The sequence below is a fragment of the Paraburkholderia bengalensis genome, from assembly GCF_037126505.1.
Taxonomy (GTDB): Bacteria; Pseudomonadota; Gammaproteobacteria; order Burkholderiales; family Burkholderiaceae; genus Paraburkholderia; species Paraburkholderia bengalensis.
Window position 1 is genome coordinate 1 of sequence record NZ_JACFYJ010000002.1, and the last position, 55,640, is coordinate 55,640.

The window sequence follows — 55,640 nt, forward strand, 5'->3', positions numbered from 1 at the left end:
GCTCGCGTAGATGCCGCCGTCCTTCATCTGATACGTGTGGCCCAGATTCGGCGCATGCGGCTGAAACGTCGCAGCGGATGTGCTCTGGTACAGAAAGCCGGTATCGAGTACGCCATAAAGCGTCACCGACGTTTGCGCCTGGGCAGCCGTGGCGCATAACGCCAGCGCCGCCGCGCAGCCTAACTTCATTTTCATTTAGTCTCCTCCAGTTACTCGGTGCCGGGCGATTCCGGCTGATTATTTGAACGTTGATTTAACGAACTGCGTCTCTCAGATCCTGCTTCACGTTTTATGCCGTCAGATAAAAATCCGCGAACTGCTCTCTTAACTGGTTCTTGAGTACTTTGCCCGTCGCGCCCATGGGCACGGTATCCACGAAAACCACGGCATCGGGTTTCCACCAGCGCGCCACGCGGCCGTCGAAGAAGGCAAGCAGACCCTCCGCATCCAGCCCGCTGCCCGGCTTCCTGACGATCAGCAGCAGCGGCCGTTCGTCCCATTTCGGATGGCGCGCGGCAATGCACACAGCCGTCGCGACGTCGGGGTGCAGACACGCGACGTTCTCGATGTCGGTCGAGCTGATCCATTCGCCGCCTGACTTGATGACGTCCTTGCTGCGGTCGGTGATCTGCATGAAGCCGTCGGCGTCGATCTTCGCGATGTCGCCCGTCGGAAACCAGCCATCGCGCAGCGTGCGCGTCGTCGTTGCCGAAGTACTGCTGCGCCACCCAATGCCCGCGCACCATCAGATCGCCGGCGGACTTGCCGTCCCACGGCAGCGCTTCGCCATCCGGGCCGACGATCTTCATGTCGATGCCGAACACCGAGCGTCCCTGTTTCGCCTGAACGGCATAGCGCTCGCTGATGGGCAGCGTCAGCTGATGAGCCTTCAGACTGCACACGGTGCCGACGGGGCTCAGCTCCGTCATGCCCCACGCGTGCAACACCTCGACGCGATGATGTTCCCTGAACTCCGCCGTCATCGCCGTCGTGCAGGGTGCGCCGCCTACGATCGTGCGCCGCATGCAGGAAAACGCGCCCTTGATCGTGTCGACGTGCGTGAGCAGCCCTTGCCAGACGGTCGGCACGCCCGCCGACAGCGTGACGCGCTCCCCTTCGATCAGTTCGTAAAGCGACTTGCCGTCGAGCGCAGGCCCCGGAAACACCAGCTTCGCGCCGACCATGCAGGCGATATACGGCAGCCCCCACGCGTTCACATGGAACATCGGCACGACGGGCAGAATCACGTCGCGCGCCGAGCAGTTCAGCGAATCGGGCAACGCCGCCGCGTACGTGTGCAGGACCGTCGACCGATGGCTGTACAGCACGCCCTTCGGATGGCCCGTCGTGCCCGACGTGTAGCACAGCGACGACGCGCTGTTCTCATCTAGCAGCGGCCACTCGAACGCGTCGTCGTACAGGTCGATCAGGTCTTCGTAGCACAGCAGCGTCGTCGACAGGCTGTGCGCCTGCGGCATGTGGGCCCGATCCGTCATGGCGACGAAAATCTTCGGGCTCTTGACGCGCGGCGCGACGCTCTCGATCAGCGCAAGGAACGTCAAGTCGAAGAAAATGACGCGATCCTCGGCGTGTTCGATGATGTAGGCGAGCTGATCGACATGCAGACGCGGATTGAGCGTGTGCAGCACAGAGCCCGAACCCGACGCCGCGAAGTAAAGCTCCATGTGCCGGTAGCCATTCCACGCGAGCGTCGCGACGCGGTCTTCGCGCGCTATATCGAGGGCCGCGAGCGCGTTGGCCATGCGGCGCGCGCGGCGCGCGAGATCGCGATACGTGTAGCGGTGAATGTCGCCTTCGACTCGCCGCGACACGATTTCCTGCCCGCCATGATGGCGTTCCGCATGCATCAGCAACGATGCCACCAGCAGCGGCTGCTGCATCATCAAACCTTGCATTTCTGCTTCTCCTGATTGCTCGCGCAGTGTTGCACCGCGCTGTCCTCTGTTGCTTCCGCGCGCATCGCGCCCTGTTCGTCGAGCGTCACGACGAGTTTCGAACCAACCGTCGCGACGGCGTACCGCACCAGATTCAGGCCGGCTGCGCCCGCCATGCAGCCCGTTCGAACGTCGAAGCGCAGTCCGTGCGCGGGGCAGCTCAGCACGCAGCCGTCGAGCCGGCCACTGGCGAGCGATGCGCCGTTGTGGGGACACGCGGCGTCGATCGCGTGGATCGTGCCTTCGACGTTGAAGAGCACGACGCTGCGGCCCTCGACGAACACCAGCTTGCGCTGGCCACCCGCGATTTCGCCGGCAATACCTACCTCTACCTGACGTGTCATCGCAGGTTCCTTTCGTTGCCAATAAACGGTGCGTCAGATCAGCTGCTGAATCAGCGTCTTCGCCATCGGCCATTCGCCGAAGCCCGCAGCGGGGTTCAGATGACCGACTTCGCCCAGGTCGACGAGCCGGCTGCCCCAGTCATACGCCATGTCGGTCACGCGCTCGAAGCGCGCAAGCGGATCGTTGCGGCTCGCGCCGACGATGCTCGGAAACGGCAGGCGTCTGCGCGGCACGGGATGCCAGCCGTTTTCGGCGAGCGTTTCGATGTCCGGGTAACCCGCGGGCAGCGGCTGTTCCAGATCGGCGGGCGCGGCGAGCAGCGCGCCGTGAATCTTGCGGCGGTGTTGCTGCGCCCAATGCACGGTGATCATCACGCTGCGCTGTGCGCCACCAGGATCACCGGGCCGTCGATGCGGGCCACGGCGGCATCGAGCGCCGCCACGCGCGCGGCGCGGCTCAGCTTGTCGTGCTCCAGCGGCGCGACGGACACGGCCTTCGGCAGCGTGCGCTCCAGCCGCGTTTGCCAGTGCTCCGCGACGTGATCGCGCAAACCCGGCACGATCAGAACAGTCGGTGTGCTATCGAGTGTCATGACGACGACCTTGCCCTCGCGATCAATACGGCTTGTCGCCGATAATTCCCGCGCGCTCCATCTTGCGATGGCACGGCGCGTAGTCCATCACCGCATAGTGCTGCGTGCTGCGGTTGTCCCAGATCGCGATGCTGTTCTTCCGCCAGCGCCAGCGCACCTGGTACTCGGGGATGTACGCCTGGCTCACGAGATAGCGCAGCAGATCGCCGGCGCCGGGATTCGCGTCCTGCCCGAAACGCACGCGCTCCGGCGTGTGATAGTTGGTGAAGTGCGTGGTGAACGCATTCACGAACAGCACCTTCTCGTCCGTTTCAGGATGCGTGCGCACGACGGGATGTTCGGCGTCCGGAAATTGCGCTTTCAGCGCGAGGCGCTTGTCGGCGGGCATCGCCGCGCCGAAGCTCGCCTCGATGCTGTGGCGGGCGCGCAGATCGGCGATCTGGCTCTTCACGTGCTGCGGCAGGTTCTCGTAGGCGAGCACCATGTTCGCCCACATCGTGTCGCCGCCGACGGGCGGACACTCCAGGCACCGCAGCACGGCGCCGAATTGCGGCGCTTCGCGCCAGGTGGCGTCCGCATGCCAGGCGTTTTCGTACCGGTCGTTGGGCTGATCCGGATTCTTGTAGATGCGCACGAGACCGGGATGCTCGGGATCACTGCCCGCGACGGGATGGTCTTCCAGTTCGCCGAAGCGGCGCGCAAACGCAACGTGCTGCGCGCGCGTGATGTCCTGGTCGCGCAGGAACAGCACGCGATGCTGAAGCAGCGCCGCGCGGATTTCGGCAAAAAGACCGTCGTCGTGGATCGCGTCGGCGAGATTGACGCCCGTCAATTCGGCGCCGATCGCGCAGGTCAGTTGTTCGACTCGCATGATTCGCTCCTTACACCACAAAGACGGACGAGCCCGTCGTCTTGCGCGATTCGAGATCGCGGTGCGCTTGCGCCGCATCCTCGAGCGCATAGCGCTGGTTGAGTTCGATCCTGATACGGCCCGCGGCGATGTGCCCGAAGATCTCGCCAGCAAGGTCGTTCTTCTCGGCAGGGTCGGCGATGTAGTCGGCAAGCGCCGGACGCGTCATGTACAACGAGCCCTTGATCGCCAGCAGCTGCGGATTGAACGGCGGGATCGGGCCCGACGCGGTGCCGACGCAGACCATCAGGCCGCGGCGCTTCAACGAATCGAGCGAGGCCTCGAAAGTATCCTTGCCGACGCTGTCGAACACGACGTTCACGCCGACGCCATCCGTCAGGTCGCGCACGCGCTTGGCCACGTTTTCGCGGCCGTAGTAGACGATATGGTCGCAGCCGTGTGCACGCGCCACTTCGCCCTTGGCTTCCGTCGAGACCGTGCCGATCACGGTCAGGCCCAGCAGCTTCGCCCATTGCGAGACGATCAGCCCCACGCCGCCCGCTGCCGCGTGCAGCAGGATCGTGTCGCCTTGCTTGAAGTCGTGGATGCGGCGCATCAGATACGCCGCCGTCAGACCGCGCATCGTCATGCCCGCTGCCGTCTCGCAAGAAATTGCGTCCGGCAGCTTGATCAGCGGCGCCGCCGGAATCACGCGCTCAGTGCTGTATGCGCCAAGCGTGTTGATGAAGCCCGTGTAGGTCACGCGATCGCCGACGGCCAGGTTCGTCACATCCGGGCCGATCGCCTCGATCACGCCCGCCGCTTCGACGCCCATTCCGGCGGGCAGCGGCACCGGGTACAGGCCGCTGCGGAAATAGGTGTCGGCGAAGTTCAGGCCCACCGCCTCGTGGCGCAGACGGACCTGTCCGGGCCCGGGCTCGCCGACTTCGACGTCCTCGTAGCGAAGGACTTCGGGGCCGCCCGTTTCATGAAAACGCACTGCTTTTGCCATGATTGAATCTCCTATCCTTTACTCGTACTGCACATTCGTTGTCAGTTGCGCGCCTCGCCGCGCAGCGCGTTCAGACGATCCAGGTCGCCCGCATAGCTGCGCTTGCCGATATAGAACGCGACGGCCGCGACAAGGGGCGCAACGGGAACGAACTGCAGCGCGCCAAGCAAGCCGATGCGATCGGCGATCACACCCGTGAGCACAGCGGCAGGCGCGAGACCCAGCAGGTTGTTTGCCAGCGTCAACGTCGCGAACGCCGAGGCGTGAATCGACGGCGGCGTGAGGTTCGCCACCATTGCGCCCGACGGACCCGTCGCGCCGGCGCTGAAGAACATGCCCGCGCCGATCAGCATGAGTTGCAGCGGGCCGGCGGGCAGACAAAAGCCGATCGCGAGCAACGCGAAACACGTCAGGCAGAAGGCGATCGCGGCTGTCCACTTTCTCTCCCGCCCATGCTTGCTGAGCCGGTCTGCCAGGTTGCCGCACACCACCATGCCGAAGCCCGTCACCAGCACGAACAACGCCGCCGTTGTGGCCGCCTTGCCGGCGGGCATCGCGTAGTAGCGGTTCAGGAAGCTCGGCATCCATGCCCAGAGCGCGGCGGGCACGAGCAGATGAATGCCGCTGCCCACGTACGCGCACACCACGGACTTCGTCGAGAACAATCCCTTCATCAGCGCGCGAAAGCTCATGCGCACGCCAAGTCCTTCTTCGTGCCGGCTCACGCTTGCGGGCTGCAGCGGCGCCAGACGCTTTTCAGTGACGACGAACCGGTAGACGATCACCAGCGCGATCCCCATCACCGCCATCGCGCCGAATGCCCAGCGCCAGCCCATGTGAGCCGCCACCGCGCCGCCCACAGCCATGCCCAGCACCGAGCCGAACGCGCCGCCCGCCATGAAGGCGCCCGTGAGCGTGGCACGCAACCGCGCCGGAAAAATGCTCAGGACGACGGCGATTCCAACGCTGCCGTATGCCGCCTCGCCGATGCCGACAAAGGCGCGCGCCAGCAGCATCTCGCCGTAGTTGGTCGAGATCGCGCAGCCGAGCGTCGCGAGACTCCACATCGTCGCCATCAGCACGATGCTCTTCACGCGGCCCCAGCGATCCGCCAGCACCGACAGCGGAAACGTGAGCACGCCCACCATCAGCGCGACCACGCTGCTGAGCGAGCCCAGCTGCGTGTCGGACAGATGCCATGCGCTCTTGAGCAGCGGAAATACGGCATTCAACACCTGCCGCGACATGTAGTCGGAAAGCAGCAATCCGACGGTCAGCGCAAAGACGATCCACGCATAGGCGCGCACGTCCGTTCGTGTGGCGGAAATATCGCCCGTTGTGGGCTCGGCATGCTGCATCAGCATGATTTGTCTCCTGCATGTCTCGTTCGATGCGGCTGTGTCTGCCCGCAGACGGCACAGCCGCTTATGGGTACTGCCCTGTCATCACGCCGCGCGCAGCGGCAGATTCCTCACACCTGTCTCGCGGTTCGGCGCCATGCCGTTGGCGGCGAGCGTCTCGTCGATCGAGTCGTATTGAACGCCGATGCGGTAGATCTCGCGGGCTTCCTTGCCCGTCGCGATCTCGCGTCCGAGTTCGCGTGCAACGCGCACGCACTGCTCGATCTGCTGCACCGACGTAAAGCGGTTGCCATGCTGGTCGATGATCGTGTCTTCGATGCCGCAGCGCGGATGCAGGCCCATCGACATCGCCATCATGTTGAACGGCAGCACGTTCTTCAGCAGCGATTCGGCCGTGAGCACGCAGCCGTCCGGCGCGCGATGCACGAAGTTGAAGAAGTTGAACGGATTCGGGCCGTCGAAGCCGCCGCCGATGCCGATCCACGTGAGGTTCAGCGGTCCCTTGTAGACGCCCTTGCGCACGAGGCGCTCGAGCGTTTCGAGCGCATGGATGCCCGTGAGCTGGAAGTGCGGCTGGATGCCCGCGGCCTGCAGGCGGCGCAGATGCTCCTCGACCCACGCCGGGCCCGCGGGCACGGTCATCTCGCTGTAGGCCGCCATGAACGCCGGATTCGACAGCGACGTGCCTTCCAGATACTCCGGATAAAGCAGCTCCATGATGTTCATCTGCGTGGTGTTGATCGCGACGGTCACCTGGTCCGGCTTCGGGTCGAGATCGGCGAGCATGTGACGCGTATCGTCGGACAGCCACTTTGCTGCCTGACCTTCGTCTTCCGGCGCGAACGAGATCGAGCCGCCCACCTGGATGATCATGTCGGGCACCGCAGCGCGCACGCCTGCGATCAGCTCGTTGAACTTCGACAGGCGCTTCGAACCCTTGCCGTCCAGTTCGCGCACGTGCAGGTGCAGCACGGTGGCGCCGGCGTTGTAGCAATCGACGGCCTTCTGGATCTGCGCATCCATCGTCACAGGGATATCTTCGGGAAAGTCCGACGGCATCCATTCGGGGCCATACGGGGCTGTCGTAATGACAACCTTGTCCTGATTCTCGGGGTGCAACGAATCGTCGAGGAACTGCATCTCTGTCTCCAATGTGTGGGGAAGGCTGGCCGATGCTGCGAACCTCGCGCGCACCGAACCCATAACCGCAACAGTACGGGAATTGCGCGCTACACTTTTGTCATTGGGCGCCAATCATTTCGCCTTTGATGCCACTCGGTGAAAACACCAAGTACGCCGGAAGCGAAGCACGGGCGCCGCGAAAAACGTCATACGGAGAGCGGGAATGACGACCATGTTGCGCTCTGTCGCGATGAGCGGCTACTTCGACGTGACACGCGCGCTCGGACTGAATGCGTCCGAGCTCGCCCAGCAGTTCGGGATCGATGCGGCAGCGCTCGCGAACCCGGACGATCGCGTGCCCGCCGCCGCCTGTTGCCGCTTGCTGGAGTTCACGGCCGACAAGGCATCCTGCCCCACGCTAGCGCTGCGGATGGCGGAAACGCGGCACAAGTTCGGCACAGGCGTGGTGAATGTTCTGCTCGCGCACAAACGCACGCTGCGCGAAGTCTTGATGGCAGCCGCCGAATATCGGCATCTGCTTAACGAAGCACTCGCCGTCTACGTCGAGGACACGGGTGAGACGGTCACCATCCGCGAGGAACTCGTCGTCGAGCCGGGCACGCCGACGCGGCAGGCCATCGAGCTTGCCGTCGCCGTCCTCGCGCGCCACTCCAGCGCGCTGCTCGGCGACCACTGGAAGCCGCGCGCGGTCCACTTCGTTCACGGCGCGCCCGCCGACATGACGTTCCATCGACGGTTCTTCGGCTGCCCGCTGCAGTTCGGCAGCGACTTCAACGGGTTCGTGTGCGCGGCCGCCGATCTCGACTATCCGAATCCCGCCGCCGACCCCGAACTGGTGCGCTATGCCGAAAGCCTCGCGGATTCGCTGAATGCCGCGACGACGGATTCGACCTCGCTGGAAGTGCGCAAGGCGATTTATCTGCTGCTGCCACTCGAACAGGCCACCGTCGATCTCGTTGCGCGCCATTTGCATCTGAGCGTGCGGACCATGCAGCGCCAGCTCGAACTGGCGGATACCAGCTTTTCGAAGCTCGTCGAGGAAGTGCGGCGCGAGCTTGCCGTGCGCTACATGAGCAACCCGCGCTATCCGATCGGACGCGTCTCGGTATTGCTCGGCTACTCGCAGCAGAGTTCGTTCACCAAGTGGTTCACTGCGCAATTCCATATGACGCCGCGCAACTGGCGCAACAGCCAGGCGACATGAGCGGCCCGGCGATCGTCGCGACTTGCGACGATCGCCGGTGGCATGGTTTGACACTGCAAAGGCAGGATCGGACACGCGAATCAGCAGCGCTCGACTCTACGATGTCGTGACTGACCGATCGACCGAGGCCACGCGCCTGCATTTTTCGCACTGGACAAAGCATGAACGAACTGAATGGATACGACTTCGAAGATTTGCAACCCGGCATGAGCGCACGCTTTGCCAAGACCATCACGGAAGCGGACATCCTGCTGTTCGCCGGCGCTTCGGGCGACATCAACGCGGTTCACATCAACGAGGAGTTTGCGCAAACCACGCCGTTCAAGGGACGCATTGCGCACGGCATGCTGACCGCGAGCATCATCTCCGCCACGATCGCGGGCCGCCTGCCTGGCCCGGGCACGGTCTATCTCGGCCAGAACCTGCGCTTCAAGGCGCCCGTGCGTCCGGGCGATACCGTGCAGGCGGAAGTGACGATCAAGGAACTGATCCACGAAAAGCGTCGTGTCGTGCTGTCAACCGTGTGCACGGTGGGCGGCCAGGTCGTGATCGAAGGCGACGCGATCGTGATGCCGACGGCACGAAGCAGCCGGACCTCGCAACGCGCTGCATCCGCAGTCGATAACGGCTGAAGGCGAGGTCGAGATGAAGATGCTCTTTAGCATGCCAAACGAGTTCGCCACGGGATGGCTCACCGCGGGCTTCAATTTCTGGCGGTCGTTGCCCGTCGCAGGCGGGTCCGCGATGACCGTGGTCGACGCCGACGGCAAGGAGGTATGCCCCGCGACGCCCGCTCCGCTGGACGCCGCCATGCGCGCGGGCGTCACCTGCTGGCAGCAGCAAACCACGCTTTGGAGCGGCGCGATCGGCGGCATCGCGGGAACACTTCCGGCGCCCGAACCTGTCGTCGAGCCCGCGCGCGGCGACCGGCGCTTTCACGCGAAAGATTGGTCGAGCAATGCGTGGTATAGCCTGCTGAAGCAGAGCTATCTGATCAATTCGCGCATGCTTGCAGACATCGTCGAGGCAAGCACGCTCGACGAAAAAGAGAAGCACAAGCTGCGTTTCTTCACGCGGCAGTTCATCGACCTCGCAAGCCCCGCGAATTTCGCCGCGACCAACCCGGAAGTGATCCAGCAGGCGCTCGAATCGAGCGGCAGCAGTTTGTTCGCGGGCCTGACGCATCTGCTCGAAGACGTGAAACAAGGCGCCGTTTCGATCACCGACCGAGGCGCATTCGAAGTGGGCCGCAGCGTCGCGGCATCGCAAGGTTCCGTGGTGTTCGAAAACGACCTGTTCCAGTTGATCCAGTATGCGCCGCTCACGGCGAGCGTCGCGCGGCGCCCGCTGCTGATCGTTCCGCCCTGCATCAACAAGTTCTACATACTCGATCTTCAGCCCGACAACTCCTTCGTGCGCTTTGCCGTCGAACAGGGGCTCACGGTGTTCATCGTGTCATGGCGCAATCCCGACGCCGACATGGCGGACACGCGCTGGGACGCGTATCTCGATGAGGGCGTCATGAAGGCGATCGAAGTCGCGCGCGCCATCACGCGTGCCGACAAGGTCAATACGTTGGGCTGGTGTGTCGGCGGGACGATGCTGTCGTCGGCGCTGGCCGTGATGCGTGCAAACGGCGACGAGTCGGTCGCCAGCGTGACCTTGCTGACGGCACTGCTCGACTTCAGCGACCCGGGTGACCTCGGCGTGTTCATCGACGAACTCGGCGTGTCGATGCGCGAACGGACGATCGGGCGCGGCGGCCTGTATCCGGGGAAAGAACTCGGCTTCGTATTCCAGGCACTGCGCGCCAATGAACTGATCTGGCCGTACGTCGTGAACAATTACCTGAAAGGCAACAAGCCGGCCGCTTTCGATCTGCTGTACTGGAACGCGGACACGACGAACCTGCCCGGCCCGATGTATAGCTGGTATTTGCGCAACATGTATCTGGAGAACAATCTGCGCGTGCCGGGCAAGCTCACCATGTGCGGAACGCCCGTCGATCTGGGACGCGTCGACATGCCGAGCTATCTGCTCGCGACGCAGGAAGACCACATCGTTCCATGGCAATCGGCCTGGCGCTCGATGCAACTGCTGGGCGGTGAGCGCGAATTCGTACTGGGCGAAAGCGGCCATATTGCCGGCGTGGTGAACCCGGCTTCGAAAAACAAGCGCGGCTATCGGACGAATCGTGGAGCGGGCGGTAGCGCCGAGGCGTGGTTTAAATCGTCCGAGAAGCAGTCTGGCAGCTGGTGGAACCACTGGATCACATGGGTGAAGCAGCATGCGGGCGATTCCGTCAAGGCCCGCACGACGCCCGGAAACGCGAAATACCCGCCTATCGAGCCGGCGCCTGGGCGCTATGTGAAGGCGCTTGCGGATTGAGGGGCAAAAGGCGCGCGTTTGAAGTGGTGATCGCTGGCGTGGGCGAGTCCGAATCGCGCCGGGGGCGCCGTTCACGGTGAGCGGCGCGACCTTCGCGCGCGGCTGAGATCAGCAGGCAAACCTTGCCAAGATGCTCGCCAGACTTGGGAGCGAACGCGTCGGCGATCTCATCGAGCACGAACCCGCTGTCGATCAGGCATCACGCCCATTGCGTCGATTGCGCGGACCATGTCGATCTGATGCGTGCGGCTGCCGACGATCCGCCCCAGCTTCTCTTCACGATCCTGTTCCGCCCAAGCCCGCGTCCCTCAGCTGGCGGCGTATCGCCGCGCCAGCGCTTCGTATAACGGCGGAGCGAACAGCTTCGACACCTGGCTCGCAATCAGCGCCGTCCCCATCAGCGAGAGCACGAGCGCGTGCCCGTTGATCATCTCGATGACGATGACGAACGCGGTGATGGGGCTTTGCGTCACCGCGGCGAGGTAGCCCACCATGCCGAGCGCGATCAGCATCGGCAATTGCATGTGTCCGAACACGAGATGCAATGCATTGCCGATGCCCGCACCGATTGCAAGCGATGGCGCGAAGAGACCACCCGGCGCGCCCGGCAAATACGAGCCGATCATCGACGCCATCTTGAGCAGCGGATAAGCGACGCCGAGCTGACTGTTGCCGTCGAGCATGCCGCGCGCTTCCGCATAGCCGCTGCCGAAGGTGTGCCCCCCCCGCTGCAACGCCAAGCGCGGCAATCGCGAGTCCGCACACGGCGCCGAACCCGACAGGATGCGCTTTGCGCCATGCGACGAGCCACGCGGGCATCCAGCGCTCCGTGTTCAGCAGCAGCCAGCAGAACACGCCGCCCGCGACGCCCGTCACCGTGCCGAGCATCACTACAGCCACCACGAGCAGATCGGGAAAATGCCCGTCGATATCAATCGTGCCGAAATACGTGTAGTTGCCCTGCAAGCCGAGCGAGACAACGCCCGCAAAAATGATGGCCGTAATCAGCACGCCGCTGGTTCTCGCTTCGAAACTGCGCGTGAGTTCTTCGATGGCGAAGACGACACCCGCGAGCGGCGCATTGAATGCCGCCGATAGACCCGCCGCAGCGCCCGCCAGCGCGAGCTTGTGTTCGAGTCCCGCGCCGCGAATGTTGCGCAGGCGCGCGGGATAGAAGCGCCTCAGGCTGAACATCAGCGAAGCGCCGACGTGAATCGTCGGTCCTTCCCGGCCGATTGTGAAGCCGCCGAGTATCGATAGAAACGAGACGGCGATCTTGCCAACCAGAATGCGGATGTTGAGCAGACGCGGGCCGAGCGCGCGGCCTTCATGCAAGGTCGCGATGACCTGCGGAATGCCGCTGCCTTCAGCGCCCGCAAAAAAGCGTCGCGTGATCCACACACCCGCCGCGCCGACGGCGGGTGTGAGCAGCAACGGCAGCCACCAGAACGATTTTGTGTAGCGCAAAAACGTGTCGTAGCCGAAATCGATCAGACGCGCGTAGAGGACGGCGACGAGCCCCGTCGCGATCGCGCCGAGCCAGAACACGCCGTAGTGCAGCCAGATGCGCCTCGCGCGTAAAAGCGTGCGCCGTTCGATCAATTCAGAAATGCGCATGGCGCGTTCGTCGGGTCAAAGCAGAGATAAGGCACATTGTGACATAAATCCGCTTACCCCGGCGCGGCGCCAGCGTATGGCGCGAAAGCTCTCTGCGAGGCCCACTGCAGGGCTCATTGCGCGCCGTCGCCGAACACCCAGCCGAACGATCCGTAGTGCGCCTTGTGCTCGGCGGCCAGTTTCAGCAGCAAGCGCTCGCCCGTCGGCGTCAGATGCACCTGCACCTGGCGGCGGTCGTCGGCGTCGGGCTTGCGCGTCACGAGACCCGCGGACTCGCAGCGCGACACGAGCGCCGCCGTGCCGTTCGGCGCGGCCTGCAGGCGTTCCGCCAATTCGCCGACGGTCGCCCAGGGGCGTCCCGTGAATCCGCGCACGTGCAACAGCAATTGATACTGAAGCGTCGTGATGCCCGCCGCGTTGGCGATTTCCTCCGATACGCGCAGGAACTTGCGCAACTCGTATCGGAACACCGACATGGCTTCCAGATCCTGTTTGCCTGGCAATTTGCTTTTGGCTTGCTTGCTCGAACTCATGAATGCCCCGGGAAATTGACAATCGATCCGTCTCGCGAGATGGCTGCAAGACCGACGGTGATGTTCGCGGATCATACATGTCGCGAGCGAAGGCGCTTGCGCACGCTTGCCGTTCTATCGCTCGCCAGGAACGATGAACAGAAACGACAGAGACTTGTGGATTTCGGAGCCGTGCAGATCGGCGCGGTGACATTCGCGGTGACATTCGCGGTGACATTCGCGGTGACATTCGCGGTGACATTCGCGGTGACATTCGCGGTGACATTCGCGGTGACATTCGCGCCGCTCATCGCGTTGCGCGACGACGCGGTCTCAATTGAAAGAGCCGGGCGTGCAGGCACGCCCGGTTTGCGCTGCGATTCCGATTACTGCGACATCGCGCCGGATGCCGGATGGTCCATGCCCATGGCGTCGTGCTTCTTCATTTTGCTGGTCTTTTTCATCGAATCGTGCGACGTGCCGCTTTTGCCCATCGTGTCGTGCGACATGCCGTTCTTGCTCATCGCGTCGTGCGACATCGCGTCGTTCGACATGGCGCCGCTTGCCTGTGCGAATGCAGCCGATGCACCCATGCTCATCAGCGCTGCCGCGATCACTGCCGTCATCAGTTGTTTCATTGCTCATCTCCTTCAGGTTGAAAGTGGCATCCGGGCAAGCCGGAACCGGAAAAGCGGGACGGCGCTCAGGAGCCGCCGAACCAGTTGTAGCCCTGGTCGACCCAATAGCCGCCGGGATACGAATTCGTCACGAAAATCTCGACGATGTGCTTCGGATTCTTGTAGCCGAGCTTGGTCGGCATGCGCAGCTTCATCGGATAGCCGTATTTCGCGGGCAGACGGCTGCCGTCGTAGTCGAACGCGAGCAACGTCTGCGGATGCAGCGCCGTCGGCATGTCGATGCTCTCGTAGTAGTCGTCCGCGCAACGGAAGCCGACGTATTTCGCAGTCGTATCGGCACCGACGCGGCGCAGGAATTCGCGAAACGGCGTGCCGCCCCACCGGCCGACGGCACTCCAGCCTTCGACGCAGATATGCCGCGTGATCTGCTCTGCGTGCGGCAGCGCGTAAAGCTCGGGCAACGTCCAGACGCGCTGTCCCGTCACGAGTCCGCTCACTTTCAGGCGATAGTCGCTGCCGTTCACGTCGGGGACATCGTCGATGCTGTAAAACGCGTTGAACGGAAACGGCCGCGTGATTTGCGCCTCCGTGTAAGTGGGTGCGAGCTGGTTCGGATCGAACAGCAGCGCCTGCGCCTTGTCGTTCAGCCGCGAAACGGCCGTCAGAAACCGGTTGACCGAGTCGTTGTCGGTAATCGAGCAGCCGGTCAGCAGCGACAACCCGCCCAAGGTCATCAGGCGCTTGCCGAACAGGCGCCGCGACGGCATATCGAGTTCGCGGCGCGCGTCGGCGAGAATCGCTGCGCGGTCGAGTTCGACGGGTTTCTTTCCATGGATCGTCATGACGTGTCCTCGAAGGGAAATCAGCGGCCGCGCAGCATCGTCAGCAGCGAACGCGGCACGAGCGCGACCATCGCGACATGCACGACGACGAACACCGCCATCACGGCCATCGCGCAGAAGTGAACGACGCGCGCGTTGTCGTAGCCGCCCATCAGTTCGCGCAACAGCGGGAACTGAACGGACTTCCAGATGGCCAGTCCCGACAGCACGAGCACGACGAGATCGATCACGACAGCGAGGTAGGCGAGCTTTTGCACCGCGTTGTACTGGCGCAAGTCCGCGTGAGAGAGCTTGCCGCTCAATGCGGCGATGAAATCGCGCAGCACGGCGCGCGGCGACAGCGGCAAGAACTTCGACGCGAATCGGCCGCTCAGCAGATTGAGCACGAGATAAACGATGCCGTTGCACACGAGCAGCCACATCGCCGCGAAGTGCCATTGCAACGCGCCGCCCAGCCAGCCGCCGAGCGTGATCGAAGTCGGAATGACGATGGCGGGGAACACGGGTGACGCATCGTAGATGCGCCAGCCTGAAAACATCATGATCAGCGCAGCGAGCGCATTGAGCCAATGCGTGATGCGCAGCCAGCGCGGATGGATCAGCGGTTCGCGCTGTGCGTCGGATACGGCGTTCATCGTTTCCATGTCGATCACCGTGACGGTTGGATACAGGTCAATTCGTCGCGGACGTGCGATCGGTTACAGCCGCCGCGCTTTTTTCGCCGAAAGCAGATGGCGCTTTCCATCCATGAAGAAATTTAGGGCGTGCTGTAACCGGCGCGTAACAGAAAACGAACTAGGCAGACAAGGAGGCAGACGAAGACGATGAACGACGACCGCGCTATAGTTGCGCATCACGGCTTCTGCTGTTCTGAAACTATCGGTGCGGAGCCGGCTGGTTCGCGTGCGGGGGCAGCCGCGAGCCACTTGCACGTATCATTGCCGTCGTCTCGTCCTGTCGACAATCGGGGAATCAGGTTGCAAGAAGCAGAAAACCGGCTGAAAGCTTTGCTCGCCGCCGGTCTCGACGGCGACGCCGATGCCTATCGCAGCTTCCTGCAAGCGCTGACGCGCCATCTTCGCGGCTATCTGCGCAGACGCATTCCGCACTATCGCGACGACGTCGAAGACCTCGTCCAGGAGATTCTGCTCGCGGTGCATAACGCGCGTCACACGTATCGACCTGACGAACCGCTGACGGCCTGGCTGCACGCCATCGCCCGCTACAAGCTGATGGACTTCTTCCGCTCGCGCGCGCGCCGCGACTCCCTGAACGATCCTCTCGACGACCACGCCGACCTGCTCGCCGACGCAGACGACGAATCCGCGCAGGCTCGCCATGACATCGGCAAGCTGCTCGAACATCTGCCCGACAAACAACGGTTGCCGATCGTGCATATGAAACTGGAAGGACTGTCCGTCACGGAGACGGCGCGCCTGACGGGTCTTTCGGAATCGGCCGTCAAGGTGGGGGTGCATCGCGGTCTCAAGGCGCTCGCGGCGCTGATAGGAGGCCGGCGATGAGAACCGACGATCTGATCAGCATGCTGTCGAACCAGGTGACGCGTGTCGACCGGGGCGCCGTCGCGCGCCGCTTCGTCAAGGCGCTGCTGCTCGGCGCGCTGGGCTCGCTGCTGCTGATGAGCGTGGTATTCGGCGTGCGGCACGATCTGGCGAGCGTCGCGGGCACGACGGTCTTCTGGGCAAAGATCGCCTACCCGCTCGCCATCGCGGTGGGCGCGCTGCTCGCCGTGACGCGGCTTGGCCGGCCGGGTGCGCGGACGGGCTATAGCTGGGCGTTGATCGTATTGCCGTTCGTCGCCGTATGGATTGCGAGCATGCTCACGCTCGACCACGCACCGTCGGAGGAACGTTGGGCGCTCGTGCTGGGCAGAACCTGGCGCACGTGCCCTTTCAACATCCTGTTGCTTTCCATACCGACGTTTCCCGCCGTGTTCTGGGCCGTCAAATCGCTGGCGCCCACGCAATTGCGGCTTGCGGGCGCTGTCGCCGGGCTGCTCGCCAGTTCCCTTGCGACCATCGTGTACTGCCTGCATTGCCCCGAGATGAGCCCTGCATTCTGGAGCGTGTGGTACGCAATCGGGATGCTGATGCCGGCAGGCATCGGCGCGTGGCTCGGGCCGAAGCTGTTGCGCTGGTGAGGGGCCGGACTTCGGCGCGCGTCGGGGCGGCACGCCTATGCTCATGCGTCGGTAATGCTTTGCCCGTGCGCTTTGCCCGTGCGCTTTGCCCGTGCGCTTCGATCAAGCGCTTTGATCAAACATCCATTACGCGCCGCCGGACGGCCTCGGAGCAACCTCCGCGCGCTGGCATCAGAAATCAGTGCTCGGCGCCCGCGCGCTCGGCGGCAAGCATCTCGTCGAGCAGCATATCGACCGTCTTCGCGGCGAGCGTCGTTCGCACACTCTCGTGGATGGAATCGTAGACGTGGCTCAGCGCCGGGCCGATGCTGCGCCCGACCGGGCACTTCTGACTGGGCATGGTGGCGTGCAGCGCGAACTGCGGCCCTTCTTCGAGCGCGTCGAACACGTCGAGCAGGGATATCAGGTTGGCGGGCCGGGCAAGCAGCCATCCCGCGTTGATGCCACGAAAGCTTTGCACGAGGCCCGCTTTCGACAGCGAACCGAGCGTGCGGCGAATCACGACCGGGTTTGTCTTGACGCTCGCGGCGATGCGGTCGGACGTCACGGGCTGTTCAGGGTGATCGCGCGCGACGAGCGCCATCCAGGCCAGGATGTGGGTCGCCACTGTGAGACGGCTATTCGCACTCATAAAACATCACCATATCGGTCATTTTAGATATAACTATATTAGTTACATCTAAAACTGTCAAATCGCGTCCAGCGCTGTCACGGTGACCGGAAAATTGCACGAAATCCCCATCCTACAAGCCTGAGCGCGCAAACCGTATCACCCCCGCGCCACGGCATTTCTCCTTTGCGAAAACTGAAGCTTGTTTCTTTCCTCTCGATCAACTACGATGTAACCACTTTAGTTACATCAAATCGCGAATGTGACCGATGACAGCCGCAAGGCGCCGCGCAACCAACGAATCCGGCAGTCTTGTTTGATCCGTTCGATCGCCGGATTCATCACCGAAACGAGAACCTACGCAATGGATACCCTGTTCGAACCCGTCCAGATTGGCGCGCTGAAACTGCGCAACCGCATCGTCATGGCGCCGCTCACGCGCATGCGCGCGTTCGACGAGCGCGCACCCGGCCCGCTCAACGCGCACCACTACGCACTGCGCGCGAGCGCGGGGCTCATCATCACGGAAGCCACTTCCGTGACGCCGCAGGGCGTCGGCTATCCGAACACGCCGGGCATCTGGAGCGAGAAGCAGGTCGAAGGCTGGAAGCAGGTCACGGCGGCGGTTCATGAAGCGGGCGGCCTGATCGTGTCGCAGTTGTGGCATGTCGGCCGTGTGTCCGATCCCGTCTATCACGACGGCCAGTTGCCCGTCGCGCCTAGCGCCATCGCGCCGGAAGGGCACGTGACGCGCATCCGTCCCATGCGCGGCTACACCGTGCCCCGCGCGCTGGAAACGGACGAAGTGCCCGGCATCGTCGAGGATTTCCGGCGTGGCGCGCAAAGCGCGAAACGCGCCGGCTTCGACGGCGTCGAGCTACATGCCGCGAACGGCTATCTGTTCGATCAGTTCCTTCACGACGGCTCGAACAAGCGGACCGATCGCTACGGCGGCTCGATCGAAAATCGCGCGCGCTTCCTGCTCGAAGCCGTCGACGCGCTGCTGACGGTCTGGCCCGCCGATCGCATCGGCGTGCATCTGAACCTGATGTCGAGTTCGTACTCGATGACGGATTCGAACCCGCGCGCGCTGTTCCGCTATGTCGCCGAGCAGCTGAACACGCGCAACATCGCGTTCATTTTTGCGCGCGAGTCGCTCGATCGCGGCGATCGGCGGATCGGGCGCGACGTGCGGCAAATCTTCAAAGGCGCGTACATCCTCAACGAAGGGCTGACGAAGGAAAGCGCACAGCAGGCGATCGCACGGGGAGAAGGCGACGCCGCTGCATTCGGGCGTCATTTCATGGCCAATCCGGATCTGGTCGAGCGTTTTCGCCTCGATGCCCCGCTCAACGCGCTCAAGGCCGAAACGATTTATACGGATGATGAAACGGGCTACAACGACTATCCGTTGCTCGGCGAACTCGCCGAAGCCGTAGGCGAATAAGCGTCGGCCTTCGGCGGCTGCAAAAAATGGCCGGCAAGCGCGTGCTTGCCGGCCATTTTCGCAGCGTCACACCACAGCCGACACGCCCAGCGTCAACAGCAGGGCCGTAATCGAGATGATCGTCTCGCACACCGTCCAGGTCTTGAACGTCTGCGGCACGCTCATGCCGAAGTACTCCTTCACGAGCCAGAAGCCGCCGTCGTTGACGTGCGACAGGATCAGCGAGCCCGCGCCCGTCGCGAGCACCAGCAGCTCGGGGCGCACGCCCGTCGCCGTCGCTGCGGCCGCTGTCGCGATCGGCGCGATGATGCCTGCCGCCGTCGCCATTGCGACCGTCGCCGAACCCGTCGCGACGCGGATCAGCGCCGCCACCAGCCACGCGAGAATCAGGAGCGGCACATGCGCGCCCGTCGCGCTGACGATCGCCTCGACGCGCCGCTGTCGATCAGAATGCGCCCGAAGCCGGCACCCGCGCCCACCACCAGCGTGATGCTCGCCGTCGGCGCAAGGCACTCGTTGGTGAACTTGAGAATCTGCTCGCGCCCGAAGCCGCGCGTCGTGCCGAACGTATAGAAGCTGAGCAGCACGGCGAGCAGTAGCGCCATGTCGGGATGGCCGATCAGACGCAGCACGTCGTTGGCCGTGGTCTTCGCGGGCACGATCAGATCCGCCCAGCTGCCCACCAGCATCAGCAGAACGGGCAACAGCACCGTCAACAGCGTGATGCCGAAGCCCGGCAGCGCCTGGTCGGCGCGTTTTGCGTCCTGTTCGATGAACTGCTTCGCCATCGGGTTCACGCCGTCCAGCACGACGTAGCGCGCGATCAGCTTCGAGAACAGCGGACCGGCAATCGCCGCCGTCGGAATGCCGACGATCAGCGCGTAGAAAATCGTATGTCCGATATCCGCACCGTACGCGGTGACGGCCAGCAACGCCGCCGGGTGCGGCGGAATCAGGCCGTGCACGACGGACAGGCCCGCGACCATCGGAATGCCCACGCGGATCATCGACGTGCCCGTGCGCTGCGCGACGTTGAACGCAATGGGAATCAGCAGCACGAAGCCGACTTCGAAAAACACGGGCAAGCCGACGAGAAACGCGATGCACATCATCGCCCAGTGCACGTTCTTCGGCCCGAACAGCGCGATCAGCGTGCGCGCGATGCGCTCCGCGCCGCCCGACTCGGCCATCATCTTGCCAAGCATCGTGCCCAGACCGACGACGATTGCGATATGCCCCAGCGTGCCGCCGACGCCCGTTTCGAACGATTTGAGAATCGACGTCATCGGCATGCCGACGGCCAGCGCGAGCGCGACCGACACGACCATCAGCGTGATGAAAGGATTCAGCTTGAAGCGCGCGATCAGCACGACGAGTGCGACGATCGCGATCAATGCATAAACGAGTAGCAGACTGCCAGTGACGGTCGCCATGATTGCTCCTGATATGAGAGATCGGCAGCGGCGCAGCGCGCGGCGTCGGCGCGCTGCGTTTTCAGTTCCGCGCCAACGAATGCGGCGCGAGTGCCTAGAACTTGTGGCGGATGCCCGCCACCGTCACGAACTGGCCTTGATTGCTCGACGGATTCGAAATGCCTTCGACCCACGCGTTCGCACCCGACGCGCGCTGATAGACGCCGTTCAGGTAGAGATCGGTCGTCTTCGACAGGAAGTACTCGCCGCCCAACGCAAGCTGGTGATAATGCGCATTCGTGGCCTTGGCTTCCGTGCTGTTCTGCAGCGTGTAGATGTAGCCGAGCGTCACGAGCGTCGCGGGCGTGACCTGATACTTCACCATCGCTTCGTAGTTCTGGAAGTGCAGGCTGCCGCCCGCGATGATGTCGAAGTGCGAATTCGTGTACAGCAGTGCGAGCGTCGCCGGTCCGAGCGTGTACGCGCCGCCCGCGCCCCACACCTGGTTGCGCTTGACGTTGCTGATAATCGACGTGCTCAGGCTGTAGTAGTTGTCCGAAGGCACCGCGCCCGTCGTGTTCGTCGCGGGCAGGTTGGCGAGCGAGTAAGCGGCGTCGAGTCGCAGCGCACCGTTCACGTAATCGGCGCCGATGCTCCATGCGCGGTTGTTCGCGAAGTCGCCAGCCGTGTTCGAGAACGCGTACATCGCGTTGGCCGTGAAGCCGGCGATGGTCGGCGTCGTGTACTTGACGGCGTTGCTCGTGCGGTAGGTGTTGTTGAGGTCGTCGTTGTCGTAGATTGCGTTCGCGTACTGCGTCATGGCCCCGACGCCGTTGGCCTGAAGGTTCGACAGATAGTCCTGCACGCTGTTGTACTGACGGCCCAGCGTGATCGTGCCCGCCTTGCTGTTCTGCAGCGCGACCCACGCGCTGCGGCCGAAGATGCGGCCGCCCTGGCCTGCCGCGCCCGTCTCGAGGTTGAAGCCGTTTTCGAGGCGGAACAGCACCTTGTTGCCGCCGCCGATGTCCTCCGCACCGAGCAGGCCCCAGCGCGAGCCTTGCACGTTGCCCTGCGTCGCCTGGAAGTTGCTATTGCCCTTCTGGTTGTTCGTGTACGTGAAGCCGGCATCGACGATGCCGTACAGCGTGACGCTGCTTTGCGCGTGGGCGGCCTGCATGCCGAGTCCGGCGACAGCCACGGCGATGGCTGAGCGGGCAATATTCTTATACATCGTGGTTTCCTCAGGTTGAAAAATGAAGCCGCCAACAGTTGGCTGATCGCACGACTTCAGGTGTACTAAACAGACGTGACAAGGCAGCACCGGCGAGCCGGCGCATCAAGAGCGCATGATCAGTGCGCCCGTCGAAACGAGGGGTGAATCAGTCGAGCCGGTATCGTCGCGTTGTTTTCAATCCGGCCAGGTGCGGCGCGCGGCCAGCCGGCGCGCGCCACGTCGATGAAACGGCGTGACTACGGGTTCGGGCGCGGCTTGCGCCCGTTCCAGTTCCGATACTATCCGCGCCAGCACCACCGGCGCTTCGCCCGCATGCAGATTGCACGGATCGAGGTAGAAAAAATGCAGCTCGGCTTCGTGATCGCGCACGATGACGGGCGCCTCGTCGCGCGGCGGATTGGCCAGCGCGTCGGCGAGATCCCATGCGCTCGTGCGCGCGAGCTTCGGGTCGACGTGCACTTTCAGGCGGTCGAGCGGATTGTGCGTGGGATCGGCTTCGATCTCCGCCCACACGCCCGCCTGCCGGTTCAAGGTCTCGCGCCACAGTGTCAGGTAACCGCGCTCTTTCGCGCGCACGGCTTCGTGATCGCGCGTGCGCCACTGCTCGAGGGCCGCGATGACGCCGGCGATGCCTTCCTTGCCCACCTTCATGCCGCGCCCGATGCCGCCGTTCTGGAAATAGGCGGCCCGCACCAGCGCCTTGCTGCCCGCGACGATGCCCGCCGTCAATCCGCCGAGAAACTTGTGCGCCGAGTACAGCGCGAGATCCGCGCCCGCCGCGATGAAGCGCGTGAGATCGTACTCGGACGCGGCATCGACGATCACGGGCACGCCTTTCGCGTGCGCGACTTCGATGAATGCTTCGAGGGGGATCATGCCGTACTGCACCGTGTGATGCGAAACGACATACAATGCCGCCGCCGTGCGCTCGTTGATGGCCGACGCCAGCTGATATTCGTGCGCTTCCGTCGCCGCGCCGACCTGCACGACGCGCGCGCCCGACAGCCGGACGGCCTGATCGACGGGCGCGCCGTAATTGACGAGATGGCCCGTCTGCACGACGACTTCGTCGCGCATGCCCGTGGTGTCGGGCAAACGCTCGATCAGCCCGAGGTCGTCGCCCGTCATGGCGGCGGCGATGCCGAGCGTGATCGCGGCGGAGCACGACGCCGTCACATAGCCGCTTTCGCTGCCGCAAGCCTGCGCGATGACGGCGGACGCCTTGCGCTGCAGGTCGTCGATCTCGACGAACTGCGGCAGGATTTCCGCGACGGTGTCGATCACGGCAGCGCCGACGCTGGACGCGCCCAGCCCCGTCATCGTGCCCGAGACATTGATGACTGGGCGCAAGCCTAATCGAGAGCGGATGTCCATAACAGCGCCTCCGGAACCGGAATTCCTTAATTACGGAATATATGTTGTAATTGTGGATCAGTCTAACATACAATGTATTCACGTCAACTGGACAAAAACACGCTGACGCCCCACCTCCGAGGACTTCATGGCACGACCACCCCGTTCCGTCGCGGCCGCTCAGGCGCCGGACACCGCCGACGCAACGCCGCCCGCCGCGCCTGCGTCCCGCACCCGCACCAGCGCGCTCGATCGCGCGGTGCAGATTCTCGACGCGTTGCAGGAAGCCAACAAACCCGCCACGGCGTATGAGATCGCGCATCGCGTGAACGCGCCGCTGTCGACGGTCTACTCGATCATCAACGACATGGTCGAAAAGAACCTGTTGTCGCGCGCGCCCGACGGCACGATCTGGCTGGGCTCGCGGCTCTACGGCTATGGGCTCACGTACGCGAGTTCGCTCGACTACCTCGCCGTGGCGAACGAAGAAATGCAGCGGCTGTCGGCGCAAGTCGAGGAGACGGTGCAGATCTGCGGGCTGGAAGAAGGCATGATGGTCGTCCTGCAGATGGCGGAAGGCCCCGGACATTTCCGCGTGACCTCGCGCGTGGGCAGCCGCGTGCCCGTGAACTGGACCGCGTCGGGGCGCCTGCTGGCGGGACATCTGCCCGATGCCGAGCGTGCGGCCTTCTTCACGCATTACGCGCAGCCGTCGCCGACGGGCCGCGCCGAAACGCGCCCCGACGTGCTCGCGCAGAACGCGCGCCAGGCGCTGGAAGAGCGGCTGTCGATCCAGGTCGGGGAATCGGATGCGTCGGTCGCGTGCCTCGCCGCGCCCGTGATGGACCGTTCGGGCGCCTGCGTGTTCACCATTTCGATCGTGATGCCGGAAGCCAAGGCGGCGCAGGGCACCGAGCGTTACGCCCAGGCCGTGCGCAGCGTCGCGGCGCGCATCGAGGCGCGCCTCGGCTGGCGTCAGCGCGAACAGGACGGCGCCGCCTGAAGCGCGCGCATCCCACAGTGCACACCCCGCTGCGTATACGCACTCAAGAACTTCGCTTTCGAGTTGCCGATGAACTGTTATGAGCGGCTGCGCGCGCGCGGCCTGACGCTTCCCAAGGTGCCGACCCCGATCGGCAATTTCATGCACTGCACGCGCGAGGGCGATCTGCTGTTTCTGTCCGGCCAAGGCCCGCTCGACGAACGCGGCAAGCTGATGACGGGCAAAGTCGGCGCGACCGTGACCGCCGACGAAGCCTACCGGCACGCGCGGCTCGTCGGGCTGAACCTGCTTGCGGTGCTGCAGGCGGAACTCGGCGATCTGCAGCGCGTGCGCCGCGTGGTGAAGCTGCTCGGCATGGTCAACGCGACGGCGGAGTTCGCCGAGCATCCGCGCGTCATCAACGGCTGCTCGGACCTTTTCGTCGAGGTATTCGGCGACGCCGGCCGGCACTCGCGTTCGGCCGTCGGCGTGGGATCGCTGCCGAACAACATCACCGTCGAGATCGAAGCCATCATCGCCGTCAGGGACTGAACGACGTTCGCGGCGCGTCGTGCACTGGCAGGCAATACGCGTTGCGCTGAGGTGCAAACTGTCTTTCCCGCCCCGGGATATCGTTGTCTCACCCACAAACCCGCTGAACACGCACCATCGTTCAGCGTATTCAGGAGACGACGATGGAAATCAAGCCGAAAGTCCGCGAAGAGGCGGTGCAGATCGACGCAATTCCGTGGAAGGCGTTTCCCGACGCGCTGTCGCAAGGCGGCATCCGCTGGAAGATGCTGCATGCGTCGCCGGAAATGGGCGCATGGACGGCCATCTTCGAATGCCCCGCCGGTTCCTCCTTCAATGCGCATTTTCACGTCGGGCCGGGCGAATATCTGCTGACGAAAGGACGCATGGACGTGCGCGGCGGCGCCGAGCATGGCGGCGATACGGTGGTCGCGCCCGCGTACGGCTACGAGTCGGCCAACGCGCGCCATGACAAGACCTATTTTCCCGTCGACAGCGAGTTCTACATGACGTTTCTGGGGCCGCTGGAATTCATCAAGGAAGACGGCACGCCCATCGTGGTCGTGACCTGGGACGACGCGCAACGCGCGTACGCAGCCTGAGCTGTCGCGCGCGCTTTCGTCTCGTGCCGGCGACCGCCAGGCCGCCGGCGTCCGTCAGTCTGCTTTCGACAGGAAACCGCCATGTCACCCTCTTCCGAACACAGCGCGTCGGCAACCAAGCAGGTTCTCGATCATCACCTCGGCGCCTTCGCCGCCGGTCTCGACGAGATTCTCAAGGATTACGACGAGCAGTCCACCGTCATCACGCCGGACCAGACCTTTCGCGGCCGCGCTGAAATTGCCGGTTTTTTCAGGACTTTTCTCGACGGCGCGGCACCCGAATTCTGGTCCGCGTTCAAGATCAACAGCATGTCGACTGCGGGCGAGATCGCCTATCTCGCCTGGGAAGCCAAGCCCTTCGTCACGCTTGCGACGGACACGCTGTACGTCAAGGACGGCAAGATTGCCGTCCAGACTTTCACGTCGTTTGCGGCCTGAGCCGTTACGTCTGCAACGCAGTACTTTCTATGAGGAGAAGTACATGAGCAGGCTCAAGGGAAAGATCGCCGTCGTCACGGGCGCGAGCTCCGGCTTCGGCCGCGGCATCGCGCTCGCGTATGCGGCAGAAGGCGCGAGTGTGATCGTCAGCGACATTCACGAAGCGCCCAATCAGGGCGGCTTCGAGGCTAACGCCCGCCTGACCACCGTCGATGCCATCAGGGAAGCAGGCGGAAAAGCGTCGTACGTCGCCTGCGATGTCACGAAGCAGGAGCAGGTCGCGCAGCTGGTGAAGGTAGCCGTCCGGCAGTATGGCGGCCTCGACGTGATGGTCAACAACGCGGGCATCTATCGCGCCGGCAAGCTCGCGCACGAGTTTTCCGTCGACGACCTCGACGCATGCTTCGACGTCAATGTGAAAGGCACGTGGTTCGGCTGCCAGGAAGCCATCAAGGTGTTCCTGCAACAGGGACGCGGCGGGAACATCGTCAACATCGTATCGACGGCGGGCTTGCAGGGACATCCCAAGCAGTCCGTGTACAACGTGTCGAAAGGCGCGGCCGCGAACCTGACGCGCTGCCTCGCCATCGAATACGGCCGCGACAAGATCAGGGTGAACGGCATCTGCCCGACCTACGCAAAGACGTCATTGACGCGCGCGCTGTTCGACGACAAGGACTTCGACAAGGCCTTCACTGACGCCATCCCGCTCAAGCGTTGGGGCGAAGTGGAGGACATCGCGAATCTGGCTGTATTTCTCGCATCGGATGAGTCGAGCTACATTCACGGCGATCTCGTTCGCATCGACGGCGGCGAGACGCTCTGCCGGTTCTCCGTCTGATCCGGGCGCGCTGCCGCGCAACTTCAGAGAGACACGCCGGACGCGCCAATGGACAGCGTCCGGCGAATATCGCCCGGCGAAACGCCGTACTTTTCCTTGAATGCCCGGCTGAAGTGGCTCGACGAGTTGAAGCCGTAGCGGAACGCGATCTCCGAAATGCGCTGGCGGTTGAAGGCCGGGTTCGTCAGCGCCTCTTTGCATGCGTGCAGGCGCCGGTCGAGCATCCACCCCGACACCGTCATGTCGCTACGTTGAAACAGCATGTGCAGATAGCGCAGCGAAATGCGGTTGGCTTCGGCGATGCGCGTCGGATTGAGGTCTTCCTCGTGCAGATGCTGCAGGATGTAGTCCTGCACGCGCCGCAGCATGGCCGCGCTCGCGTCGAAGTGCGCGGAGGGTTGCTGCCCCGACAACGCGATGCCCAGCAACTCCAGCGTCGACCGGCTCACCGAGCCCTGAACGCTGTCGTCGAGCGATGCGATTTCGTTCGACAGCGCGAGCAGATGCACGGCAAGCAGCGAGCCGACGCCCGTCCGGCTTTCGATTTTTCCGCCTCTGGGCGGCAGTTTGCGCTCCGGCAGACGCTCGCGCATCAACGACCACGGAATCATCAGCGTGACCTTGTGCAGCCGCTCGAGCACTTCGAACTCGACGACCTGATCCGTGGTCCACACCACCACGTCGCCCGATGCGACTTCGACGCCCGAATCGCCGATCCTGAAGCGCTCGCGGCCGCCTGTCGTCAGTTGAACGCCGACGTACAGTTCATCGTCGTGACGCACCTGGCCGCGCGTGCGCTGCCCCGAGCACGGATCGCAAACCGTCTCGACGATGCCCGTGCCGGCAAAGTCGTGCTGCTTCACGTGGGCATAGAAGGTGGCGGGAAGCCTGCGAGGCACCTGCCACTCGCGATAACTGCTGCTGAGCACGGATTGCCACGCATCGGTGCGATCCGCTGGCGGCACATCGGATGATGACCATTCGATCGACGGCGTCTTCACGTCCAGTCTCCTGTGTCCATCGCCGCGAGCGCGCAAGCCGAACCCTGGGTGCGTGCACGCGTGAACGCTCACGGTACCGTGAAACCCGGCCCTCAGCATCCGGACGTTCCCTGGCGCGGTGCTGCTCTAACGGGGCGCGCTCGCGCCTTGGCATTTCGGCGCGCAGACAGTCGATCACTAAGCCCGGCCCCATTGCCCGGCAAGATAATCGACGAAAGTCCGGATCTTCGGCGAAGAGAGCTTGGCGCGCTCGAACATCACATGAACGGGCGTCGCGGGCGGCGCGTACTCCCCGAGCACGGGCACGAGGCGCCCGGCAGCAATGTGCGCCGCGACCTGCCACGCGGGCGCGCGCACGATGCCCGCACCGTCGAGCGCCGCCGTCACGAGCGCGTCGAGGCTGTTCATCCAGAGGCGGCCCGTCACGCTGACGCGCGTGCGCGTCGCGCCCACCTCGAAGCGCCAGTCGACGGGCCCCGGCGCGTCCGAGAACACGAGGCAAGCGTGCGCGCGCAGGTCGTCGGGTGTGCGCGGCGTGCCGCTTCGCGCCAGATAGGGGGGGCGCGGCGCACAGCACCATCTGGATGTCGTCGAGCTTGCGCGCGACGAGGCTCGAATCGGGCAGACGTCCGACGCGCACGGCAACGTGAAGCCCTTCCTCGACGAGATTGACGACCCGGTCGACCAGCAGCAGATCGACGGCGAGATCCCGATGCTGCGCCAGAAAGCGCGGCAGCATCGGCGCGATCACGAGCCGCCCGAGCAGAGCCGGCGCGCCGATCCGCAGCCGCCCCGACAGCTTGCCGCGCCCCGCCGACAACGCGCTGCCAAGCTCGTCCACCTCGCCGAGAATCGCCTTGGCCCGGTCGTACAGGATGCGGCCTTCGTCCGTCATCGCGAGATTGCGCGTGGTGCGGCGAAGCAACTGCGCGCCGAACTGCGCTTCGAGCGCCGAGATATGCCGGCTGACCGACGTCAGCGACATCGGAATCGCGCGCGCGGCGGCGGACAGGCTTCCCGCCTCCACGACGCGCACGTAGACGCTCATTGCATCCAAACGATCCATGATTCAATCCTTCCGGATTTAGCAAGGGTGCATGCCGGCTCGCTGGAATACCGGCGCTTTCCGGAATAGTCTACAGTTGCCGCATGGGACGGCAAAAGCGCGCCGCGCGAGACGCTGGAGGCACACCGGGATGAAACGTTCGATCTACTGGCTGATGGCAGGCGCCGCGGGCGTCGTGGTGGCGAACAACTACTACAACCAGCCGCTGCTAGCCGACTTCGCGCTGGCTTTTCACACCAGCGAACGGCAGGCGGGAAATGTGTCGGTGGCGGCGCAGACGGGCTACGCGCTGGGTCTTCTGCTGTTCGTCCCGCTTGGCGACAAGCTGGAGCGCCGTTCGATGCTGCGCGTGTTGCTGTGCGTCGCCAGCGTGGCGCTCGCTGGGGTCGCGCTGTCGCCGACGCTCGGCTGGCTCATCGCGGCCAGCTTCGCGACGGGCCTTGCCAGCGTCGCGCCGCAATTGCTGACGCCGTTCGCCGCGCAACTGGCCGGGCCGCAGCAACGCGGCGAGGCCGTCGGCATCGTGATGTTCGGCCTGCTGGGCGGCATTCTCGTCTCGCGCTCGATCTCCGGCTCGGTCGCCGCGCACTTCGGGTGGCGTGCCGTCTACTGGTTCGCAGCGGCGGCGATGCTCGTCACAGCGGCTGTGCTGTCGCGCGCGCTGCCGCGCGTGCAGCCCAGCTACACCGGCAGCTACGCGCGCCTGATGGGCTCGCTGTGGACGCTCCTGCGCGGCGAGCCGCTCGTGCGTCAGACCTCGGCGGTTGCTGCGCTTCAGTTCGCCGCGTTCAGCGCCTTCTGGGTCACGCTGGCGTTCCATCTGCGCAGCATGGATGCGCACTACGGAAGCGAGGTGGCGGGTCTGTTCGGGCTGGTCGGCGTGGTGGGCGCGCTCGCGTCGACGGGCGCAGGCAAGCTGATCGATACACGCAATCCGCATGTCGTCGTGCTGGCGAGCAGCGCCATCTTCGTCGCCGCGTTCGGGATTCTTGCGCTCGCGGGCTCGACCATCGCAGGGCTGGTGGCGGGCGTGATCGTGCTGGATCTGGGTTTGCAGAGCGCGCACGTTGCGAACATGGCGCGCAACATGCGCGTCAGGCGCGATGCGATGAGCCGCGTCAATACGCTTTACATGACGATCCGCTTTGCTGGCGGCGCACTCGGCTCGTCGCTGGGCGTGTGGGCGTGGAGCGTATGGCAATGGCCGGGCGTGTGCGCGGTGGGCCTCGCGCTCGGCGGCCTGTCGATGGCGCTGCAGTTGCGGCCGCAAGCCGCCGCTCACGCGCTTCAGGACTGACCGCGCGACTTCGGGCGCGGCGGAACGCGACGCCACGTCAACGCGACGACGAGCAGAAACGCGACATAGGCCACCGCGAACACCCAGCCCGGCAAATCGTAATAGAGCCAGGCGCTCACCCAGTGCTGCACGAAGCCCTGCTGGCCGGCGGCCCCCGTGCGCAGCCGGTCTTCGAGCACGGTGAGCGGGCACGGCACATCGAGCGCCGCGAGAATCGCGACGATGCCGATGGCGGCAAGATGCAGCACCCGAAACCCGCGGTGACGCGCCCATTCTTGCCGCAGCGCGGCGCCGATCCAGATGGCGATCAATCCGCCGACGATAAAGACGACAATCAGCGCGTGCAACACGAGCACGGCATTGGCTAGCCAGATCATGCCGCCCATGGTACGCCGCGCTTCCCCGATGCTCGCCGAGCACTTTTCCAACGATGCAACGATGCGAGTCTTTATGTCCCGCCGCGCGCGTTCATCATCGGCTGTGCTGTGCTAGCCTGAACCGTCATCATCCGAAGTGATCCGGCGAGGCGCACGATGGAATTGCGGCACCTGAAGATGTTTTGTGCAGTGGCTGAAAACGGCAGCTTCACGGCGGCGGCCGAAAAAATCCACAACGTTCAGTCGAACGTGACCATGCGCATCAAAGAGCTCGAAACCGAACTGAGCCAGCAGCTATTCATCCGGCAGAAAAACGGCGTCGTGCTCACTTCGGCCGGACAGGTCTTTCTGGGCTACGCGCAGCGCATCCTGCAACTGACGGACGAAAGCCGCAATGCGCTGCTCGATAACGCGTCGCCGAGAGGACTGCTGCGACTCGGCTCGATGGAAACGACGGCGGCTATCCGACTGCCGAAAGTGCTCGCGAGATACCACGAACGGTTTCCGCAGGTGCAGCTATCGTTGATGACGGGCACGACGAACGAACTGATCAAGGCCGTCGAATGCCATCGGCTCGATGGCGCGTTCGTCGGCGGCTTTCATCAGAGTGCGACGCTGCATCAGGAAGAAATTTTCCGCGAAGAACTGGTCCTCGTGAGCGGGCGGGATTTTGCGTCGCTTGCCGCGCTCGCCAACCAGATGTCGGGACTCACCGTGCTCGCGTTCAGGACCGGCTGCTTCTATCGCTCGACGCTCGAACACTGGTTCTATCAGGCAGGCATCATTCCAGGCCAGGTGATGGAGCTTGGCACGCTGGATGGCATCATGTCGTGCGTCGCGGCGGGCATGGGCGTCACGTTGTTGCCGCGCTCCGTGGTGGACGGACACGGCACGCGGCCCGCCGTGCATTGCCACGAGCTGCCGCTGGAGTTCGCTCAGGTCAAGACCGTGTTCATCCGCAACAAGGACACGCTCGTCACGCCCGCGTTGACCGCGTTGCTTGATCTGTCGCACGAGCAGTTCGCCATCGACGAAGCCGTCGCGCCGTCGCCTGTCGACGGCGACATGCTGCATGCCACGCAGGCTTGCGTCGATACGGCGCAGGTTCACTGACCGCATTCACGCGCGCGGTGCGCCGCGCGCCATCAAAAAAGCCGTGCGTGAAGCGGCGCGCTGAGAACGCGCCGATTCACACACGGCCGTCTTTCAAGTTACGTATCCGACGTCACGCAAAGCGCAGTTGCATGGGCGTGATCCGCTCAGACGACTGCGCCTGAGGGCTTTCGTGTTCGTGTACGCGTTCGTCGGCGAGTCCCTTCGCGAGTTCTTCCACGCGTTCGGCGGCCGATATCACGCGATCGATCTTGCCGACGCCCTGACCCGCGTACAGCGACAGTTTCTGCGCCATTCGCGGCTTGTCGATTGCGCGCGCGCCGCCGCCGATGAAGCGCAACAGGTTCCATTTGTCGCGGTTCGGCATCACGCGATGCGGGGTGCCGTATTTCCAGCCGAACGAATAACCCGTTCTGTACTCGGTGTCGTCGACGGTTGCATCGACGATTTTCTGCTTGTAAAGCGGATGCGCGTTCGACTCTTCGCATGCGACGAACGCCGTGCCGACCAGCACGCCCGCTGCGCCCATGCTCATCACGGTGCGAACGTCGTCGCGATTCGTGATGCCGCCTGCGGCAAGCACGGGCCGCCCTTGCGCGACCTGGATCAGCGAAGGCAGCAGCGAAAGCAGCCCGATGGTGCCGCGATTCAGATGACCGCCGCTTTCGCTGCCTTGCGCCGTGATGATGTCGGCGCCTTGCGCGATGGCCTTGCGCGCCAGCTCGACGGATCCGACCTGAACCATCACCAGCATGCCCGCTTGCTTGGCGCGCTCGATCATGTGCGGATAGTTCTCTGCGTAGAAAAGCGACAGCATTTTCGGCTTTTCCTGCAACACCACCTGAAACTGCGCCTCGAATACCTCTGGTCCACCGAACGACGGCACGAGATTCACGCCGAACGGCTTGTCCGTGAGCGCTTTCGTCTCCCTGATCCATCGACGCAGCGCGAGCGGCGGCAGGCGCAATCCGCCGATCGTTCCCATGCCGCCCGCGTTGGCGACGGCGGCGACCAGCGTCGGTCCCGAAATGGCCGCCATGCCGGCGAGGAAAATCGGATATTGAACGCCGCAAAGCTGCGTGACGGCGTTTCCACCAAACTCATAACGGGTTGTTGTATTCATCATTCAGAGCTCCACGCGTTTTCCCAGCATGCGTTTCAACGCATCGTTCTTCAATACGAAATGGTTCTTGCAGGCACCGAAGATATGCAGTGCGAGGCCAAGCAGAAACGGCGTCGCGCCGATCCTGAAGAGCACGTCAAAGACATGCGCGGCCTGCGGACTCGTCGGCAGCACGGCAGGGATGCACCAGCCGCCCGGCAATTCGATTGGCAAGCCGGCAGCCGATTTCTCCAGCCAAGCGGCAACGGGCAGCAGCACCATCGCGAGGGCCAGCGCCGCCGCCACCGAGCGGCTCACGATCACTTCGACGGGATTCGGCGTGCCGACGGGCAGCGGATGCCACGACGTGACGCGCGCCCAGAACCGGTACGCGGAGACGGGAAACAGAATCGCGCCGAGCAGGTTCAGCACGCGCGTGAGTTCCGCGCCGGGCGCAATCGACCGCGCAATCTCGATGGCGATGATCGACAACACCAGCAACGCGACGATCCAGTGCAGCGCAATCGTGATGCGCGAGAAGCCCAGCCCGTTGTCGCGCAGCTGAAAACGCCGCGCGCCGGATGGATGGCTGGAAAGCGGTGACATGTGCGAATTCGACATTCTCATTTCCTATCGATGCAAAGGGCTAGTGACTGACCGCGCGCGACGAGCCGATGCCCGTTTGCGCGCGCACGAACTGCTCGTCGAATCGTTCGCGCTCGCCTGCGGCTCGCGCGCCCCGGTCCGTGATCGAGCCGAGCCAGGTGAAGAAGAAAGCAATCGTCATCGACACGATGGCGGGATAGTCATACGGAAAGATGGGCGCCGCGTGGCCGAGCACCTTCACCCAGACGGCAGGCGACAGCAGCACGAGTGCCACCGCGCTGACGAGTCCCGCGATGCCGCCAATGAGCGCGCCGCGTGTCGTCAGGCCTTTCCAGTAGATGGCCAGCGTGAGAATCGGGAAGTTGACGGACGCGGCGACGCTGAATGTCAGCGCCACCAGAAACGCGACGTTCTGATCCTTGAACACGATGCCGAGCACGATCGCCACGCCTGCGATTGCAATGGAGGCGATACGCGACACGCGCTTTTCCTTCGCGTGATCGGCCTGATTGCGCTTGAGCACCATCGCGTAGAGATCGTGCGAGATCGCGGAGGTGCCCGCCATCGTGAGCCCCGCGACGACGGCGAGAATCGTGGCGAACGCGACGGCGGACAGGAAGCCCAGCACGAGGTCGCCGCCCATCGCCTTCGCCAGATGCATGACGGGCATGTTGCCGCCGCCGATCAGCTTGCCGCCGGCCACACCGCCCTCGTAGAACGCCGGATTGCGGCCCACGATCACGATCGCGGCCGTGCCGAGCACCGTCACGACCAGAAAGAAGTAGCCGATGAAGCCCGTCGCGACGAACACCGATTTGCGCGCCGCTTTCGCATCGGGCACCGTGAAAAAGCGCATCAGGATGTGCGGCAGGCCCGAGGTGCCGAACACGAGCCCCACCGACAGCGAGAGCATCGCAAACGGATCGGCGACGAGCTTGCTCGGCAGCATGATGCCCGCGCCGCTCTTGTGCGTCGCAATGGCCTGGGCGAACATCGCGTCGATCGAATAGCCGAACTGGCGCAGCGCGAGGATCGCCAGCAGGCTCGCGCCGAACAGCATCAGCACGGCCTTGATGATCTGCACCCACGTCGTCGCGACCATGCCGCCGAAGGTCACATACACGGCCATCAGCACGCCGACCACGACCACTGCGTAGTTGTATTGCAGCCCGAACAGAAGCTGGATCAGCTGCCCCGCTCCCACCATCTGCACGACGAGATAAAAGCACACGACCGTCAGCGAGCCGAACGCCATCAGCGTGCGTATGCGCTGCTGGTCGAGCCGGAACGATGCGATGTCGGCGATCGTGACTTGCCCCAGGTTCCGGATGCGCTCGGCGAACAGGAACATCAGCAGCGGCCACGCGACGAAGAAGCTCACCGCGTACAGCATGCCGTCATAGCCGTTGAAGAAGATCATGCTGGTCAGCCCGAGCAGCGCCGCCGCCGACATGTAGTCGCCCGCGAGCGCGAGGCCGTTCTGGAAGCCGGTGATGCCGCCGCCTGCGTTGTAGAAGTCCTTCATCGACTTCGTCTTCGACGCGGACCAGTAGGTGATGCCGAGCGTCGCGACGACGAACACGACGAACATCGCGATGGCCGTGAGATTGAGCGGCTGCTTCTGTGCTTTTTCGATGACTTCGGCGGCTGTCGCCTGCTGTGCGACGCCTGCGGCAAAGAGGCAGCCCATAAACTCGACGTGACGTTTCATTGCGCGTCTCCCGTCAGGATGCGTGCCGTCAGCGCGTCGAACTCTCCGTTTGCGCGGCGGATATAAATGCCCGTCAAAATCCACGTGCCGACGATCAGCAGCACGCCCAACGGCCAACCTATCGTCATGACGCTGCCGGGAAAGAGCTTCAGCGCCAGCAGCTTCGGCGCGAAGCCGGCCACCAGCACGAAAGCGTAATAAGGCAGCAACGTGCCGAGCGTCAGCCGTACGACGAGGCTGCGCCGCCGGGCGACGAGCTGTGCGAACGCCGGCGACAACCGGACGTTGTGATGTGCAGTCGTTTGGACCACGATGTCTCCATGTCTCGTTTGGGAGTAGGCGGCTGTCGGGGGCTGCCCGATGCGCGCTTGCCGTTTTTTCCAACGATAGGAGCGTCGATGGTTCAAGTAAAATGATGATTGGTGATGCGTATCATCATCGTCAGTGAGACGGGTTCTTTCACGTCGCTTTGTTGTCCGCTTTACTGTTCATCAGCCGCTATTGACGCTGTGTATCAAGTGTTGTTAGCCGCGCTGTGTTTTTCCCGTCGACGCAAATGCTTAGTCTGGCGTCAACTGGAGGACACGTCATGGACATGCAAATTCCCTTTATCGACTCTGCCGCGCAAGCGGCGCACGCGCCATTCGAATGGCAGGATCATCGCGGCTACGATCGCGTGTTCCGGCACGAAGCGCTCACCGTCGGCCTGATCCTGCCGCTCGAAACCCATGCGGCGTCGCCTCATCCGAGCATGGCCAACCATCTGCAGATGGCGCGGCGCGCAGAGCAGGCAGGCGTCGCCGCGTTATGGGCCCGCGACATTCCGCTCTACGACCCGCAGTACGGCGATTCCGGCCAGATCTTCGAGCCCTTGATCTATATCGGGCACCTCGCCACGGCAACGAAGCACATCACGCTCGGCACGACGGGCATCGTATTGCCCATGCGCGAGCCGCTGATCCTCGCCAAGCAGGTCAACTCGCTGGACCGGCTGACAAACGGACGCATCGTGATCGGCATGTCGTCGGGCGACCGGCCGGCCGAATATCCCGCGTTCGGCATCGACTTCGACAGCCGCGGCGAGCGCTTTCGCGATGCGTACGAGGTGTATCGCAAGGCGAGCGAAGAGAACTTTCCGCACTTCGATTCGCCGCGCTTCGGACGCGCGGACGGCTCGCTCACGATGCTGCCGAAGCCGCTGTTCGGCCGCGTGCCGACGATTGCCGTCGGACGCTCGCAGCAGTCGCTCGACTGGATCGCGTCGCAGATGGACGGCTATCTCGGCTTCGTGCCCGAACCGGCGCGGCTGTCTTCGTTCGTCGACGAATGGCGGCAAGCGAATCGTCAGACGAACGGCGAGGACGAGCCCAAGCCGCTCGCGTTCGGCGGATTCCTGTTCCTGCATCCCGAGCGCGACTATCCGTTCAGGCGCATCGGCGGCGGACTGGCGATCGGCAGCCGCGCGCTGCGAGGCTTTCTCGATCAGGCGCGCGATCTTGGCGTATCGCATGTCGCGCTGAACCCTCGTGTGACGCCGCGCGACTATCGGCAGATACTCGATGAGCTTCATCGGGACGTGTTGCCGTATTTCCCGCCCAACGAATAGCGCACGACGGTTCCGCCGTTTCCGCCCTTTCGCCTTTTCGCCCGTGCATGAAGCCGCATCCGGTTGGTCCGGTGCGGCTTTTTGCGTGGGCATTGACGCTTTGCCGCGCCGAACGTGCGCGTCGTGCGCGTCGTGCGATGCGGGTTTCGCGGCGCGTGTCGCGTGAGTCGTCCGGGCGATCGCTTGCCGCGCGCATCGCGGAACTTCGCGCCGCGAATGGATGGGCGGCGTTCGTTGGCGGCGCATCGCTTTTGCGTAACGAGCAAGCGTCGACGCAAACAGCGGAGAACAAATCGGCGGCCATATTTGTTCCCGGCGCTCACAACTGTTTGTCCCCAGCGGGTGTACGCAACCCGGCCGAAGAAGCCTAGATTTACGACCAACGGCACAGTCATCCCGACAGCAACGCCGAACAACCGTTTCGAGGTCAACCATGAGCAACTCGCAAAAAGTCGTTATCGTCACCGGCGCATCGCAAGGCATTGGCGCAGAGATCGTCAAGGGTTTCCGTGAGCGCGGCTACCGCGTCGTCGCCGTCGCGCGTTCGATCAAGCCGTCCGATGATCCCAACGTCGTCGCCATCGCAGGCGATATCGGCGAGCGCGCCGTCGCTCAGCGCGCCGTCTCCGAGGCGGTGGCGCGCTTTGGCCGCGTCGACACGCTGGTCAACAACGCGGGCATCTTCATCGCCAAGCCGTTCACGCAGTACACGGAGGAAGACTATGCAGCCGTGCTGAACGTGAATGTGAACGGCTTCTTCCACATCACGCAACTCGCCATCGCAGAGATGGAAAAGAACAAGAGCGGCCACGTCGTGCAGATCACGACGACTCTCGCCGACCATGCGATTTCGGGCGTGCCGTCGGTGCTGGCGTCGCTGACCAAGGGCGGCCTGAATGCGGCAACGAAGTCGCTCGCCATCGAATACGCGAAGACGGGCATTCGCGCGAACGCCGTGTCGCCCGGCATCATCAAGTCGCCGATGCACGCACCCGAAACGCACGACGCGCTCGGCGCGCTGCATCCTGTCGGCCATATGGGCGAGATGAAGGACATCGTCGACGCCGTGCTCTACCTGGATTCGGCGGCGTTCGTGACGGGCGAAATCCTGCACGTCGACGGCGGCCAGATCGCGGGCCACTAAGTCATCACGCAACGTCAAGGCGCCGGCAACGGCGCCTTTTTCACACCAACGCTCACACGACACCACCACGGAGTTTCAGATGCCCATCGTGACGATTCAGGTGACCCGCGAGGGAACCGCACCCGGCGCCAGCGCAGTGACGCCTGAAGAAAAGGCCCAGCTCATCAAGGGAGCGAGCGAGCTGCTGTTGGACGTGCTGAACAAGCCGCTGGAAGCGACCTTCGTCGTTATCCAGGAAGTGGAGAAGGAGAACTGGGGCTGGGGCGGATTGCCTGTAGACGAATTCCGCCGCCAGCGAGCGCAGCAGGGCAAAAGCTAAGCGGTGTCGCAGTGACGGCTCGCTTTTGCGGGCCGTGATTCGCGGTCCGTGATTCACAACTCGCGATGCGCCTTGCCGCGCCGCCAGCCAAGAATGGCGCTCACCGACTCTTCCCTGCTCCCGGGCACGACTTCGATACGCGCCCCGGCCTGAATAAAGCCCGTCTGCAGCACGCTCAGATACACACCCGCAAAGCCGCTCAGATACATGTGCTTCACCGCCTTCCGGTAGCCCATCACCGCGTTGAGCTTGAAACAGGGGTTGCGCGGCGCTTCCACCCTTAGCCGCACCTGATCGATGACGAGCGTGTCGCCGATCCACAGATCCGTTTCGAGCAAGCCTTGCGTGGTCAGATTCTCGCCCAACGCGCCCATTTCGAGCGGCGTGCCGGCGTCGGGCACATCGGCTTCGATGCGCCGCTGCCGCCACCACGCGTAGTGCTCGAACGGATACAGATAGATGGCCTTGTCGAGTCCGCCATGCACGCTCAGGTCCGCGTGCTCGTCGCCCGCCAGACCGAGCTTCTTCACTTCGACGATCGCGCCTTCGCTCGCGCGGCTCACGGAACGCTTGCGTATCGCCGATTCGACGCTCAAGCCTTCGGAGGCAAGGCCAACGTCGAGCGGCTTGCAGACGCCAATGTTGATCGACAGCAGCGTGGCCTCTGGCGGGCGCGCGCCGCCCGTCGACGCCGTATCAGCGATGGGTTCTTGCATGGTCCTCGACGCGTCAGGACGCGAAGCGCTGCAGGCGCTTGACGGTTTCCGCCAGTTCCGCGTCGAGCCGCGCGACCAGTTCCGCCGCCGGCAGCGCGCGCGCCAGCGCCGCAGCCTGGCCCGCCCACTGTGCACCGAAGCCGAATTCGCCCTTTGCTTTCGCTGCCGCGTGCAGCGCCTTGCCGGCGTCGTAGGCGATGGGATAGTCGGGCGTCGCGGGGCGATCGCCGGCGCGGCCCAGCTCCGTGAAGCGGTTCACCATCGCGCGCGCCTCGCGGCCGGAAATCGCCGACGTCATCGTGGTATGCAGCGCGGCATCGCCGAGAATCGCGCGACGATAGCCGTCGTCGATCGACGTCTCCGGGCATGGCACGAACGCCGTGCCGAGCTGCGCCGCCTGCGCGCCGAGCGCGAGTGCCGCCGCGATGCCCGCGCCGTCCATGATGCCGCCCGCCGCGATCACGGGCAGATCGAACTTCTCGACGAACAGACGCGTGAGCGCAAACGTGCCGATGTTTTCGTCGAACGCCTGCGGGTCGAACACGCCGCGATGACCGCCCGCTTCGACGCCTTGCGCAACGAGGGCATCGACGCCCGCATCCACCAGCCGCCGCGCTTCGTCCAGACTGGTCGCCGAGGCGAGCAGCCTGATGCCCGCCTTTTGCAGCGTATCGATCACCGGCTGCGGCGGCAAGCCGAAATGGAAGCTGACGACAGCCGGCTTTTCTTCCAGAAACACGTCGAGCATCGCCTTGTCCTCGACGAAGCTCGTATAGATTTCGCTGAGTTTTTCAGGCGCGCTCGCGCCGTACTGCGCGAACTGCGGCGCGAGCCAGCTCAGCCATTCCTTCTCGACCTGGGCGTTGGCCGTCGCGGGCTCGTGGCAGAACACGTTGATGTTGAACGGCGCGCTCGTCAACGCGCGCGTGTCGCGGATCGTCTTGCGCGCCGCTTCTGCGTTCATCGCGCCCACGCCGAGCGAACCGAGGCCGCCCGCGTTCGAAACGGCCGCGGCCAGCGCAGGCGTGCTGACGCCCGCCATCGGCGCCTGGATGATCGGCTTGCTGATGCCCAGCAGGCTCAACAGCGACGTGCTTTCGGAACGGGTGCTCATGTCAGGTCCTCATCGAAACGGTTGGCGAGCGCGCGCGCCTTGCGCGCGTGCGCGCTCGCAGTGCTATCTGCAAATCAGATCATCATTTGCAGCGAACGATGGGTCAACCGTTGAGCGGTCAATTCACTCTTGAGCGCGGGGAACAGATCGACCGTCGCTATCGGCATGCCGGAACGCGGGATGCCGAAGCGCGCGTCAGCCCGGCAGCGGTTCATTCGCGAACGCGTTCAGTTCGCGCACGAGGCTCGATGCCGCCAGCCGCACGAGTTCGCCGCCCTTTTCCGGCGATGCCAGGCCCGGATCGGAGCCCATTCGTCCGTCCGGAAAGCGCGCGCGAAAGTCCAGCGCTTCGCGAATCGGGCCGGACGGCGCGATCTTCGGTGCATAGTCGGCGGATTTGATCGAGTCGGGAAACGCCCATTGCGTGATCGCGATTTCGGAGGGCGTGGCGTGCGAGCCGTGGCCCTCCGGGAACTGCGTGCGCGCGAGTTCGCCGACGCCTTCCAGATCCCACCAGTTGCACAGTTTCATCGCGACACCGGCGCGGCGCTTCGCGAAGCTCGACTCGACGTAGACCTCGGAGAACGCCGCTTCGATCGAGGCGATGTTGCCGCCGTGTCCGTTCAGAAACAGGATCTTCTCGAAACCGTGCGTGGCCAGCGAGCGAATCCAGTCGCCGATCGCGGCGATGAACGTGGAAGGCCGCAGCGAGATCGTGCCCGGAAAGCCCAGATGATGCTGCGCCATGCCGATGTTGAAAGTGGGCGCGACGAGAATATCGGCGGCTTTCTCCGCTTCGCGCGCGATGATCTCGGGACAGAGCCAGTCAGTGCCGAGCAGCCCCGTCGGGCCGTGCTGTTCGTTCGATCCGATCGGCACCACGATGGCGCGGCTGCGCTTCAGGTATTGCTCGATTTCGGCCCATGTCGATAGATGTAAAAGCATGGAAACTCCTGTCTTCTCTTCTTTGCCGCGCGCCGTGGCACGCGGGCGTGGGGAACGGGACGGCGCGTCGTCCGCCGCGGCGCGCGGATTCGGAGCCGATCCGGCCAAGCGTACAGGCAAACGGGCAAGGCGACCAACAGCAAGAAGGTTCACGACGCGTTGTCCGCAAGGCAACGCGCCGTGAAGCTCGTGCGGATTGTTTCCGGCGCGGCGCCAGTTTCAGCCAACGATTCCGCGCAGGAAAGACTGGGCACGCAGCGGCGCTTGCACGGCGTAGCCGTGCAAGCGCGCTTCACCACATATATCGTACACGATTGTATCGTACAGGATTGACACATCGGCAACTCCGCGTATGATTCCGACTCGCACGCTTTAATCGCATGCGATTCATATCGCGAACATGGAGATGACAATGACGATCGCCCACCTCGACGCCCAAACCGCCCAGCCGCCCGTCAAGCAGCTACGCGTCGAATCCTATACCAGCGGCATCATCGGCCCGAGCCAGACGATGCTCGGACCGCTCGCCGACGGCGGCACGCTGATCGCGGGCACGCCGCCCGGCTGCTGGGGGCCGATGATCACGCCCGCGTTCCAGGGCGGCCACGAGGTGACGCAGCCCGTCGCGATCGAAGGCGCGCAAGTCGGCGATGCCGTCGCGCTGAAAATCAAACGCTTGCGCGTCACATCGCATGCGACATCATCGGGCGTGATGCAGTTCGTCGAAGGGCGATATCACGGTGATCCCTTCGTCTCCAAGTTCTGTGCGTCGTGCGGCACCGAGCATCCCGCCAGCCACGTCGAAGGCATCGGCCCCGAGGCGATCCGCTGCGACCATTGCGGCGCCGAAGTGAGCGCCTTCCAGTTCCGTCACGGCTACATCATCGTGCTCGATCAGGAAAACGGCGTCAGCCTCACGGTGAATCAGGACGTCGGCAACCGGCTCGCGGGCAACGCGCCGGCCATGTCCGCGCTGCCCGAGCTGGCCGCGCAGCATTCCATTCTTTCGCTGGCGCGCGCCGACATGCCCGGCCTCGCGGCCCACATGCAGCCGTTCCTCGGCAACATCGGCACAACGCCCGCTCGCGATCTGCCCGACTCGCACAACTGCGCCGACTTCGGCCAGTACCTGGTGGGCGCGCCGCACCGCTTCAGCATGACGAAGGAGGAATTGCACGCAGCAAAAACCGACGGTCACATGGACACGAACTCCGTGCGCGAAGGCTGCATCCTGATTTGTCCGGTGAAGGTGCCAGGCGCGGGCGTCTACCTCGGCGACATGCACGCGCAGCAGGGCAACGGCGAGATCGCCGGCCACGCAACCGACGTCTCGGGCGAAACCGAACTGAGCGTCGAGGTGATCAAGAACCTGACGCTCGAAGGCCCGATCCTGTTGCAGAATCTCGACGATCTGCCGCCGATGGCCCGACCGATGAACGCCGAACAGCGGCAGAAAGTGGCCGAACTGGGCGCGCGCTGGGGCCAGCATCAGATCGAACGCAACGGGCCGGTGACTTTCATCGGCAGCGGCGAAAATCTGAACATCGCCACCGAAAACGGCCTGCGCCGCGCCGCCGCCGTCACGGGCCTCGCCTACGAAGAAGTGCTCAATCGCGCGACGATCGCCGGCTCTATCGAAATCAGCCGTTTGCCCGGCACGGTGCGCGTGACGATCCTGTGTCCCATGGACATTCTCGACAACATCGGCATCGGTCATCTCGTGCGGGAAAAGTACCAACTGGATTGACGAGGCATGATTCACACTTTCCCGCGCCGTTGACGCAGCCGCCCGCCACAACGGGAACCAACGACAGACCTGTTATGCTCTGCACGCGCGGCGCGCCACTCGCGGCGCGCGCGCTTTGCCTTGCCTGGCCGCGCGCCGCGTGCCGCGTGCCGCGCGGGCATGGGCCGACGGATATCCGGTCAGGCCGTCGCCAAACATGGAAACGCCATGCAGCGTCAATTCGAAGACCTACTCCTTGGCAGCATCGAACTGTTCTGCCTTGCGGCCGAGCTGGAAAGCTTCACGGTCGCGGCGACGGCCGCCAGCGTGACGCCCGCGGCCGTGAGCCGCTCGGTGGCCCGCCTCGAAGCGCGCCTCGGCGTCAGGCTCTTCATTCGCACGACGCGGCAGATCCGGCTCACCGATGCAGGGCGCCGCTACTTCGAACAATGCCGTGCGGCGCTGAACCAGCTCGCCGACGCCGAACGCGAAGCGACGGGACAGCAGAGCACGCCGTCGGGCGTGCTGCGCATCAGCATGCCGACGCCGTACAGCCACTATCGCGTGCTGCCGCTGCTCGCCGAGTTTCGCGCGCGCTATCCGGACGTGACGGTGGAAACGCATCTGAGCAACCGCAACATCGATTTCGCCGACGAAGGCTTCGACCTCGCCATTCGCGGCCGCGCGCCCGACGACTCCGGCCTCATCGCGCGCACGCTCGAGGACGCGGAACTCGTCGTCGTGGCGTCGCCTGCGTACCTGAAATCGGCGGGCACGCTGGACACGCCCGACGACCTGATTCGCCACGAATGCATCCAGTTCGCGCTGCCGAGCACGGGGCGCAACATACCGTGGCTGTTCCGGCTCGACGGCGAGGACATCGAAATGGCGACGCGCGGCGGATACGGCACGTCGGGCGACGTGCTGGCGGGCGCGACGCTCGCGCGGCATGGCGCGGGTCTGTTCCAGACGTATCGCTTCGTCGTCGAGCGGGATCTGAAGGACGGCACGCTGCAAGAAGTGCTCGCGCCGTATGGCGGCCGCTCGCGTCCGTTCGTGCTGCTTTATCCGCATGCGCGGCATCTGTCGTCGCGTGTGCGTTGTTTCGTGGACTTCCTGATGGAAAAGCTCAGGGCATAGCCCGCGCTCGGGCCCATCGAACTATCAATCTCCGTGTCTATGCTGCCGAATGTCGATTCGATTGTCGCCCGTCTGCGGCTCAAGCAACTGCGTCTGCTGATTGCGCTCGACGAGCACGGTTCGCTGCATCGCGCCGCCGACGAAATGGCGCTCACGCAGCCCGGCGCGACCAAGGCGCTGCGCGAAATCGAAGCGACCTTCGGCGCGACGCTGTTCGCGCGCTCGCCGCAAGGCCTGCAGCCGAACGAACTCGGGCGCTGCGTGATCCGCTACGCGCGTCTGATTCACATGGACGTCGCGCATCTGCGCGAAGAGATGGAAGGCATCCTGCAAGGCTCGGGCGGACGGCTGGCGGTCGGTGCGATCTCGGGCGCGGTGTCGGGCGTGCTGGTCGATGCACTGACGCGGCTGCGCGCGCGCCAGCCCGCCTTGACGGTCGAAGTCGTCGAAGACACCAGCGCGCGGCGCTCGCGCTGCTCGATCAGGGGCGGCTCGATCTCGCCGTCTGCCGCACGACCGTCGCGCGACAGCCCGATCATTACGACTACGTCGAACTGAGCGACGAGCCCGTCGCGATCGTCGCGAGCCCGATGCATCGGCTGGCGAAGGCGCGCGAGGTCGAACTCGCCGATCTCGCGTCGAGCCGCTGGGTCGTCTATCCGAGCATCATGCCGCTGCGGGGGCTGTTCGAGCGCGAGTTCAAGGAAGCCGGGCTTTCCGTGCCGCCGCATCCCATCGAAACGGCATCGACGATGACCACCGTGCTGATGCTGCAGCGCGACCCGACGCTCGTCTCGCTGATGCCGCGCGACATGGCGGCGCTGCTGTCCCATCACGGTCTCGCAAAAACGCTCGCGATCGACGTGCGCTCGCGCACCGAACCGTACGGCATCGTGACGCGTCGCGGCTCGGCGCTGTCGCCCGCGGCGCGCCTGATGATCGACGAACTGAGCCGGCGCGCGCCGCCGGACGAGCTGGCGCTGCCGGTTGAAAAGCGTTCAGCGCGTGACTAATATCGATTCATCGCGGCGGTTGCGCAGCATCGGCTAATGCATGCTGGCACCGCTGCCGGGACACACCTGCCAGCCCGTCGCCGATGAAATCGTATGTCGTTCTGCTCACCGCCTGGATGGCCGCGCTCGGCGCAGCGGGCGTGTATTCGGCCCACGCGACCGGCCCGGCTATCGTCGCGCTCGCGAGCCCGCCTTCCTCTGTCGATTCGCCGCTCGTCGAGCCCGTCCGTCACGACGCGCATCGGCCGTCGATAACGCCCTCGCCCGCCATCATCCACGGTCCGTCGTATCTGTCCGCGTTGCGCGAGTACGATGTCCGCTCGCTCGCGCACAGGTTCTCGCTCGGCGCGCCTACCGGGTTCAAGCTGAACAATCACGGCGACTGAACAGCGCGCCCGCTCAGCGCACGACAGAAGCGTGGCTGCTTTCGTATTGCTGCAGCGACACGCCGACCACATGCTCGCGCCAGATTCCACATTTCGCGACCACGGGAATCCACGACTGCTTGTTACGCAGGCGCGCGAAGGCGCGCATGGTCACCGTCTGTTCGACGGGCTGCGCACCATTGCTGCCCGCGAACATGCCGCTGCCTTCGTCGATATTCGCCTTCAGCACGCGGCGGTCCGGCGCAAGGAACATGTCATAGCGTGAGGTAGTGCGAATCCATCGGTCGAACTCGGCGATGCAGTTGATGACGGATGGACGCACGTGAAGACGCGTCAGATACGCGTAGTCGTCGGGCACGTCGGCCTGGGACTGTGAGAAGGCGCTCGTGCAGAACCAGATGAGACACACGATGCCCAGTACAGCGGTGATGCTTTTCATTGCGAGGTAGCGCCTGGATGTGCGATGTGTTGCAAACGTTCAAGGCGCTGAAGTATACCTGCTTCACGGCACGCTCATTGTCCGGGCGCGTCGCGATCAGAATTCGACGAGCGCGAACTCGTCCTTGCCGACGTCGCAAAGGGGGCAGCGCCAGTCTTGCGGCACGTCGGCCCAGCGCGTGCCGGGCGCGATGCCTTCTTCCGGCAGGCCGGCGGCTTCGTCGTAGATCCAGCCGCAGATCACGCAGACCCATTGCTTGAGGTCGTCGGCGGAGGCGGGCGACTTGCCTTGCGCAGCATCGTGCGATCCCGTCGCAGGCGCGCTCTTGTCGTGATCGAGCGTCACGACGAGCGGCGCGGGATGCCCGGCGGCGGGCGCATCGAGGTAACGTTGCAGCGCCTGATGCAGCGCGACGGCTTCGGCGTGATTCAGGTCGATCCAGAACGGATCACCTGCGCCGTCATTGAGTCTATCGGACGAGAACTGGATTTCGACAGCAGTGGCTTTCTTGTACATGCGAAATGGAAAATGGACGAACGGATGCCGACGTCACCGTCCGTTGCGCGCCGCGCGATGGCGGCTGCGCTCAGAAAAAGTGACGCAGCAGCGCGCTGCACAGCGCGGCGGCGATACCGACCAGACCGAGGGTTTCGAGGAGTGTCAGCGAACGGCGAGCGTTGGCACGGTTGGGTGTCGACATGGGCTTGAACGAAAGGATCGAGGGTTGAATCAGGACGCTGCGCTTCACAGCAAGGTTCACAGCAAGGTTCGCGGCAACCTTCACGGCAAAATTTGCCAGCAAAGCTCGGCAGCAAAAAAAAGCGAGCCCGGATTGTAAACGCTCAGTCTTTCAGTCCCTGTCTTTTCGCCACGACCTTGCGCGGATCGACGTGCTGCACGCAGTACGGTTGACTTGCGTATCGTCCCGCGATTATCGCCGCTACACGCCGCGCGATTCGCTCCTGATGGTTGAAAGTGTCTTTCGGACGAGGGCTTGCGATGTGCGCGCTTCGTGTGCGCGGTCCATGTCGGCGCGGATGCGCGTGAATGCTTGCGGCCCGCCGCAGCACGCCGCAAGCCCGAACGTGACGACAGCCGCGCTACTGCCGGGCGGGCGCCGGGCTGTTGTCGCTATCGCAACTGCCGCGTTGCTGGCAAGCCGCCTGACGCATCTCTTCCTTCGGATCGCCGGACGTATAGCGCACGCGATCTTCCGACCGGTAGTAATTGGCGTTCTGATCGATCTTCGCGTACGAGGCGACGGGCGCCGTCAACGCGGCAACACCCGCGAGCGCAAGAACCAACGCAAGGGCTTTCATTGTTCGACTCCTTTTCGATCGTTGCGACAACAATCGATCGGCGCACGCGGTCGGACGCGTAGCATGCGTGCAAGCCGGTCACGGAGAGTCTCGCCCCTGATTGGCAACCCTACGCGGGCGGGCGCATGAAGCCGGATCGTCGGCCCTTTGCGCCCGGATGAACGATGCGAGGCTCATAAAAAAGCATAGTCGCTGGATAGCCCGGGCGTTAGTTTTCGTCGGGCCGTCGGACCATCGGGACTTCACGTCGCCGCGCCCTTTCCCGGCGGCATCAGCACCTGGATGAGCCCGTCCGCATCCTTCGCGATCAGCGCCAGCACCAGATCGATGCCCGGCGTGGGCAGCGCCGGCTCGCCATCGACGCGCGCATTGATCCGCTTGAGCAGCGGATCGAGCATCGCGCGCGCTTCCCTCAGTTTGTCCTTGTTCAGCTGCGCCGCACCGACGGCGTCGGCGAGCAGCGAAAGCACGCGCGGCAAGGCCAGCCACGCCCGGTCGACGGCAGGGCGCGCGTCGTCCCGATGCTCGTGCGCGAACGCCTGGCAGACCACGAGCACGTCGCGATGCAGCCGGCTGAGAAACGGCGGCACCTTGTCGACGGCATCGGCGCTGCCGCGCAGGATCGGCACGAATACATGCTCGCGCTCGGCTTCCTCGAGCGCATCGGCGAGCGCCTTCTGCGCGTCGAGGCTGCGCGTTTCGAGACGCGCCATCGTGGCCTCGTCCGGCGCCGCCGCGAGCTTGAGCTGCATCAGTTGAGACAGCGCTTCCAGACAGTCGCGCGCATTGCGGTGCGCGCCCTTCAGCGCGCGGTTCGGCCACATCACCGTCGCGACGAACGCAGCCGCCGTGCCGATCAGGATTTCCGCCACGCGATGCAGCGGCCGCACGAATGCCGAGCCGCTATCGCCCGGCACGAGCACCACGATCACGAGCGTCACGCACGCGAGCCGCAAGCCGGGGCGCGCGGCGGCCATCGCCGCGAGCGGCAGCAGCGCGATCGCAAACACCGTCAGCGGATCGACGCCGTGATCGACGACGACAATGCCGATTCCCCCCACGATCGCGCCGATGCACGCGCCGATGATCTGATCGCGCGCAATCGTGAGCGCCTGCGTGAGACTGGGTTGCGTCACGACGATCAGCGTCGTGATCAACGCCCAGTAGCCTTCGGGCAGCGTCGCGAGCCGCGCCGCGCCGTAGCTGAGCACGCAGCCCGTCAGCGTGCGAGCGAAGCGGCGCGCTTCCGGCGCGCGCAGGAGGGTCCTCAACCTGCCCTGTTGTTGCAGAGTCATCCCGATAGTTTCCGTCAAGACGTGTGGCCATAGACCGCCCGCCACACGCAATGTCTGTTCATAGGGGAACAAGCCTTGCTGGCGTGACTCCCTATGTTCGAAAGCCCGCATTTCAGGAGCGTGATGCCGATGCCGCCAGCCCATGCACGCCGCATTTTCTCGACCGCCCTTTGTGCCGCCGCGCTGCTCGCGGCCGGCGCGCACTCCGCCTTCGCGCAGAGCATGCCCGCCACCGTGCCAGGCGATGCAGCATCGGGCGTGGCCGCGAGTTCCGCGGCATTGTCGAGCGGCGCCAGTCCGAACGCCTCGCCCGTGGTGCCTGTGCCCCCGTCCGAGCTGTACGGCGCGCTGTATCGCGACGTCGAACTCGCGCATCTGTACCCCGACAGCAAGACCTTCGCCGACATGGTGCCGAACGCGCCGCCGCAGCAGATCGTCGCCGATTATGCCAGGCAGAAGGACGACGCGCAGTTCGACCTGGGCGCTTTCGTCGATCAGCGCTTCACGCTGCCCGCGCGCGAAACGAAGCACTACGTGTCCGACCCGAACCAGAGCGTGACGGCGCACATCGACACGCTCTGGTCCGTCCTGCGGCGTGATCCCGACGCCAGCGCGAGCCCGTGGTCGTCGCTGCTGCCACTGCCGTATCCGTACATCGTGCCCGGCGACCGCTTCGACGAAATCTACTACTGGGACTCTTATTTCATCATGCTCGGTCTGCGGCAAAGCGGTCGCGAAGCGCTGCTCGAAAACGAACTCGACAATTTCACCACGCTGATCGAGCGCTACGGCCATATACCCAACGGCAACCGCACGTACTATCTGAGCCGCTCGCAGCCGCCGTTCTCCGCGCAGATGGTGCGGCTCGAAGCCGAGCGCCGCGGCGATCAGGTCTATCTGCGCTATCTGCCCGCGCTGCGCAAAGAATACGACTACTGGATGGACGGTCACGACAAAATCGCGGCAGGCAGCGCTTACGGGCATCTCGTGCGGCTGCCCGACGGCACGGTGCTCAACCGCTACTGGGACGCGCGCGACACGCCGCGCGACGAATCGTATCGGGAAGACGTCGCCACCGCACAAGCGACGCCGCAGCGCAACCCGCAAGACCTGTGGCGCAATTTGCGCGCCGGCGGCGAAACGGGCTGGGACTTCAGCTCGCGCTGGTTCGCGGACGGCAAGACGCTCGCGACGATCGAAGTGACGTCGCTGATTCCCGTCGATCTGAACTGCCTGCTCGTCGAGCTCGAGCGCACGCTGGCGCGAGCGTATCGCGTGAAGGGCGACGCGTCGCACGCGGAGAACCTCGAACAGCGCGCCGCCACGCGCGCCGATGCGATCCGCCGCGTGTTGTGGGACGCGCAACTGAACGCGTTCGGCGATTACGACTTCGTCGCGCACCGGCTCACGCACCGCCTCAGCGCGGCGACCGTCTATCCGCTCTACGCCGGCGTCGCGACAAAGCCCCAGGCGGCCGCCGTGGCTGCGACGGTGCGCGCGCATCTGCTGCGTCCCGGCGGGCTCGCGACGACGACGACGCAGACGGGACAGCAATGGGACGAGCCCAACGGCTGGGCGCCGCTGCAGTATCTCGCCGTGACGGGCTTGCGCCGCTACGGCCAGGCCGATCTCGCGCAGCAGATCGCGACACGCTGGATCACGACCAACGTCGCGTACTACCAGCACACGGGCAAACTGGTCGAGAAATACGATGTCGACGCGAAGGCGGGCACAACGGCGGCGGGCGGCGGCGAGTATCCGTTGCAGGACGGCTTTGGCTGGACCAACGGCGTGCTGCGCACGCTGATGGCGATGTATCCGGGCGCGGCGGGTCCGTCGACACGTCCCGCCGATGTGCCCTCGGGCGCGGCGGGCGTGTCGGAAGCGGCATCGGCGGCTGCCGCGGCGCCGAAAACGACGCATCGGCTGCGGCCGACGCCTTCGCCTTGACGGCTCGCCGCCGCTAGCGCGTCCAGGGTCGTGTCGCCGTGTCGCCGTGTCGTCTAACTGCTTGTTACGAAACTCGCATACGTGTTGCAGCTTCCATCAGGGACGCCGCGTACACTGCGCTGGCATCGTCGGACGCAATTCATAGGCGAACGCTATTGAAATCGAATGCACCGGCGCAACATCGGTTCGAATAACTCAAACGGATCATCAGCATGACAGCTTTCGGGAAGACCACGCTCGGCACAGCCGCGCTCATTCTGGTTCTCAGCGGGACGGCACACGCGGCGGGCTGTCTGAAGGGCGCCGTGGTCGGCGGCGTCGCCGGGCACTATGCGGGCCATCACGCCGTGGTCGGCGCGGTGGGCGGCTGCATCGTCGGGCGCCATCTCGCGAAAAAGCATGCGGAAGAACAGGCCGCGCAGCATCAGGCCATGCACGCCCAATACCAGTAAGAAACCGCCAATTTGCACGCCCGTGTCCCAACCGGACACGCGATTTAATTCTTTCTTAATTGTCCCGGCTCATGATTCGCTCGCAGGTTCGTTATCGATGCCTGTCGATCCGGGTCGACGCTACCGCGTCGTAGCCGGGTTCCACGCCACATCCTGCCGCCAGAACATCGGCGGCGCTTTTTTCCGCGCGAACGAGGGCCGCCTGGCTATCGCCGGATACGAAGAGAAGAGGTGCACCAACATGTCGCACAAATCGCGAAACCGCAAACCGACCCGCCCCGCCATGTCGCCGCTGCTGCGCGCGCTGACCTTCAGCCGCGCGGCGCACGAGCCGATCACGCGGGCCATGCTGCTGCAGGCGTATGCGAGCCTCGACGCGTTCTGCCGCGGTCAAGGCTCGCGCGAGCTGTTCACGACGCTTGGCCGTCAGCTGCTGATCGCGGAAGAACTGAGCCGTATCGGTCATCTGCCCGAAGCCGCCGACGATATCGCCGAAGCGCAGATCGCGATGACGGACATCGACGCCGCTGAGAAAGCGAGCGGCAAGTGGACGGTCGAAGGCGACAACTACGCGTGGCTGACCATTGCACTCGACGCGCTCGACCGTCAGCTCGCAGTCGCATCGCTGGAAGATATCGCGAAGGCCGAAGCGCGGATGATCGAAGGCCTGATGCGCACCGAGCAGGAACTCGCGCACGCAGCCGTCGCGGCCTGAATACACGGCGTCTGCTGCATCGGCGCGACGTTCGATGCGCCTGCTTTGCGTCGTTCGATGCCCGATCGGCACGCGGCGCGCGTGACACGTAACGAAATCGCGCGGCGTGACTGAACTGGCCGCCCGCCGGCGCTAAAGCTTTTGCAGCTCCGCCTGCATCCAGTCGTGCACCTGATGGCTGAGTTCCTGCGGCGAGCGCTCTGCAGGCGACAGTGTCGGCCCCACCACCACGCGAATGTGTCCCGCTCCCGCAGGCCAGCCTTTCGCCGGCCAGACGCTGCCTGCGTTGTGCACGACGGGAACGATCAACGCGCCCGTCGCGCAGGCGAGGCGCACGCCGCCCGAGGTGAGCTTGACGGGCGCGCCGTGCGGCACGCGCGTGCCTTCCGGAAAGATCACCACCATGTCGCCCTTCGCAAGGCGCTCGGCCGCTTCGCGCGTCACGGCGACGTGAGCCTGACGGGGCGAGCCGCGGTCCAGGCTGACCATGTCGAGCCCCTTTAGCACCCAGCCAAAAAACGGAATCCGCAGCAGATCCTGCTTGAACACGAAGCTGATCCGACGCGGGAAAAGCGCGAGAAACGCAAGCGTTTCCCACGTCGATTCGTGGCGGCACAGGATGATCGACGGCTCGTGCGGCAAATGCTCAAGGCCTTCTATCGAACAGCGGATGCCGAACGCGCCGCGCATCACCGCGACGAGCGCCCTGCACCACAGCGCGGCCAGCCGGTAACGGGCCGAGCGGCTGATGAACGGATACAGCAGCAGCATCAGCGTGGACCAGATCGTCCCGCTACCCAGCAGATAAACGATGAACAGCCATTTGGTGATCACAGCGCGCATAGGGTGTGGCATCGACGGAAGGTGGTGGCGCAAGCCAAACCCAGATACTACCGGCGATGAAATAACCGCACGCGCGAAAGCTGCAGGCGCAAAGGCTGCCGGACGCGGCGCGCCAAAAGAAAACGCCGGCCAAGGCCGGCGTTCAGACTGTTTTTGTGGAGGCGCAGGTCGCCTCGCGGCGCCAGAAGGCTGGACCGTCGGCAAAGGATCGCGCCTTTCGACGCTCACGCTTTGCAGACGGTTCAACGCTTCGCCTCTCTGGACTTGTCGTTGAGCGCAAACTTCCCCCGTGCGCAAATACAGTATCGCCGACACGCCCGCGCCCTAATGTGGCCGAGCGAACATTCAGACGAAAGATCCGGCTGCGCGCGTCACGACAGACTCGCCTGCGGATACGGCCTTGCGCTCGTGTCCAGATCGGACGCCGGAACCGGCCGCCCGAGCAGGAAGCCTTGCAGCGAATTGCAGCCCAGACGCGTCAGGAACTCCTTTTGCGTCGCGGTCTCGACGCCTTCCGCGACGATATCGATGCCGAGCGTGTGCCCAAGCGCGACCACGGACGAGACGATCGCGGCATCTTCCGCGTCGTGCGCCAGCTCCCTTACGAAGCCGCGATCGATCTTCAGTTCGCTTGCGGGCAGGCGCTTCAGGTACATGAGGCTCGAATAGCCCGTGCCGAAATCGTCGATCGAGATGCGCACGCCCATCTCATGCAGGCTCTGCAGGATGCGCAAGCTCTCGTCGACGTTGCGCATCGCCGCCGACTCCGTCACTTCGATCGTCAGATAACGCGGGGCGACCCGATGCCGCGCCAGCGTCTCGCGCACGAGCGCCGTCAGCTGCGGATGGCTGAACTGCACGGGCGACAGATTGACGGCGATGCTCCATTCGCGCGCGTCCGTGTCGAGCCACTCGCGGATCTGGCGGCACGCTTCGTCGAGCACCCATTCGCCGATCGGCACGATCAGCCCTGTTTTTTCGGCGAGCGGGATGAACTCGTCGGGGCCGATCAGGCCGCGCGTCGGATGCGCCCAGCGCACCAGCGCCTCGACGCCCGTAATCGGTCCGTCGGGCGCGGCGAATTGCGGCTGATAGTGCAAGACGAGCTGCCTGCGCTCGATCGCGGCGCGCAGGTCTTGCGTCAACTGCAGTTGGCCCTGCAGGTTCTCGTTCATCGACGTGTCGAAGAAGCAGAACGCATTGCGGCCCAGCGATTTCGCGTGATACATCGCGGCGTCGGCGTGCGTGAGCGCGTCGTGCACAGTCGCACCGTCGGTGGGACACATGGCGATGCCGATGCTCGTCGAAATGCGCAGATCGTGGCCTTCCACGTCGAACGACGCGCTGATCGCCGAGAGCACGCGGTCCGCGGCGGCCGTCACGCCCGCGACGTCCCCGCCGGGCACGAGCAGCACGAATTCGTCGCCGCCCACGCGCGCGAGCGTGTCCTGCGCGCGCACGACCGACGCGAGCCGCTGCGCAACCTGCACCAGCAGGCGGTCGCCGACATGATGGCCGTACGCATCGTTGACCACCTTGAAGCCGTCGAGATCCATGAACATCACGGCGAAGCGCCCGCCTTCGGAGTCGACCGACGCCAGCGCCTGCGCAAGCCGTGCCTCCAGCAGCACGCGATTCGGCAGCTTGGTCAGCGCGTCGTGCAGCGCCAGATAGCCGAGTTCCTGGTTGGCCTGCGCGAGCGAGCGCGTGAGCGTCGCGTTTTCCGTTTCGAGGCGCAGGTCTTCGAACACCGAGATCGTCAACGCGACGGCTGTCACCGCGAGCGTCACGACGATGATGACGACGGCCACCCACGCGCTGTTCACGCCATCCGTCGCCGCGATGCACAGGCTGCCGTCCGGAAAGCTGGCGGCCCACATGCCCGTGTAGTGCATGCCCGCGACGCCGAGCCCCATCACAATCGCCCCGCCCGCGCGCAGCGGGCGCGTGCGGCGCGAGTTGTGCCGCAGGCTGAACGCCGTCTTCAACGCGACGCCGGAAGCGGCCATGGCGATCGCGATCGACAGCACGAAGCGCGGCATATCGTAGACGATGCCCGGCTCCATCTGCATCGCGGCCATGCCCGTGTAGTGCATGCCCGCGACGCCGAGCCCCATCAGCACGGCGCCGCCCGTCAGCCGGCGGGCGGGCAGGTCGTTCTGACAGACGAGCCACAGTGCGAATGCCGACGACGCGACGGCAATCGACAGCGACAGCAGCGTGATGACGGGATCATAGCCAAGCCGGATTGGCAGGCTGAATGCGAGCATGCCGATGAAATGCATCGACCACACGCCAAGCCCCATCGCAAATGCACCGCCCGCCAGCCACAGGCGTGCCGCGCGCCCTTGCGCCGTGACGATGCGGCCCGCCATTTCCAGCGACGTGTACGCGGCCAGCACGGCGACAAGGAGCGAAAACAGCACGAGAAGACTGTTATAGCTGCCCTGTAACATAAGAGCCCCTCAGAATGTTGCCCTCGACCGGTGCCGGATTTTGATGAATGAAGCAATCCGTTATCTGCGGAAAGAGGCACAAGAAGTACGCTTTAACGGCATCTGAAAGCAAATGTTAAGTGGGCAATGTCAAATTCCGAGGCGCGGCTCGGTTTAACGATTGCGCCCGGGCGCGCCCGGCTGGCGGGTCGAATGCATACGGTGTAGCGCGTGGCGCGTGCCGCATTCGGTTCAAATCGCATGAAACGTGGATCGTCCTTCCATGGGGCGGCGCATTCTCGCGCGACGCTTCGGCGGCGGCGAAGTCTGATTCCGGAACTTCCAGATTGCGAGCGGCACACAGCGGCCTTACGCTCGACTCCACCCTCTGCCGCCGCACCCGCCCCGGCATCAGGAAACAGGAGGCACCCGCATGATTTCCGCTCTGGTTGAAACGGTCGGCGCACTCGGCATTCTCGCGAGCGTGGCTGCAAAGATCGCGGAATGGCGCAAGGAGTACCGGCGTTGCAAGCAGGCTTGCAGCGAGAAAAAAAACCCTCCGAAGAGGGGTCGATGAATCGCTTGCAAACTGTGCCTTCCGTCCAGCCCGCAGCATCATCAATTTCCCCGCGATGAGGCCTGGTGATCGCCGCAAGCGTGGCCGTCAGGCGAGCCTGATCGAAGTCGGGTCCGCCGTCAGATAGCCGACGGCCGCGCCGAAGCGATCCTTGTAGTTCGCGCGCACGAGCGGATCGAGCGTGGTCTGCACCTTCGCGTGCAGACTGCTCCAGTCGCCCGCATGCTGGAAATTGCTCATGATGTAGGTCCAGCCGTTGATCTCGTCGACGGCATGCAGGCCCGTCGATTCCGCCCCCGCGGGGCACGACAGAATGCGCGACAGCGTTTTCGTGTCGACGTGATAGGCCCACAGGAAGTTGTTGACGTGCATGCCGCTGTCTTCGCCGATGAACAGCGTGCGCAGCTTTTCGGAGAACTTGAGGTTGTCCGGGTTCGCGATCTTCTCTGCGTTTGCCGTATTGCCGAGGCTGTCGGCCGTCGCGAGGTCTTCGCCGACGAGCGCGGCGGGCGCGCTCATGTCGACGGGCACCCATTCGCTGTTGATCGCCGCGCCGTCCAGGTCGCGCTGCCCGCCCTTCAGATTGAGCGCGTAGACGGCACCCGACGAAATGCCCTTGTCGAGCGCGATGTCCGTCGAATGCGCGTTGCCGCGCACCATCGACGCCGTGATCTGCGACATCGCCGAGTACAGGATCTTGTCCTTTGCGTTGACGGTCGTGCCTTCGAGCTTCGTGAAGCCCATGCTCGCGCCCTTGAGCGCGGCGTAGCGATGCGTCTCCAGAAAGGCGGCGGCCTTCTCCATGCCCGGATGGATGCTGATCCAGTTGAACTTGCCGCCGTAGTGAATCTGCGTGTAGCCGGGACCCGCGGGCGGATGGGCTTCGTCGGTGACGATACTCATGATGTCGGTGATCGACAGCGTGTTGGCGAGCGCTTCGATTTCGTCGCTGGTCGCGTGGCCGAGGTTCAGCCACGTGAGCGTCGCCGAGCCCGCGCCCGCCGACGATGTTTGCGCCCACTTCGCGACATACAGCGTGCCCGCCGACAGATCCGCCTCCTTGTCGGCGACGAACATGAACAGGCCGCCGTTGGTGGCGTCGTCGCCCATCAGCACGGTGCGCTTGTCGGGCATCACCTGAATCAGCTCGTGCGAGATGCGGC

Annotated in this window: 54 protein-coding genes and 7 pseudogenes (1 of these 61 running past the window's edge); 23 read left to right on the top strand and 38 right to left on the bottom strand. The window is 64.5% G+C overall.

All coding sequences use genetic code 11. The features are described 5' to 3' along the window. The 8 genes and pseudogenes from H3V53_RS01540 to H3V53_RS01575 all read right to left on the bottom strand — a co-directional run. Positions 1-195: porin (locus H3V53_RS01540; RefSeq protein WP_336596403.1), on the bottom strand; the 195-nt coding region annotated here is incomplete at its 3' end. 94 nt (positions 196-289) lie between these two features. Next, a pseudogene (locus H3V53_RS01545) lies at positions 290-1,916 on the bottom strand (3-(methylthio)propionyl-CoA ligase). Further along, positions 1,904-2,299, bottom strand: a complete 396-nt coding sequence (locus H3V53_RS01550; RefSeq protein WP_336596404.1) for a Rieske (2Fe-2S) protein — start codon at positions 2,297-2,299, stop codon at positions 1,904-1,906. The pseudogene H3V53_RS01545 and the gene H3V53_RS01550 overlap by 13 nt, the downstream one beginning before the upstream one ends. A 33-nt stretch (positions 2,300-2,332) precedes the next feature. Beyond that, positions 2,333-2,892: pseudogene (locus tag H3V53_RS01555) on the bottom strand (RBBP9/YdeN family alpha/beta hydrolase). Positions 2,893-2,914: 22 nt separating this feature from the next. Continuing rightward, on the bottom strand, positions 2,915-3,763 hold the full coding sequence (locus H3V53_RS01560; RefSeq protein ID WP_336596405.1) for a TauD/TfdA dioxygenase family protein: 849 nt from the start codon (positions 3,761-3,763) through the stop codon (positions 2,915-2,917). Between the two features lie 10 nt (positions 3,764-3,773). Beyond that, the gene (locus tag H3V53_RS01565) at positions 3,774-4,754 is read right to left on the bottom strand and encodes a quinone oxidoreductase family protein (RefSeq protein ID WP_336596406.1); all 981 of its coding nucleotides are present in this window, start codon (positions 4,752-4,754) and stop codon (positions 3,774-3,776) included. Between the two features lie 41 nt (positions 4,755-4,795). Beyond that, positions 4,796-6,118 carry an MFS transporter gene (locus H3V53_RS01570; protein ID WP_336596407.1) on the bottom strand — a complete coding sequence of 441 codons (1,323 nt, stop codon included), beginning with the start codon at positions 6,116-6,118 and terminating at the stop codon, positions 4,796-4,798. A gap of 81 nt (positions 6,119-6,199) precedes the next feature. Beyond that, on the bottom strand, positions 6,200-7,255 hold the full coding sequence (locus tag H3V53_RS01575) for a beta-keto acid cleavage family enzyme (protein ID WP_336596408.1): 1,056 nt from the start codon (positions 7,253-7,255) through the stop codon (positions 6,200-6,202). Positions 7,256-7,460: 205 nt separating this feature from the next. Between H3V53_RS01575 and H3V53_RS01580 the strand changes: the two genes are divergently transcribed. The 3 genes from H3V53_RS01580 to H3V53_RS01590 all read left to right on the top strand — a co-directional run bounded on the left by H3V53_RS01580 (position 7,461) and on the right by H3V53_RS01590 (position 10,850). Continuing rightward, entirely contained in the window at positions 7,461-8,462 is a 1,002-nt protein-coding gene (locus H3V53_RS01580; RefSeq protein ID WP_336596409.1) for an AraC family transcriptional regulator, read from the top strand. A gap of 161 nt (positions 8,463-8,623) precedes the next feature. Further along, positions 8,624-9,094 carry a MaoC family dehydratase gene (locus tag H3V53_RS01585; RefSeq protein ID WP_336596410.1) on the top strand — a complete coding sequence of 157 codons (471 nt, stop codon included), beginning with the start codon at positions 8,624-8,626 and terminating at the stop codon, positions 9,092-9,094. Positions 9,095-9,107: 13 nt separating this feature from the next. After that, positions 9,108-10,850, top strand: a complete 1,743-nt coding sequence (locus tag H3V53_RS01590) for a PHA/PHB synthase family protein (protein ID WP_336596411.1) — start codon at positions 9,108-9,110, stop codon at positions 10,848-10,850. A gap of 106 nt (positions 10,851-10,956) precedes the next feature. On the opposite strand, the pseudogene H3V53_RS01595 reads toward H3V53_RS01590, so the two are convergent. The 7 genes and pseudogenes from H3V53_RS01595 to H3V53_RS01625 form a co-directional block, all read right to left on the bottom strand. Next, positions 10,957-11,131, bottom strand: a pseudogene (locus H3V53_RS01595) (NAD(P)-dependent alcohol dehydrogenase); the annotation flags it as partial. 27 nt (positions 11,132-11,158) lie between these two features. Beyond that, a pseudogene (locus H3V53_RS01600) lies at positions 11,159-12,467 on the bottom strand (chloride channel protein). 113 nt (positions 12,468-12,580) lie between these two features. Then, positions 12,581-13,000 carry a MarR family winged helix-turn-helix transcriptional regulator gene (locus tag H3V53_RS01605; RefSeq protein ID WP_336596412.1) on the bottom strand — a complete coding sequence of 140 codons (420 nt, stop codon included), beginning with the start codon at positions 12,998-13,000 and terminating at the stop codon, positions 12,581-12,583. 71 nt (positions 13,001-13,071) lie between these two features. Next, positions 13,072-13,290, bottom strand: a complete 219-nt coding sequence (locus H3V53_RS01610) for a hypothetical protein (RefSeq protein WP_336596413.1) — start codon at positions 13,288-13,290, stop codon at positions 13,072-13,074. Between the two features lie 75 nt (positions 13,291-13,365). Then, complete coding sequence (locus H3V53_RS01615) at positions 13,366-13,617, bottom strand: pentapeptide MXKDX repeat protein (protein ID WP_336596414.1); 252 nt, start codon at positions 13,615-13,617, stop codon at positions 13,366-13,368. 65 nt (positions 13,618-13,682) lie between these two features. Further along, complete coding sequence (locus tag H3V53_RS01620; protein WP_336596415.1) at positions 13,683-14,459, bottom strand: molybdopterin-dependent oxidoreductase; 777 nt, start codon at positions 14,457-14,459, stop codon at positions 13,683-13,685. Positions 14,460-14,479: 20 nt separating this feature from the next. Further along, complete coding sequence (locus H3V53_RS01625; protein ID WP_336596416.1) at positions 14,480-15,103, bottom strand: cytochrome b/b6 domain-containing protein; 624 nt, start codon at positions 15,101-15,103, stop codon at positions 14,480-14,482. 333 nt (positions 15,104-15,436) lie between these two features. On the opposite strand from H3V53_RS01625, the gene H3V53_RS01630 reads away from it, so the two are divergent. Together H3V53_RS01630 and H3V53_RS01635 are read left to right on the top strand one after the other, a co-directional pair. After that, entirely contained in the window at positions 15,437-15,982 is a 546-nt protein-coding gene (locus H3V53_RS01630; protein WP_054922689.1) for a sigma-70 family RNA polymerase sigma factor, read from the top strand. Continuing rightward, positions 15,979-16,620 (top strand): DUF1109 domain-containing protein, encoded by a 642-nt coding sequence (locus tag H3V53_RS01635; protein ID WP_336596417.1) that lies wholly within the window; start codon positions 15,979-15,981, stop codon positions 16,618-16,620. The genes H3V53_RS01630 and H3V53_RS01635 overlap by 4 nt, the downstream gene beginning before the upstream one ends. A 178-nt stretch (positions 16,621-16,798) precedes the next feature. On the opposite strand, the gene H3V53_RS01640 is transcribed toward H3V53_RS01635, so the two are convergent. Beyond that, positions 16,799-17,251, bottom strand: coding sequence for an Rrf2 family transcriptional regulator (locus H3V53_RS01640; RefSeq protein WP_336596418.1), 453 nt, complete (start codon positions 17,249-17,251; stop codon positions 16,799-16,801). A gap of 343 nt (positions 17,252-17,594) precedes the next feature. On the opposite strand from H3V53_RS01640, the gene H3V53_RS01645 reads away from it, so the two are divergent. Next, entirely contained in the window at positions 17,595-18,677 is a 1,083-nt protein-coding gene (locus tag H3V53_RS01645) for an alkene reductase (RefSeq protein WP_336596419.1), read from the top strand. Positions 18,678-18,743: 66 nt separating this feature from the next. Here H3V53_RS01645 and H3V53_RS01650 read toward each other — a convergent pair. The 3 genes and pseudogenes from H3V53_RS01650 to H3V53_RS01660 form a co-directional block, all read right to left on the bottom strand. Beyond that, positions 18,744-20,110 (bottom strand): annotated as a pseudogene (locus tag H3V53_RS01650) (GntT/GntP/DsdX family permease). Positions 20,111-20,204: 94 nt separating this feature from the next. After that, positions 20,205-21,320 carry a porin gene (locus H3V53_RS01655; protein WP_336596420.1) on the bottom strand — a complete coding sequence of 372 codons (1,116 nt, stop codon included), beginning with the start codon at positions 21,318-21,320 and terminating at the stop codon, positions 20,205-20,207. Positions 21,321-21,497: 177 nt separating this feature from the next. Next, the gene (locus H3V53_RS01660; protein WP_336596421.1) at positions 21,498-22,697 is read right to left on the bottom strand and encodes an aminotransferase class V-fold PLP-dependent enzyme; all 1,200 of its coding nucleotides are present in this window, start codon (positions 22,695-22,697) and stop codon (positions 21,498-21,500) included. 127 nt (positions 22,698-22,824) lie between these two features. On the opposite strand from H3V53_RS01660, the gene H3V53_RS01665 reads away from it, so the two are divergent. The 5 genes from H3V53_RS01665 (at position 22,825) to H3V53_RS01685 (ending at position 26,070) form a co-directional block, all read left to right on the top strand. Then, a complete protein-coding gene (locus tag H3V53_RS01665) occupies positions 22,825-23,679 on the top strand; it encodes an IclR family transcriptional regulator (RefSeq protein WP_336596422.1) in 855 nt (284 codons plus the stop codon). A gap of 69 nt (positions 23,680-23,748) precedes the next feature. Next, entirely contained in the window at positions 23,749-24,210 is a 462-nt protein-coding gene (locus H3V53_RS01670; RefSeq protein WP_336596423.1) for a RidA family protein, read from the top strand. A 143-nt stretch (positions 24,211-24,353) separates the two neighbouring features. Beyond that, positions 24,354-24,791, top strand: coding sequence for a cupin domain-containing protein (locus tag H3V53_RS01675; RefSeq protein WP_336596424.1), 438 nt, complete (start codon positions 24,354-24,356; stop codon positions 24,789-24,791). An 81-nt stretch (positions 24,792-24,872) separates the two neighbouring features. Further along, positions 24,873-25,229, top strand: coding sequence for a nuclear transport factor 2 family protein (locus H3V53_RS01680; RefSeq protein ID WP_336596425.1), 357 nt, complete (start codon positions 24,873-24,875; stop codon positions 25,227-25,229). 43 nt (positions 25,230-25,272) lie between these two features. Next, positions 25,273-26,070, top strand: coding sequence for an SDR family NAD(P)-dependent oxidoreductase (locus H3V53_RS01685; RefSeq protein WP_336596426.1), 798 nt, complete (start codon positions 25,273-25,275; stop codon positions 26,068-26,070). A 23-nt stretch (positions 26,071-26,093) separates the two neighbouring features. Here the strand turns inward: H3V53_RS01685 and H3V53_RS01690 are convergent, their stop codons facing one another. The 3 genes and pseudogenes from H3V53_RS01690 to H3V53_RS01700 form a co-directional block, all read right to left on the bottom strand. Continuing rightward, positions 26,094-27,071: a helix-turn-helix domain-containing protein gene (locus H3V53_RS01690; RefSeq protein ID WP_336596427.1), complete on the bottom strand. Its 978-nt coding sequence runs from the start codon at positions 27,069-27,071 to the stop codon at positions 26,094-26,096. Between the two features lie 177 nt (positions 27,072-27,248). Then, entirely contained in the window at positions 27,249-27,566 is a 318-nt protein-coding gene (locus H3V53_RS01695) for a LysR substrate-binding domain-containing protein (protein WP_419539394.1), read from the bottom strand. Between the two features lie 118 nt (positions 27,567-27,684). Beyond that, positions 27,685-28,137: pseudogene (locus tag H3V53_RS01700) on the bottom strand (LysR family transcriptional regulator); the annotation flags it as partial. Between the two features lie 130 nt (positions 28,138-28,267). Here H3V53_RS01700 and H3V53_RS01705 point away from each other — a divergent pair. Then, positions 28,268-29,434, top strand: a complete 1,167-nt coding sequence (locus H3V53_RS01705; protein ID WP_336596429.1) for an MFS transporter — start codon at positions 28,268-28,270, stop codon at positions 29,432-29,434. Here the strand turns inward: H3V53_RS01705 and H3V53_RS01710 are convergent. Next, positions 29,425-29,811: a DUF2784 domain-containing protein gene (locus tag H3V53_RS01710; RefSeq protein ID WP_336596596.1), complete on the bottom strand. Its 387-nt coding sequence runs from the start codon at positions 29,809-29,811 to the stop codon at positions 29,425-29,427. The two genes, H3V53_RS01705 and H3V53_RS01710, sit on opposite strands and share 10 nt — an antisense overlap. Before the next feature lie 156 nt (positions 29,812-29,967). On the opposite strand from H3V53_RS01710, the gene H3V53_RS01715 reads away from it, so the two are divergent. Further along, positions 29,968-30,924, top strand: a complete 957-nt coding sequence (locus H3V53_RS01715) for a LysR family transcriptional regulator (RefSeq protein ID WP_336596430.1) — start codon at positions 29,968-29,970, stop codon at positions 30,922-30,924. 112 nt (positions 30,925-31,036) lie between these two features. Here the strand turns inward: H3V53_RS01715 and H3V53_RS01720 are convergent, their stop codons facing one another. The 4 genes from H3V53_RS01720 to H3V53_RS01735 are packed head-to-tail and all read right to left on the bottom strand — an operon-like array spanning position 31,037 to position 34,654. Beyond that, positions 31,037-32,047, bottom strand: a complete 1,011-nt coding sequence (locus H3V53_RS01720) for an NAD(P)H-dependent flavin oxidoreductase (protein WP_336596597.1) — start codon at positions 32,045-32,047, stop codon at positions 31,037-31,039. A gap of 3 nt (positions 32,048-32,050) precedes the next feature. Further along, positions 32,051-32,647, bottom strand: coding sequence for a cytochrome b (locus H3V53_RS01725; protein ID WP_336596431.1), 597 nt, complete (start codon positions 32,645-32,647; stop codon positions 32,051-32,053). Positions 32,648-32,672: 25 nt separating this feature from the next. Next, positions 32,673-34,343 carry a cation/acetate symporter ActP gene (gene actP, locus H3V53_RS01730; RefSeq protein WP_336596432.1) on the bottom strand — a complete coding sequence of 557 codons (1,671 nt, stop codon included), beginning with the start codon at positions 34,341-34,343 and terminating at the stop codon, positions 32,673-32,675. Continuing rightward, positions 34,340-34,654, bottom strand: coding sequence for a DUF485 domain-containing protein (locus H3V53_RS01735; RefSeq protein ID WP_336596433.1), 315 nt, complete (start codon positions 34,652-34,654; stop codon positions 34,340-34,342). Before H3V53_RS01735 ends, actP begins: the two co-directional genes overlap by 4 nt. A gap of 278 nt (positions 34,655-34,932) precedes the next feature. Here H3V53_RS01735 and H3V53_RS01740 point away from each other — a divergent pair, with 278 nt between their 5' ends. The 3 genes from H3V53_RS01740 (at position 34,933) to H3V53_RS01750 (ending at position 37,412) form a co-directional block, all read left to right on the top strand. Continuing rightward, positions 34,933-35,949, top strand: coding sequence for a TIGR03571 family LLM class oxidoreductase (locus tag H3V53_RS01740; RefSeq protein WP_336596434.1), 1,017 nt, complete (start codon positions 34,933-34,935; stop codon positions 35,947-35,949). Between the two features lie 433 nt (positions 35,950-36,382). Then, a complete protein-coding gene (locus H3V53_RS01745; RefSeq protein ID WP_336596435.1) occupies positions 36,383-37,093 on the top strand; it encodes an SDR family NAD(P)-dependent oxidoreductase in 711 nt (236 codons plus the stop codon). A gap of 79 nt (positions 37,094-37,172) precedes the next feature. Beyond that, positions 37,173-37,412, top strand: a complete 240-nt coding sequence (locus H3V53_RS01750; protein ID WP_336596436.1) for a tautomerase family protein — start codon at positions 37,173-37,175, stop codon at positions 37,410-37,412. 53 nt (positions 37,413-37,465) lie between these two features. On the opposite strand, the gene H3V53_RS01755 is transcribed toward H3V53_RS01750, so the two are convergent. The 3 genes from H3V53_RS01755 to H3V53_RS01765 all read right to left on the bottom strand — a co-directional run bounded on the left by H3V53_RS01755 (position 37,466) and on the right by H3V53_RS01765 (position 40,187). Then, the gene (locus H3V53_RS01755; RefSeq protein WP_336596437.1) at positions 37,466-38,128 is read right to left on the bottom strand and encodes an MOSC domain-containing protein; all 663 of its coding nucleotides are present in this window, start codon (positions 38,126-38,128) and stop codon (positions 37,466-37,468) included. A gap of 13 nt (positions 38,129-38,141) precedes the next feature. Continuing rightward, entirely contained in the window at positions 38,142-39,242 is a 1,101-nt protein-coding gene (locus H3V53_RS01760) for an NAD(P)H-dependent flavin oxidoreductase (protein WP_336596438.1), read from the bottom strand. Positions 39,243-39,437: 195 nt separating this feature from the next. After that, the gene (locus H3V53_RS01765; RefSeq protein ID WP_336596439.1) at positions 39,438-40,187 is read right to left on the bottom strand and encodes a creatininase family protein; all 750 of its coding nucleotides are present in this window, start codon (positions 40,185-40,187) and stop codon (positions 39,438-39,440) included. 412 nt (positions 40,188-40,599) lie between these two features. Between H3V53_RS01765 and H3V53_RS01770 the strand changes: the two genes are divergently transcribed. The 4 genes and pseudogenes from H3V53_RS01770 (at position 40,600) to H3V53_RS01785 (ending at position 44,452) form a co-directional block, all read left to right on the top strand. Then, the gene (locus H3V53_RS01770) at positions 40,600-41,934 is read left to right on the top strand and encodes an acetamidase/formamidase family protein (protein WP_336596440.1); all 1,335 of its coding nucleotides are present in this window, start codon (positions 40,600-40,602) and stop codon (positions 41,932-41,934) included. 207 nt (positions 41,935-42,141) lie between these two features. After that, entirely contained in the window at positions 42,142-43,053 is a 912-nt protein-coding gene (locus H3V53_RS01775) for a LysR family transcriptional regulator (protein WP_336596441.1), read from the top strand. A 39-nt stretch (positions 43,054-43,092) separates the two neighbouring features. Further along, a pseudogene (locus tag H3V53_RS01780) lies at positions 43,093-44,066 on the top strand (LysR family transcriptional regulator). Positions 44,067-44,149: 83 nt separating this feature from the next. After that, positions 44,150-44,452 carry a hypothetical protein gene (locus H3V53_RS01785; protein WP_336596442.1) on the top strand — a complete coding sequence of 101 codons (303 nt, stop codon included), beginning with the start codon at positions 44,150-44,152 and terminating at the stop codon, positions 44,450-44,452. A 13-nt stretch (positions 44,453-44,465) separates the two neighbouring features. On the opposite strand, the gene H3V53_RS01790 is transcribed toward H3V53_RS01785, so the two are convergent. The 5 genes from H3V53_RS01790 to H3V53_RS01810 form a co-directional block, all read right to left on the bottom strand. Next, on the bottom strand, positions 44,466-44,891 hold the full coding sequence (locus H3V53_RS01790; RefSeq protein ID WP_336596443.1) for a BspC domain-containing protein: 426 nt from the start codon (positions 44,889-44,891) through the stop codon (positions 44,466-44,468). 96 nt (positions 44,892-44,987) lie between these two features. Next, the gene (locus tag H3V53_RS01795; protein ID WP_336596444.1) at positions 44,988-45,407 is read right to left on the bottom strand and encodes a rubredoxin; all 420 of its coding nucleotides are present in this window, start codon (positions 45,405-45,407) and stop codon (positions 44,988-44,990) included. Positions 45,408-45,477: 70 nt separating this feature from the next. Next, positions 45,478-45,675 carry a hypothetical protein gene (locus tag H3V53_RS01800; protein ID WP_336596445.1) on the bottom strand — a complete coding sequence of 66 codons (198 nt, stop codon included), beginning with the start codon at positions 45,673-45,675 and terminating at the stop codon, positions 45,478-45,480. A 316-nt stretch (positions 45,676-45,991) separates the two neighbouring features. After that, the gene (locus H3V53_RS01805; RefSeq protein WP_054922662.1) at positions 45,992-46,210 is read right to left on the bottom strand and encodes a hypothetical protein; all 219 of its coding nucleotides are present in this window, start codon (positions 46,208-46,210) and stop codon (positions 45,992-45,994) included. Between the two features lie 242 nt (positions 46,211-46,452). After that, entirely contained in the window at positions 46,453-47,505 is a 1,053-nt protein-coding gene (locus tag H3V53_RS01810) for an FUSC family protein (protein WP_336596446.1), read from the bottom strand. A gap of 123 nt (positions 47,506-47,628) precedes the next feature. Between H3V53_RS01810 and treF the strand changes: the two genes are divergently transcribed. From treF to H3V53_RS01825, 3 genes are all read left to right on the top strand, one after another. Continuing rightward, positions 47,629-49,455, top strand: a complete 1,827-nt coding sequence (gene treF, locus H3V53_RS01815) for an alpha,alpha-trehalase TreF (RefSeq protein WP_336596447.1) — start codon at positions 47,629-47,631, stop codon at positions 49,453-49,455. Positions 49,456-49,667: 212 nt separating this feature from the next. Next, positions 49,668-49,907, top strand: a complete 240-nt coding sequence (locus tag H3V53_RS01820; protein WP_336596448.1) for a hypothetical protein — start codon at positions 49,668-49,670, stop codon at positions 49,905-49,907. Positions 49,908-50,148: 241 nt separating this feature from the next. Further along, on the top strand, positions 50,149-50,622 hold the full coding sequence (locus H3V53_RS01825) for a hypothetical protein (RefSeq protein WP_054922660.1): 474 nt from the start codon (positions 50,149-50,151) through the stop codon (positions 50,620-50,622). A 132-nt stretch (positions 50,623-50,754) separates the two neighbouring features. On the opposite strand, the gene H3V53_RS01830 is transcribed toward H3V53_RS01825, so the two are convergent. From H3V53_RS01830 to H3V53_RS01840, 3 genes are all read right to left on the bottom strand, one after another. Further along, positions 50,755-51,465, bottom strand: coding sequence for a lysophospholipid acyltransferase family protein (locus H3V53_RS01830; RefSeq protein ID WP_336596449.1), 711 nt, complete (start codon positions 51,463-51,465; stop codon positions 50,755-50,757). Between the two features lie 371 nt (positions 51,466-51,836). Continuing rightward, positions 51,837-53,921, bottom strand: coding sequence for a putative bifunctional diguanylate cyclase/phosphodiesterase (locus H3V53_RS01835; protein ID WP_336596450.1), 2,085 nt, complete (start codon positions 53,919-53,921; stop codon positions 51,837-51,839). 643 nt (positions 53,922-54,564) lie between these two features. After that, positions 54,565-55,640 carry the 3' portion of a PhoX family protein gene (locus H3V53_RS01840; protein ID WP_336596451.1) on the bottom strand. The gene runs 913 nt beyond the window's last position, so 1,076 of the gene's 1,989 nt are visible here — the last part of the coding sequence; the start codon falls outside the window, past its right edge; the stop codon is at positions 54,565-54,567.

What these genes read in the sequence shown, in the direction of transcription:
- H3V53_RS01550 (WP_336596404.1), bottom strand. Translation starts at nt 2,299, where the DNA reads ATGACACGTCAGGTAGAGGTAGGTATTGCCGGCGAAATCGCGGGTGGC.
- H3V53_RS01560 (WP_336596405.1), bottom strand. Translation starts at nt 3,763, where the DNA reads ATGCGAGTCGAACAACTGACCTGCGCGATCGGCGCCGAATTGACGGGC.
- H3V53_RS01565 (WP_336596406.1), bottom strand. Translation starts at nt 4,754, where the DNA reads ATGGCAAAAGCAGTGCGTTTTCATGAAACGGGCGGCCCCGAAGTCCTT.
- H3V53_RS01570 (WP_336596407.1), bottom strand. Translation starts at nt 6,118, where the DNA reads ATGCTGATGCAGCATGCCGAGCCCACAACGGGCGATATTTCCGCCACA.
- H3V53_RS01575 (WP_336596408.1), bottom strand. Translation starts at nt 7,255, where the DNA reads ATGCAGTTCCTCGACGATTCGTTGCACCCCGAGAATCAGGACAAGGTT.
- H3V53_RS01580 (WP_336596409.1), top strand. Translation starts at nt 7,461, where the DNA reads ATGACGACCATGTTGCGCTCTGTCGCGATGAGCGGCTACTTCGACGTG.
- H3V53_RS01585 (WP_336596410.1), top strand. Translation starts at nt 8,624, where the DNA reads ATGAACGAACTGAATGGATACGACTTCGAAGATTTGCAACCCGGCATG.
- H3V53_RS01590 (WP_336596411.1), top strand. Translation starts at nt 9,108, where the DNA reads ATGAAGATGCTCTTTAGCATGCCAAACGAGTTCGCCACGGGATGGCTC.
- H3V53_RS01605 (WP_336596412.1), bottom strand. Translation starts at nt 13,000, where the DNA reads ATGAGTTCGAGCAAGCAAGCCAAAAGCAAATTGCCAGGCAAACAGGAT.
- H3V53_RS01610 (WP_336596413.1), bottom strand. Translation starts at nt 13,290, where the DNA reads ATGAGCGGCGCGAATGTCACCGCGAATGTCACCGCGAATGTCACCGCG.
- H3V53_RS01615 (WP_336596414.1), bottom strand. Translation starts at nt 13,617, where the DNA reads ATGAAACAACTGATGACGGCAGTGATCGCGGCAGCGCTGATGAGCATG.
- H3V53_RS01620 (WP_336596415.1), bottom strand. Translation starts at nt 14,459, where the DNA reads ATGACGATCCATGGAAAGAAACCCGTCGAACTCGACCGCGCAGCGATT.
- H3V53_RS01625 (WP_336596416.1), bottom strand. Translation starts at nt 15,103, where the DNA reads ATGGAAACGATGAACGCCGTATCCGACGCACAGCGCGAACCGCTGATC.
- H3V53_RS01635 (WP_336596417.1), top strand. Translation starts at nt 15,979, where the DNA reads ATGAGAACCGACGATCTGATCAGCATGCTGTCGAACCAGGTGACGCGT.
- H3V53_RS01640 (WP_336596418.1), bottom strand. Translation starts at nt 17,251, where the DNA reads ATGAGTGCGAATAGCCGTCTCACAGTGGCGACCCACATCCTGGCCTGG.
- H3V53_RS01645 (WP_336596419.1), top strand. Translation starts at nt 17,595, where the DNA reads ATGGATACCCTGTTCGAACCCGTCCAGATTGGCGCGCTGAAACTGCGC.
- H3V53_RS01655 (WP_336596420.1), bottom strand. Translation starts at nt 21,320, where the DNA reads ATGTATAAGAATATTGCCCGCTCAGCCATCGCCGTGGCTGTCGCCGGA.
- H3V53_RS01660 (WP_336596421.1), bottom strand. Translation starts at nt 22,697, where the DNA reads ATGGACATCCGCTCTCGATTAGGCTTGCGCCCAGTCATCAATGTCTCG.
- H3V53_RS01665 (WP_336596422.1), top strand. Translation starts at nt 22,825, where the DNA reads ATGGCACGACCACCCCGTTCCGTCGCGGCCGCTCAGGCGCCGGACACC.
- H3V53_RS01670 (WP_336596423.1), top strand. Translation starts at nt 23,749, where the DNA reads ATGAACTGTTATGAGCGGCTGCGCGCGCGCGGCCTGACGCTTCCCAAG.
- H3V53_RS01675 (WP_336596424.1), top strand. Translation starts at nt 24,354, where the DNA reads ATGGAAATCAAGCCGAAAGTCCGCGAAGAGGCGGTGCAGATCGACGCA.
- H3V53_RS01680 (WP_336596425.1), top strand. Translation starts at nt 24,873, where the DNA reads ATGTCACCCTCTTCCGAACACAGCGCGTCGGCAACCAAGCAGGTTCTC.
- H3V53_RS01685 (WP_336596426.1), top strand. Translation starts at nt 25,273, where the DNA reads ATGAGCAGGCTCAAGGGAAAGATCGCCGTCGTCACGGGCGCGAGCTCC.
- H3V53_RS01705 (WP_336596429.1), top strand. Translation starts at nt 28,268, where the DNA reads ATGAAACGTTCGATCTACTGGCTGATGGCAGGCGCCGCGGGCGTCGTG.
- H3V53_RS01710 (WP_336596596.1), bottom strand. Translation starts at nt 29,811, where the DNA reads ATGATCTGGCTAGCCAATGCCGTGCTCGTGTTGCACGCGCTGATTGTC.
- H3V53_RS01715 (WP_336596430.1), top strand. Translation starts at nt 29,968, where the DNA reads ATGGAATTGCGGCACCTGAAGATGTTTTGTGCAGTGGCTGAAAACGGC.
- H3V53_RS01720 (WP_336596597.1), bottom strand. Translation starts at nt 32,047, where the DNA reads ATGAATACAACAACCCGTTATGAGTTTGGTGGAAACGCCGTCACGCAG.
- H3V53_RS01725 (WP_336596431.1), bottom strand. Translation starts at nt 32,647, where the DNA reads ATGTCGAATTCGCACATGTCACCGCTTTCCAGCCATCCATCCGGCGCG.
- actP (WP_336596432.1), bottom strand. Translation starts at nt 34,343, where the DNA reads ATGAAACGTCACGTCGAGTTTATGGGCTGCCTCTTTGCCGCAGGCGTC.
- H3V53_RS01740 (WP_336596434.1), top strand. Translation starts at nt 34,933, where the DNA reads ATGGACATGCAAATTCCCTTTATCGACTCTGCCGCGCAAGCGGCGCAC.
- H3V53_RS01745 (WP_336596435.1), top strand. Translation starts at nt 36,383, where the DNA reads ATGAGCAACTCGCAAAAAGTCGTTATCGTCACCGGCGCATCGCAAGGC.
- H3V53_RS01750 (WP_336596436.1), top strand. Translation starts at nt 37,173, where the DNA reads ATGCCCATCGTGACGATTCAGGTGACCCGCGAGGGAACCGCACCCGGC.
- H3V53_RS01755 (WP_336596437.1), bottom strand. Translation starts at nt 38,128, where the DNA reads ATGCAAGAACCCATCGCTGATACGGCGTCGACGGGCGGCGCGCGCCCG.
- H3V53_RS01760 (WP_336596438.1), bottom strand. Translation starts at nt 39,242, where the DNA reads ATGAGCACCCGTTCCGAAAGCACGTCGCTGTTGAGCCTGCTGGGCATC.
- H3V53_RS01765 (WP_336596439.1), bottom strand. Translation starts at nt 40,187, where the DNA reads ATGCTTTTACATCTATCGACATGGGCCGAAATCGAGCAATACCTGAAG.
- H3V53_RS01770 (WP_336596440.1), top strand. Translation starts at nt 40,600, where the DNA reads ATGACGATCGCCCACCTCGACGCCCAAACCGCCCAGCCGCCCGTCAAG.
- H3V53_RS01775 (WP_336596441.1), top strand. Translation starts at nt 42,142, where the DNA reads ATGCAGCGTCAATTCGAAGACCTACTCCTTGGCAGCATCGAACTGTTC.
- H3V53_RS01785 (WP_336596442.1), top strand. Translation starts at nt 44,150, where the DNA reads ATGAAATCGTATGTCGTTCTGCTCACCGCCTGGATGGCCGCGCTCGGC.
- H3V53_RS01790 (WP_336596443.1), bottom strand. Translation starts at nt 44,891, where the DNA reads ATGAAAAGCATCACCGCTGTACTGGGCATCGTGTGTCTCATCTGGTTC.
- H3V53_RS01795 (WP_336596444.1), bottom strand. Translation starts at nt 45,407, where the DNA reads ATGTACAAGAAAGCCACTGCTGTCGAAATCCAGTTCTCGTCCGATAGA.
- H3V53_RS01805 (WP_054922662.1), bottom strand. Translation starts at nt 46,210, where the DNA reads ATGAAAGCCCTTGCGTTGGTTCTTGCGCTCGCGGGTGTTGCCGCGTTG.
- H3V53_RS01810 (WP_336596446.1), bottom strand. Translation starts at nt 47,505, where the DNA reads ATGACTCTGCAACAACAGGGCAGGTTGAGGACCCTCCTGCGCGCGCCG.
- treF (WP_336596447.1), top strand. Translation starts at nt 47,629, where the DNA reads ATGCCGATGCCGCCAGCCCATGCACGCCGCATTTTCTCGACCGCCCTT.
- H3V53_RS01820 (WP_336596448.1), top strand. Translation starts at nt 49,668, where the DNA reads ATGACAGCTTTCGGGAAGACCACGCTCGGCACAGCCGCGCTCATTCTG.
- H3V53_RS01825 (WP_054922660.1), top strand. Translation starts at nt 50,149, where the DNA reads ATGTCGCACAAATCGCGAAACCGCAAACCGACCCGCCCCGCCATGTCG.
- H3V53_RS01830 (WP_336596449.1), bottom strand. Translation starts at nt 51,465, where the DNA reads ATGCGCGCTGTGATCACCAAATGGCTGTTCATCGTTTATCTGCTGGGT.
- H3V53_RS01835 (WP_336596450.1), bottom strand. Translation starts at nt 53,921, where the DNA reads ATGTTACAGGGCAGCTATAACAGTCTTCTCGTGCTGTTTTCGCTCCTT.